Genomic DNA, 56,761 nt, shown 5'->3' with positions numbered 1-56,761 from the left:
GAACGAACGCTCCAGTCTCGCGTCCGTCCGCGAGGAGCGCGAGGACGTCGAACAGACGCTCGAGGAGATGGAAGCAGTGCCCGAGGACGAGGCGGAGTTCCTCGACGAGCGCGTCTCCTCGCTGCGCGACCGGAAGCGCAGTCTCGACTCCACCATCACGCAGCTCCAGAGTCTCATCCAGTTCAACGAGGAGATGCTGGACGGCGAGCACACGGAAGTCCTCCAGCTCCTCGCGGACGAGGAGGGAGCGGAGTCGAGCGCCGTCACGGACGCGCTCCTCCCCGATTCGGAGCACTCCGGGGGCCGCTGTTGGACGTGTGGCTCCGAGGTGTCGATGGAGGACGTCGAGGACACCCTCGACAAACTCCGCTCGCTCGCGCGCGAGAAGCGTCAGGAGCGCTCCGACGTGACGAGCGAACTCGAGGAGGTGCAGGCCGAGCGCAACGAACTGGAGACGCGCGTCGAACGCCGCGAGAGCCTCGAGGAGCGCCTCGAAGAGCTCGGCGAGGAAATCGAGGAGCGCGAGGCGGCGACTGAACGACTCGCCGCGGAGCGCGAGGAAGCCGAGGAAGCCGTCGAGGAGCTCGAGGAGACGGTCGAGGAACTCGAGGAGGGCCGGCACAGCGCCGTCCTCGACCTCCACCGGGAGGCGAACGAGCTCCAGTTCGAGCTGAACGACCTACAGGACGACCTCGAGCGCGTCGAGGAGGAGATTGCGGAGATGCAGGCGGAGGCGGACCGCCGCGAGGACCTCGAGGCGGAGCGCGAGGAGCTCACCGCCGAGTTGGAGGACCTGCGCACGCGCATCGACCGCCTCGAGGCGGAGGCGGTCGAGTCGTTCAACGAGCACATGGAGACGGTGCTCGACGTCCTCGACTACGGAAACGTCTCGCGGGTCTGGATCGAGCGCGCGACCGAGCAGGTCCGGGAGGGCCGCCGAAAGGTCGAGAAGACGGTGTTCCGCCTGCACGTCGTCCGCACGGGCGCTGACGGGACGGCCTACGAGGACACGGTCGACCACCTCTCGGAGTCCGAGCGCGAGGTCATCGGCCTCGTCTTCGGCCTCGCGGGCTATCTCGTCCACGAGGTGTACGAGGAGTGTCCGTTCATGCTGCTGGACTCGTTGGAGGCCATCGACTCCAACCGCATCGCGGCGCTCGTCGACTACTTCCACGAGTACGCGCCCTACATCGCCGTCGCGCTCCTGCCGGAGGACGCGCAGGCACTCGACGACGACTACCGGCGCGTCACCGAAATCTGAGGCCGCCGCGGCCGCGGCGAGTCGTCCTTCTCCGCTCGTTTCTCAGACCGTCAAGGTAGTCTCCGCCCACCCGGACGACCCGGAGGGGAAGGGGCCGGTTTCGGTCTGTGGTTGGACGGTACCGTCCTCGGTGACGGCGCGCGCGCGAATTTCGTGGTCGCCGCTCGGCGGGGAATCCCACGTGTAGGCCCACTGGCGCCAGACGTCGCCGTCGAGCGTGCCCTCGAGCGGCTCGGAGAGGCGGGCGTCCCGCCACGTGTCGCCGCCGTCGACGCTGACTTCGACGCGGGCGACGCCGCGCGTGCCGGCGTAGGCGACGCCGGCGAGCGTGACCCGCTCGGCGTCCTGTCTGGTCGCCCAAATCTTGGTGACGGCGTTGACGGGGCCGGTACCGTGCCAGCCGCGTTGTTCCCAGTAGCCCTCGGCCTCGCGTTCGAGGAACTCGAAGGACGTGACCCACTTGACGTTCACTTCGCCCCAGTGGCCGGGGACGAGCAGGCGGACGGGGTGGCCGTGCGAGCGCGGGAGGGGGTCGCCGTTCATCCCGATGGCGAGGAAGCCCTCGCGGAGGGCCTCGAGCGGGAACTCGACGTGATAGTCGTCGGCGGCGTGAACCATGACGCACCCGCAGTCGCTCGATATCGTGCGGCCCTCGAGGAGGGCAGCGACGGGGACACCGGTCCAGACCGCGGTATCGGTGAGTGTGCCGTCGACGGGGTCGGAGACGCAGCGCAGCGTGTCGACGGCGTCAGTACGGGCGTCGTGAGTGACGAGGGCGTCGAAGTCGACGGGCGCGGTGTTCTCAACGGCACCCTCGAAGCGCAGCGACCAGTCGGCGGACTCGACGTAGGGGTCGGCGCTGTTGATGTCGACGGTGTAGAACTCGGCGTTCGCGGAGAGCAGGCCGGGGAGCCCCTCGACGTCGAGGGCGTTCCGTTCGGCGTCGGCTTCGAGGGCGGCGACGCGCTCGCTCCGGTAGCGGCCGTCGGCGGGGACGGGTTCGCGGACGGCGACGTCGCGGCCGACGTAGCCGGCGAGGGCGCCGAAGGCGGCGACGCCACCGGCGGCGCGGAGGACGCGGCGGCGGGCGGGCGAGAGCGCGACGCGGGCCGGGCGCGGGTCGGCGAGGAAGTAGAGGACGACAGCGCCGGCGGGGAGGCCGGCGGCGAGCGCGCGGAAGGGGTAGCCGGTGGCGACGGCAGCGACGGCGGTGACGGCGACGGCGGTGCCGAAGACGGCGACAGTGGAGTCGACGAGCCGGACGGCGAGTTCGACGGTGAGCGCGACGAGGAGCGTGAGCGCGGCGACAGTGAGGACGAGCGCGACGGCGTAGGCGACGGCGTCGGTGAGGCCAGGCGCCTGCGTGACGACGACACCGACGAGGAGACCGGGCGTGTAGCGTGCGACGACGTCGTAGGCGGGCGTGACGACGAACGCGAGCGTGGTGCCGCCGACGGCGAACGACCCGGCGACGGCCGCGAGCGCGGCGAGGGTGTGCACGGCGACCCGGTCTGTGTCGAGCATACGCCCGCCATGGGCTGTGGCGTGTTAGCGGTTGTGCCTCCGGCGACCCCGACCCGAAACCACTATACCGTTTTCGGACGGCCTAAACTCTATGAGCGAGACGGCACGGATACGCGAGGCAGTCGGGACGGAGGACGCGGCGACGCGGGACGTCGTCGTAGTCGGCGGCGGGCCGGCCGGGTGCGCGGCAGCGGTGTTCACCGCGCGCTACGGGCTCGACACCGTCGTCTTCGACCGGGGGCCGTCCTCGATTCGGCGCTGTGGCTACCTGGAGAACTACCTCGGGTTCCCCGCGGGCGTCGACATCGAGACGTTCCTCGCGCTCGCGCACGACCACGTCGAGCAGTCCGGCGGCGACGTCGTCGCCGACACCGTCGAGACCGTCGAGCGAGCCGAGAACGGCTTCCGCGTCACGACGGTGGACGGCCGGACCGTCCACGCGGCGCGCGTCGTCGCCGCGGCGAAGTACGGCGGCGACGTCTTCCTCGATTTGGACGACGAGGCCGTCGAGGTCGTGGAGTACGACGGCGAGGAGACCGAGCAGTTCGACGCCGACTACGCGGAGCGCGACGGCAGCACGCCGCTGGACGGGTTCTACGTCGCGGGGCCGCTCGCGGGCGTGCGCGACCAAGCGCTGGTCGCCGCAGGCCACGGCGCGGAGGTCGGCTGCGCAATCGTAGAGGACGTCCGGCGCGAGGCCGGCTACTGGGAGGCGGTCGCGGCCTACTACGACTGGGTGCGCCGCGAGGAGAACCTCACCGGCGAGTGGGCGGACCGCGAGCACTGGCGCGAGTACGTCGCCGAGATGGCGCCCGACGACGTCGACGAGGCGACCTTCGAGCAGGTTCGGGAGGAGTACATCGACGAGCGCTTCGCGCAGTACCTGACGGCGGAGGAACGCGAGCGGCGGCGCGCGGAGGGCCACGCGCGTCTCGCAGAGCATCTCGACGTCGAGGCGGACGGCCAGTCGGCATCGGAGACTGGCGAGTAGGGTCGCCGCGTTCGCTCGCCGGGAACGACGCCGGGTTACAGAGATACACTCGTAAAACGGGACGTGCGGACGCGGTACCGTCCGCGCGGCGGCAAGAGGGGGCGAGCGACACGGCGGCGAGCGGCGGCCGTCGAGTGCGTCGTCGTTTCCCGGCCGAGAACCGCGTGAGAGGGGGTTTCGGGTGTGTGAGCGGCGACCACTAGGGGAACCGTCCGCCGCGCTGACCGAGTGATCGTTTGCATAGCGAGAACAACATTTATGATAGTTCGGTATAGTCCGTACGGTATGCCGAACCAAAGCCGCCGAACGGTCGACGCGGTCCGCACCGCCTGCGAGATTCTCGACGTCCTCCAGACCCGCGAGCGCGCGGGCGTCACCGAAATCGCCGACGAGGTCGGCCTCGCGAAGGGCGCCGTCCACCGACACCTCACGACGCTCGACGATTGCGAGTACGTCGTGAACGAGGACGGCGAGTACCGCCTCAGTCTGCGCTACCTCGACATGGCGAACCAGGTGAAGGGGATGGTCGGGAACTACGACGTCATCGCGGGCGAGCTGCAGAACCTCGCGGAGGCGACGGGCGAAATCGCACAGTTCGCGACGGAGGAACACGGCTGGGTGACCTACGTCTACAAAGCCACCGGCGAGGCCGGCATTCAGACGGCGTCCTCGGCGGGCAAGCGCGAATACATGCACTCGACGTCGCTCGGGAAGGCGATGCTCGCCCAGATGGACGAGTCGCGCGTCCGCGAGATACTCGACGACCACGGGATGCCCGAGAAGACCCAGTACACCTGCACCGACCCGGACGAACTCCTCGACGCCCTCGAGGGCGTGCGCGAGCGCGGCTACGCGCTCGACAACGAGGAGAACATCACCGGCCTGCGCTGCGTCGGGATGCCGCTCATGGACGGCGACTCGGGCGTCTTCGGCGCGGTGAGCGTCTCCGGGCCGGTGAGTCGGATGACCGACGAGCGCATCGAGAACGAAATCGCGGAGACGCTCGAGCGCTCCACGAACGTCATCGAGATCAACTCGAAGTTCTCGTAGGTCATCCCGTCCCACCGATGGTCTTAAGCGGGCGGGCGTTCCGCACTGCATACGGTCGACACGACCGCGGAGACGACCATGGAGTACACGACACTCGGACAGACGGACGTATCGGTGAGCAGAGTCGGGCTCGGCCTCTGGAACGTCAGCGGCGACGTGAACTGGGACCGAGTCGAGGAGGACGACGCGGTGGAGACGATTCAGGCCGCCGTCGACGCCGGCATCACCTTCCTCGACACCGCCGAGGCGTACGGCGACGGCTACTCGGAGTCCGTGCTCGGCGCCGCCCTCGAGACGCTGAACCGCGACGACGTCGTGGTGGCGACGAAAGCCCACCAGAGCAACCTCACCTACGACGACCTGAAGGCAGCCTGCGAGGCGTCGCTCGACAGGCTCGGCGTCGACACCATCGACGTCTACTACCTCCACTACCCGAACCCGGACGTGCCTGTCACGGAGACGGCGCGCGCGCTCCGCGAACTCCAAGAGGAAGGGAAGATTCGGGTGCCTGCCGTCTCGAACCACGGCGTCCGCGACCTGAACGACGTCCTCGACGAGGTGCGCGTGGAGGCGAACCAGCTCCCCTACAACCTGCTCTGGCGCGCCATCGAGTACGAGGTCAAGGAGGCCTGCCGGACGAACGACGTCGATGTCGTCTGTTACAGCGCGCTCGCGCAGGGCCTGCTCGCCGGGAAGTTCGACTCGCCGGACGACGTACCGCCGGGCCGGGCACGGACACGACACTTCTCGGGCGAGCGCGAGCACGCGCGCCACGGCGAAGAAGGGGCCGAGACGGAGACCTTCGAGGCCATAGCGGAGTTCGAGGCACTCTGCGAGGAGTTCGACGTCGGGATGGTGGAGGCGGCGATTGCGTGGCCGCTCCAGCGCGAGGGCGTCGGGAGCGTGCTCGTCGGCGCGACCAGCCCCGAGCAGGCGCGCGCGAACGCGGAAGCGGCGTCGCTGTCGCTCCCGGAGGAGTTCGTGGAGCGTGCGGCCACTATCACGGACGAACTGAAGGAGACGCTGGGTCCGAACCCGGACCCGTGGCAGTCGGAGTCGCGCTATCGGTGACTACTCGTCCCAGGGCGTGCCCTCGCGGGGCGGGCTGAAGACGTCGATGCCCTCGACGGGTTCGTCGCCGCGGTTCTCGGCGGCGTGCGGGATGCCACCGGGGATGAGGAGGCAGTCGCCCGCCTCCACCTCATAAGTCTCGCCCTCGACGTGCATCGTGAGGGTCCCCGTGTGGACGAAGCCGACCTGTTCGTTCGGATGGCTGTGCTCGGACGCGGACGCTCCCGGGTCGAAGCGGAAGTGCTGGACGTTCATCTCCTCGCCGCTGAACAGTTGGGCGGGGTAGACGCCGTCCTCGGCCTCGACGCTCTCGACGTCCGCTGGTGAGACGACTTGCATCGTGAGAGCGAACCACACCCTACCACATAAGTTCTGCCCCGCGGCACGTAAGCTATATGTTTTCGCGGGAGAGCATGACACACGACCATGGAGACGTTCACGTCCGAAGAGGGCTACGTACTGCTCCGGCTGGACCGCGGCGACTTGGCGCTCGAATGCATCCGCGATGCCGTCGCGGAACACGACGTCGACACCGGGGTCGTCGTCTCGGGGCTCGGCACGTTCAGCAACCTCAACATCCACTACGTCGACCGGACGGACCTCCCCGAGGAGCAGGCCGACCGGAACGTCGCGCTCGAACTGGAGGGGTCGTGGGAGGTGACGAACGTTCAGGGCCTCATCGCAGACGGCGACCCGCACCTGCACGTGACGGCGTTCGACGGCGAGCGCACCGTCGCCGGCCACCTCGAGGAGGGCTGTGAGGTGAACGTCCTCGGGGAGTTCGCCATCAGGAAACTGGACGACCCTGAGCTGACGCGCGTCCCGAACGAACACAACGTCTCACAGCTCACCCGCAGGTAGATGGACGCCCCCGACCCGGCGGCGCTCGCCGCCCTCAACGACCTCGATTCGGCATCGCTCCCCCGGTTCGCGCCGGTGAAACGCCACCGCGACCCGCCCACCGTCGATGACGTCGCGGCCGCGACCCGCGACGCCGTCGCCGACATCCCCGCACTCGACAATCTCGCCGCGGGCGCGGAGGTCGCCATCACGGGTGGGAGTCGCGGCATCCACGACATGCCCGCCGTCCTCTCGGCTGTCGTGGACGCGCTGGAGGCGCGCGACCTCTCGCCGTTCGTCTTCCCGGCGATGGGGAGTCACGGCGGCGCCACCGCCGAGGGACAGGTAGAGACGCTCGAATCGGTCGGCATCACCGAGGACTCGGTCGGCTGTGAGATTCGTGCGTCGATGGCCGTCGAGGAAGTCGCTCGAGACGCGGACGGACGGCCGGTGTACGCCGCCGCGGACGCCCTCGACGCGGACGCTGTGGTGCTCGCGAACCGTGTGAAACTCCACACGGACTTCCACGGCCGCATCGAGTCGGGGCTCTCGAAGATGGCGGTCATCGGCGTCGGGAAGCAGCGCGGCGCGGACGAAGCCCACCGCGCGGCACTTGCGACGGGGTTCGACGAGGTCATCCCGGAGCGCGCCGCGATACTGTTCGAGGAGACCCCCATCGTCGGCGGCGTCGCAGTCATCGAGAACGCCGAGGAGCGCGCCGCCCACGTCGAGGGCGTGCCTGGCGGCGAGATACTGGAACGCGAACCCGCGTTGCTCGAACGCGCGGAGGAACTCCAGCCGATGCTCCCCGTGGAGGACCTCGACCTCCTGATTCTGGACGAAATCGGGAAGGACGTCTCCGGGACGGGGATGGACACGAACGTCGTCGGCCGGATGTTGATGTCGGGCGAACCGGAGTTCGAGACGCCGGACGTGACGCGCATCTACGTCCGCGGGCTGACCGAGGAGACGCACGGGAACGCGAACGGCGTCGGCCTCGCGGACTTCGCGCACGTGGACGTCGAGGTGGGTATCGACCGGACGTCGACTTACGTGAACTCGCTGACCGGCGGGCAGCCGGAGCGCGGCCGCCTGCCCGTGATACTGCCGTCGGACGAGCACGCCCTGCAGGCGACGTTCTCGACGGTGGGCGTGCGCGACCCCGCGGACCTCCGCATCGCGCGCATCCGGAACACGCTCGAACCGGACGACCTCGTCGTCTCGGAGCCGGTAGCGCGCGAGCTCGCGGCGCGCGACGACACTACGGTCGGCGACTTCCGCCCGCTCCAGTTCGAGGACGGCGCGCTCGTCGGTCCGGGTTACGGCGTGAGCGGATTGTGAGGACCGACACCGCTTAGTAGTCGCTCGCTGTTGGTGGGGACGATGCGACACGTCAGATTTCGTGACCCGGCCGGGAGCGTCCGGCAGGGCACGTGGACGGACGACGGTATCGAGTTCGCGGACCGCACCTACGACCCCGAGGAGGTCGAGGTACTGCCGCCGAGCGAGCCCACGAAAATCGTCTGCGTCGGGCTGAACTACGAGCGCCACGCCGAGGAGGAGGGGATGGAGATTCCCGAGCGTCCCCTGCTCTTCTTGAAGACGCCGAACACGGTCGCCGGCCACGGCGACACCATCACGCTCCCCGAGGGCAAGGAGACCGTCGAGCACGAGGTCGAGTTCGGGGTCGTCATCGGCGAGCAGTGTCGGAACGTCGCCGCCGAGGACGCCGAGGACGTCATCGCCGGCTACACGATTGCGAACGACGTCTCGAACCGCGACGACCAGTACGTCGAGCAGAACTGGGTGCGCGGGAAGGCCTTCGACGGCTCGTGTCCGCTCGGCCCCGTCGTCGCCGACCCCGAGCACGTCCCCGAGAACGCCGACGTCGAACTCCGCGTCAACGGCGAGGTCCGCCAGTCCTCGAACACCGAGGAGTTCATCTTCTCCATCCCCGAACTCGTCGAGGAAATCACGCAGTACATGACTCTCGAGGAGGGCGACGTCATCATCACCGGGACACCCGCCGGCGTCGCGCCACTCGAAGACGGCGACCACGTCGAAATCGAGATCGAGGGCATCGGCACCCTCGAGCACGGCGTCACGCGCTAACGCGACACAATAATTTATTAGCCGTCCGCCACAGAGGGCAGGTATGGACGACCAGCGTGTGGAGTCCCGCAGAGTGCCGACCACCTGTCCGACGACACCGGAATCGGAGGCGTCGAGATGACGTACCGCGCGGGCATCATCGGCGCGGGCGGCATCGCCGGACTCGGCATCCTCGGGATGCACGACGAGGAGGACATCGGCCGGAAGAAGTTCGAGGCGAGTCACGCCGGCGGCTACGCGGCGACCGACGACATCGAACTCGTCGCCGTCTCCGACGTCGACGCCGAGAAACTCGCCACGTTCGGCGACGCGTGGGACCTCCCCGAGGACGCCCTCTACACCGACCACGAGGCGATGCTCGCTGAGGAATCCCTCGACGTCGTCTCGGTCTGTACGCCTTCCTACCTCCACCACGAGCACGTGACCGACGCCGTCGATATCGGAAACCCGGACGTCGTCTGGTGCGAGAAACCCATCGCGTCCAGCGTGAGCGACGCCGAGGAGATGATCGAGGCCTGCGAGGAGGGGGACGCCGAGTTGCTCGTGAACCACTCCTTTCGCTTCACGGAGAAACTCGAGCGGCTCCACGAACTCGTCCACGAGGAGGGGGTGCTCGGCGACGTCCATTCGGTGAGCGCGCAGTACCGGATGGAGCTCCTGCGGAACTCGACGCATCTCCTCGACACGCTCGTCTACCTGCTCGACGCGCGCGCGGAGTCAGTGGCGGGACACATCACCGGCGAGAACGAGGCCGTGGACTCGCTCGACGCCGACATCGACGTGGACGACGCGGGCGGTGGGGGGTTCGTCGTCATGGACGACGGGACGTTCACGACCGTCGACTGCACGGTGCCGCGCGCGGACTCCTCGATGACGCTCAGCTTCGTCGGCTCAGAGGGCAAACTCTACATGAACAACGACGACGGCGAGTGGCGCTACTGGCGCTTGGACGACGGCGAGCACGTCGAGGAGCCCCTGCCCGGCATCGAGGGCGCGTGGACGTGGGACGAGGACTACCGGCGCGCGTTCCCGAACGCTGCCGCACACGTCGCCGAACTCCTCAACGGCGAGGCGGAGAACCGCTCGCCCGGAACGGACGCGCTCCGTTCGCTCGAAATCATCGTCGCGTTCTACATCTCTGAACACTCCGGCGGCCGCATCGATGTCCCGCTCGCACGGCCCCTGCGCGACGTCACAATCACGTCGTGGTAACCTGAGCGGGCCGAGCGACTCCGGGAGGTGCAAAGCCCGCCGGTATCCAAAGATGGGTGTGGCGGGACGACTAACCACGCGCTTGCATGCCAGACGCGAACAAGAATTACGTGGGCGGCGCGTGGACGACGACGGAGACGGGCGAGACGCTCGACGTCGTCAATCCCGCCGACCCGAGTGAAGTCGTCGCGCGCTACCAGCAGTCCAGTAGCGAGGACGCGACCGAAGCAGTCGAGGCGGCCGCCGAGGCCGCCGACGAGTGGGCGGCGACGCCCGGCCCCGAGCGCGGCACCGTCCTCCGCGAGGCAGCGAAAATCCTCGACGACAAGAAGGACGAGCTCACCGACGAACTCGTCGCAGAGGAGGGCAAAGCCCGTCCCGAGGCCGCCGGCGAGGTCCAGCGCGCCATCGACATCTTCTACTACTACGCTCAGAAGGCGTCCGACCTCGGCGGCAACCGCAAGTCCCCGAGCGCGGCCAACAAGGACCTGTACACGGTACAGGAGCCGGTCGGTGTTGCGGCGCTCATCACGCCGTGGAACTACCCCATCGCGATTCCCGCCTGGAAGCTCGCGCCCGCGCTCGCCACCGGGAACGCGGTCGTCCTCAAGCCCGCGAGCGTCGCGCCCGGTCCCGCCGTCTCGCTCGCCGAGGCGCTTGATGAGGCCGGCCTCCCGGACGGCGTCCTGAACGTCGTCACCGGCCCCGGTAGCGAAGTCGCCAACACGTTCGTCGAGGCCGACGAGGTCGATGCCGTCTCCTTCACCGGCAGCAGTCAGGTCGGTGAGATGGTCTACGACCAGGCGACGGATAACGGCAAGCGCGCCCAGATGGAGATGGGCGGCAAGAACCCGACGGTCGTCGCGTCCTCCGCGGACCCCGAGGAGGCCGCCGAGATCGTCGCGTCCGGTGGTTTCGGAACGACCGGCCAGTCCTGTACGGCGTGTTCGCGCGCCATCGTCCACGAGGACGTCTACGACGAGTTCGTCGACGCACTCGTCGATCAGGCCGAGTCCATCGAAATCGGCCCCGGCAACGAGGCCGAGATGGGCCCGCAGGTCTCTGAGTCCGAACTCGAGGGTACCCTCGAATACATCGACATCGCCGAGGAGGAGGGCGCGACGCTCGCCGCCGGCGGTGGCCAGCCCGACGACCTCGGTGACGGCTACTACGTCGAGCCCACCGTGTTCACCGATGTGGAACGTGATTACCGCATCGCTCAAGAGGAAGTCTTCGGTCCGGTCGTCGCCGTCATCAAGGTCGGCAGCTACGAGGAGGGCGTCGAGGTCGCGAACGACGTCGACTACGGCCTCTCCTCCAGTATCGTCACCGACGACCACAGCGAGGCCAAGCAGTTCATCGACGACTCCGAGGCGGGTGTCGTGAAGGTGAACGAGAAGACGACCGGCCTCGAACTCCACGTTCCTTTCGGCGGGTTCAAGCGCTCCTCCAGCGAGACGTGGCGCGAGCAGGGCGACGCCGGCATCGACTTCTACACCATCTCCAAGACCGTCTACGACAGCTACTAACTGTCCGGTAGCGCCGGACGCGAGCGGCCCCCGAGTCGGGGTCCGTTCGGGTCCGATTCGCGCTTCGACGTACGGCCCGCGACCGACAGCGGCCAACCACGTACCACCGCACGCAGGTAAGCGTTTGGCACAGTTCACGCCTCGTCGTATTCGAACTCCGTCCACGCCCCCTCGACGTAGGGGTACTCCTCGATGACTGATTCGTCCACCTCGACGCCGAGACCCGGCCCCTCGGGGAGCGTGAGGCTGCCGTTCTCAACGTCGAGGTCTGTTTCGAGGACGTCCGCCGCGAGCGGGAAGGGATACATCGCCTCGACGCCGTCTCCGAAGACCGGATACTCGAGGCGAACGTCCTCGGGTGAGGCGGCGACGAGGTGGCCGTTCGCGACGAGGCCGAGGTGCGTCCCGAAGTTGTGCGGGACGAACACCACGTCGTCGCGTTCGGCGCACAGTTCGACGCACTCCCAGCAGCCCGTGAAGCCCGCGTGGTGTCGCACGTCGCCCTGCAGGAAGTCGACGCCGGTCTCGAGGAGGCGACGGAGGCCGGCGACGGACGCCTCGCTCTCCCCGCCTGCGAGCGGGAGGTCGGTCCGTGCATCGAGGCGCTCGTAGGCGTCGTAGTCCGCGGGTTCGACCGGTTCCTCTATCCAGTAGGGGTCGGAGTCCGCGAAGGCGTCGAACTGTTCGACGACCTGCTCGAAGTCGTAGGAGCGCTCGCCGAGTTTCCACCACGTGTGTGCGTCCACCATGAAGTCCATCTCGTCGCCGACGGCCTCGCGGAGGAGGCGGACGGTGCGCTCGTCCTTCTCGGGGCCGAGGCCGGGCCGGTACTTGTACGCGGAGAACCCCTGCTCGCGGAGGGCGGCGGCCTGCTCGGCGTACCCCTCGGGCTCCATGTACATGCCGGCGCTCGCATAGAGGTCGAGCGGCTCCGGGTCGACATCGCCGTCCGCGAGCAACTCGTAGACCGGCGCGCCGAGTTCCTTCCCGCGGATGTCGTGGTAGGCGACGTCGAGGACGCCGAGCGCCTCGGAGGCGAGTTTCGTGGGGAGGTCGAGACCGGCGACGGCGTCGCGGAGGTCGGCGGGCGACTCGACGGTGACGCCGTCGAGCGCGGCGGCGACGCGCGTCTCGAGGAGGTCGGCGAGGTCGTCGTGCGAGGTGCCCTCGAAGTACTCGCGCATCGCGGAGCTCGTCGCGGCGGCGGGCGCGTACCCCACCAGTCCGTCCGCCGTTTCGACGACGGCGAGCACGAAGTCGCGTTTCAGGAGGCGGCGCCGGCCACCGTAGAACTTCCTGACTTGCGGCGGGTCAATGGGCGAGGACAGCGTGTGCACTGTGATGTCTGCGAGTCGCATACATGTGCTGTGTGCGCGCGGTGCTTAGTCTTTTTCGAGCGTGTGACTCTCACCCGAAGTTATTTACGCGTCTCGCGCGCCTCCTGTGGTAGTCCGATGCAGATTACCGACATCGAGACCGTCCGTTACAGCCGCACGAAACGCCGGAGTCGGGACGAGAAGGGCCACGCACACCCCGGTCCAGAGCGCGAGTCGACGGGGACGCTGACGCGCGTCGTCGTCGAGGGCGGCCCCGACGGCTACTGCTTCGGGGGCGACGAGCGCGCGAACGAGGTCGCGAAACGCCACCTCGTCGGCGAGGACCCGCTCTACCGCGAGGAGCTCTGGAACCGCCTCTACCGAAGCCAGCGCCTCCACAAGGGAACGCTCCACGACAAGGCGCTCTGCCGACTCGACATGGCGCTCTGGGACGTCGCGGGGAAAGTCGCGGGCCTCCCCGTCTACAAACTCCTCGGCGCGAGTCGCGACGAGGTGCCCGTTTACGCGAGCACGATGGTCGGGGACGACGACCCGGACGGCCTCGGCACGCCGGAAGCGTACGCCGACTTCGCCGCCGACCTCGTCTCGCGGGGCTTCGAGGCCATCAAACTCCACAGCTGGATGCCCCCATACGACGCCGACCCGGAGCGCGTCGTCGAGATGTGCCGGCAGGTGCGCGCGGAAGTCGGCCGGGACGTCGACCTGATGCTGGACTCGCACCACTACTACGCGCGGACGGAGGCGAAACGCATCGGGGAGGCGCTCGCGGACCTCGACTTCCGGTGGTTCGAGGAGCCGATGGACGAGCACTCGCTGTCGGCCTACGAGTGGCTGACGAACGAGGTGGACGTCCCGATTATCGGCCCGGAGACGGCGGAGGGGAAGATGCAGACGCGCGCGGAGTGGGCGAAGCGCGGCGTCGCGGACATCGGCCGCGTCGGCGTGACCGACGTCGGCGGCATCACGCCCGCGAAGAAGGTCGCGAGCCTCTACGAGTCGTTCGGCATGGAGTGTGAGAGCCACGGCGACAACGTCGGGAACCTCCACCTGCTCTGCTCGATGGCGTTTCCCGGCCGCTACCACGAGTACGGCCTCCTCCACCCGAAGTACGACTACGAGGTGGCGGACGACCCCGCAGTGACGAACACGCCACACCCCGAGGACGGCGTCATCGAGGTGCCGGACGGGCCGGGCCTCGGCCTCGACATCAATTGGGACTACGTCGAGGCGAACCGCGTCGAGTAAGTCGGTCACGCGGCGACTCGGGACTGCGCGTGGCAGTCGCAGTGCGTGGCAGTCGCGATGCGTGTCAGTCGAGGAGCGGGTCGAGTTCTGCGGCGAGGTTCTCGCCCATCCGTATCATCGCGTCGTCGCCGGGATGGACGAGGTCGAGGGTGAGCCCCTGCAGGCGGTCGAGTATCTCGCGGCCCTCGCGGAGGTGGACGTTGTCGTGCTCGCTCGCGGCGGCCACGTCGCGAAGGGCGTCGCGGAACTGCTCGCAGCGGCCGTCTTCGTCGGAGCCGGCACAGACGTCGCGGGCGTTCGGGTAGATTGTGACGGGGACGACGGGTTTCCCGGGGTTCTCGGCGGCGACGGTGTTCACGAGGTAGTCGGCGCGCTCGCGGAACTCCGCGACGGAGAACCGGTCGACCATGTTGACGGAGACGGCGAGCGTCGCGACGTCCCAGTCGTCGCGGGCGGCGATGTGGTCGGCGATGGCGGCGTCGCAGAAGGCGGTGCCACACGACCCGAGGTTGATGGGGTCGGCGCGGAGGCGGGTCGCGGCCTGCGAGACGTAGGTGAGGTGCTCGCCGAGCGGCGCCTCGCCCTCGGTGATGGAGGTGCCGTAGGCCAGGTAGCGCCGGTCGGGGAGTTCGTCGTCGCGCGGCGGGCGACGCGCGCCCGCGGCGCCGTGGTAGTAGACGTGGCCCCCGCGGTGCTCGCCGGGGAGGCGGAGGCGGCACACCTCGGGGGCGTAGTCGAGACCAGCGCGGTGGTCGTCGCGGATGCGGCCGAGTTTCTCGGGGAACTCCACCTCGATGGTCGTCGGTTCGGCGCCGACGACGTACTCCTCATCGCTCTGGAACGGCCCCCAGAACGGCCGGACGATGCTCTCACGGACGTCCGTCGAGAGCGTGACCGAGACGGTCTCGCCGGGGTCGGGGACGAAGCGGAGTTCGACGCCCGCCGGGTGGCACATCCGGGTCTGGGCGCCGTCGTTCAGGTCGGTGCGGACGGCCTCGGGGACGCGCTGGACGCGGCGGCCGCCGTGGTCGTCGACGTCGCGCAGTTCGCCGGCGTTGTGGAACTGTATCGAGTCGTGCTGCACGACTCGTCCCACGCGACCGGTCGTGATATACGTTATCCCCTCACTCTGGCGGCGCGTCCCACTCGGCGCCGTCGTCAACGGGCCGGTAGCCAATCTGCGTCCGCGCGTGCTCGATATCGAACCACCGGGTGGCGTTGTCGCTAACGCCGTAGAAGACGCCGTGCTCGACGGTGTCGTCGTCGAGACAGCAGGCGACCTGGTGGGCGAAGTCGCGACGCGACTGCCACATCGCCTTCATCCGGCGGACCTTCGCCTCGTAGGCGTCGCTCCCGCGTTCGATGTCGCCGGCGTCGACGGCGTGCTCGGCGTCGCCGTAGGGGTGGTCGTAGTCCGGGCCGTTGAGCGTGCAGATGCGGAGGGCGTAGAAGTTCGTCGGCGCGTCGTAGTTCTCGACGTAGTACCGCCCGAGGTCCTCGCCGAAGCTCTTGGAGGCGCCGTAGAAGGAGTCGGGGCGCACCGGGTCGGTGTGGTCGAGGAGGAGGTCGTGTTTCCGCTCGTAGAGTTCGGGCGCGAACTCCGCCTCGTACAGCCCCATCACGTGGTTCGTGGAGGCGAAAACGAACGTCCCGACGTCGTGTTCGCGCGCGGCCTCGAGGGCGTTGTAGGCGCCGATGATGTTCGATTCGAGGATTTCGTCCCACGACCCGCCGGTGCCGGGGTAGGCGGCGAGGTGGACGACGGCGTCCTGCCCCTCGAAGGCGGGCGCCATCGCCTCGTAGTCGGCGACGTCCGCGACGTGCGTGTCGAAGCCGCCGTAGGGGTCTTCGGGCGGGCGGTCCGAGCGGTTCAGGTAGGTGAGCTCGTAGCGCTCGTCGTCGTCCAGATGGTCGATGAGCGCGGTGCCACAGCGGCCGTACGCGCCGGTTACGAGTACTCGCATGGCACTCCCTACCGTAGGACGTGAGTTAAAAGTATGGTTACGGGACGCGGGGTGAGTTTTATGCGCGGACCGGGCGAACTGGGAACGATGACGGAGTACATCATCGAACGCGCGGAGGCATCCGTGCCGCTGACCGACGAGCACGACGGGACGCCATGGGCAGCAGCCGAGGCGTTCGCCCTCGACGAGTTCGCGTGGTACGAGTCGGGACCGAAGCCGTTGACGACGGGGCGCGCGCTCTACGACGAGGAGGCGCTCTATCTCTTCTTCGACGTGACCGACCGCGACATCCACGCGGAGGTGACGGAGTTGAACGGCCCGACGTTCGAGGACAGTTCCGTGGAGTTCTTCGCGCGGCCCGCACCGGAGGCGAGCGAGCACTACCTCAATTTCGAGGCGAACTGCTGCGGGCAGTTCAAACTCGGCTGGCAGGCGCCGAACTACGCGGCACGCGGGCTCGGCCGCGACCTGATTCCCGAATCGCTCGCCGAGCACATCGCCGTCGAGACGTCCGAGGAGGGGCCGACACGGGAGCCACGGTCGGACGACGAGTCGTGGTGGCTGGCGGCGCGACTCCCCTTCGACGTCCTCGCGGCGTTCACCGGTCTCGACGTCGCGCCGTCGGCGGGGACGACGTGGACGGGGAACTTCTACCGGAGCGGGCTACCGGACGAGCAGAAGGCGACGTGGAGCCGCATCGAGGAGCCGGAACCGGTCTATCACTCCCCGGAGTATTTCGGTCGGTTGCGCTTCGCCTGAGGCACCGCGGCGAAGCCGTTTTGTGGTACTCCCGCGAAGCCGCGAGTATGTGTATGCGATTCACAGACAGCGTCGCAGTCGTCACGGGCGGCGGCTCGGGCATCGGCGCAGCGTGTGCGCGAAGACTCGCCGCGGAGGGCGCGGACGTCGCTGTCGTGGACTGGGACGCCGAGGCAGCGGAGATGACGGCGACGAGCATCGAGGACGAGCACGGTGTCCGCGCGCTCGCCGTCGTCGCGGACGTGAGCGACGAGGGGGCCGTCGAAGCGATGGCCGAGCGCGTCGTCGAGGCGTTCGAGTCGGTGGACGTCCTCGTGAACAACGCGGGCGTCCGCGTCGACCCCGGGCCGGTGACGGAGGCCACCGAGGAGGACTGGGACCGGATTCTCGGCGTGAACCTGAAGGGGGTCGCCTTCTGCAGCAAGCACGTCGTCCCGCTCCTGGCGGCGTCCGGCGGCGGCGCGGTGGTGAACGTCTCGTCGGTGAACGCGACGCTCGGGCGCACGGACTGGGCGCAGTACGACGCGACGAAGGGCGGCGTGCTCTCGCTGACCCGCGACATGGCGTGCGACCACGCCGACGCGGGCGTCCGCGTGAACGCCGTCGCGCCCGGGTGGGTGATAACGGACTACCACCTACAGGACGTCGCGGACCCGGAGGCCTACCGGGAGAAGAAGACGACGCGCGGCGGGAGCGACGCCGGCGTCCTCCGGCGGGCCGCCGACCCGTCCGAGGTCGCGGCCGCCGTCGCCTTCCTCGCCTCCGGGGATGCCTCCTTCGTCACCGGCGTAACGCTCCCGGTCGACGGCGGGAAGTCCCTCGGCGCGCCCTGAGTCGTTCTCGACAGCGCAACGGACGACGAGCGGTCGCCGAAGCGCCGATTGGGCCCGCATGACCGCGTGAGCGGTGTAAGGGACGCAGGATTTACACCAGTATTACTGTAACGAACAAGGCTGGTCGTGCCACTCTTGTTCTCCACTGGTGAACAGGTGGTGAGTCGAGTCGGGGCCGAACACGGCGACGGCGGAGTTTCGGGGAGAGAGGGCGCTCGTCCCATCAAAATCTGGTGGCCATCGTTCCCACAGTGAGAACGTATTCGGTGGCCGCGACTTCGGGAGTCGAGCGGCGGCGCCGCTCGCGGGCGCTGTTCGTGAAGAAGTGGACGTCGGGTCGGTGGTCGGTTCAGGCGAGGACGCGCGCGATGTCGTCGTCGAGCCGAGCGTAGAGTTCCTCGGCGCGGCGCTCGTCCGACGGCGAAAGCGGACAGATCGGCTCGCGGACGTTCCCACCGTGCAGGCCGGCGAGTTCGAGGCCCTTCTTCACCGCCGAGACGCTGATGGCGCCCTCGATCTGGTTGTCGTCACCTGTCTCGTCCCGGAAGCGCTGGTAGGGGAGGCAGATGTTCCGCAGCTCGCGGGCGCGCGCCCAGTCCCCCTCGGAGAGCGCGTCGAAGAGCGCGAGGCCGACCTCGGGACGGAAGTTGCTGACGCCCGCCGAGAACCCCTCGACGCCCTCCGCCCAGAAGGAGACGGCGAACGGTTCGGCGAGGCCGTCGACCCAGACGACGTCGTCCGCGCCGGCGGCGACCCCCGACCCGAGCTTCACAGCGTCCTTCAGGGCGTACTTGATGCCGACGACGCCGTCGATTCGGGTGAGGTCGGCGAGGTAGTCGACCGAGGGGTCGAACCCGCGGACGTACGGGACGAGCGGCGTCTCCGTCGCGGCGTCGAGCTTCCGGTAGTACTCGAGGAGGCCGCGTTCGTGGAGATAGGTGAAGTCCGGCGGCATGATCATCATCGCGTCGACGCCGACGCGGTCGTAGGCCTCGATGAGGTCGATGGCGTTGTCGGTGCTCCCGCCGACGCCCGCGAGGACGCAGGCGTCCGACGGCAGGGCGTTCACGCTCGTCTCCGTGACGTCGATGCGCTCCTGCTGGGAGAGCGAGTGATACTCGCTGATGTTCGCGGCGGTGAGGAACGTCTCGATACCCTGACTGTGGAGGTCACGGGCGTTCTCCTCGATTTTCGCGTGCTCGATGTCGAGGTCGTCGTCGAACGGTGTGAGGAGCCCGGCGGCGACGCCACGGAGCCGGTTCCGGACACCGTCGGCTGACAATGGCATACGTGTGCATGGCCGTGATACTGCTTAAACCCATCGGCGTTTGGGTGATTCGCGCGCCCTCGGGCGGTCGCCGGACGTCCAGTCGGTCGACGGCGGCGACGGTCGGCGGCCCCGGACTCGGCGGCACGATCGGTCCTAACCATCACAATCAATAAATACTGTGATTGCATATCACACCACTATGAGTTCCGTGCAGCAATCCAGCGACTCGGCCGGCTTACTCGACTCGGGCGCCATTCAGACGGTTCGTAACTCCGTGTTGTTGTTGTTCGCGGTCGTCGGCGTCATCGAGGTCGTACTCGGCTACCTCATCAACACCGGCGCATGGGCGGCGATACTCGCCGTCTGGGGCACCGGCCTCATCGTCATCGGCCTCGTCGGCCACACGTTCGTCTGGTGGAAGCGCCAGTAACCCCGCTTATTCTTCGACGAAGGCGGCACAGGTCGGACGCGGGAGTGCGCACGCTGACCCGGCGCGTTCGAGCGTCCCGTCGTCCGCGTCCACTCTGAAGGGAACGAGCGTGTCGCTGTCCCGATTCGCCGCGAGCAGGAGGTCGCCCAACGGGTCGAGGGCGAAGTCGCGCGGTTTCGCGCCGCCAGTCGGAACCGTCGCCGTCCGGTCGAGAGCCGCGGGGTCGTGCGCGTCGAAGACGGCGATGCTGTCGTGACCGCGGGTCGACGCGTATACCCACGCTCCCGACGGATGGACGTGGACGTCCGCGCACTGACTCGCCAATGCGTCCACCCCGTCCGGGAGTGTCGAAGCGTGGTCGCGCACAGTGAGGTGGCCGCGGGCGTCGACGTCGAGCGACGTAAGCGTCGCGTTCAACTCGTTCACGACGTACGCGGTGTCGCCGTCGGGCCCGAACGCGAGGTGGCGCGGGCCCGCCCCGTCCGGGAGGACGGCGTCCGCCTTCGGCACCGGGACGAGCGCGTCGTGCTCGTCCTCAACGCGGTAAGCGACGACGCGGTCGGTGCCGAGGTCGGGAACGTAGACGAACTCGCCGTCCGGTCCCGGGACGACCGAGTGTGGATGGGGGGCGTCCTGTCGCCCCGCGACGACGCCGGAGCCGTCGTGCTCGACGACCGACGTCGGGTCGGTCGGCCGGCCGTCCCCGTCCAACGGGCACATCGCGACCGTGCCGCCGTCGTAGTTCGCGGCGAAGACGAAGCGCCCGGCCGGGTCGACGCTCACGTAGCACGGCCCCGCGCCGCCGCTGTCTACGTCGCCGACCCGCGAGACCGCTCCGGCGTCCGCGTCGATGTCGAACGCGCTGACGCGCCCGCCGTCCGTGCGGTTCGCCGCGTAGAGCGTCCCACCGTCCGGATGGACCGCGAGATGGGTCGGGCGTTCGACTGGGAGGGCGTCGGTACGCGAGAGCGCCGCCGAGTCGGTATCGACGCGGACGCCGTAGACGCCGGCGTCGTCGCTGGCAGTCGAGCAGACGAACACGAGGTTGTCGGGCATACGTGAAGCCAGCGCGCGCCGGGACAATAAAGGAGGGTGTCAGTCGTCGCTCGCGGCCGCGTCAGGAGCGCCGACCGTCTCGAGGTCCGCCTCGTCGATTGGGGAACTCGTCCAGTACTCGTGGTCCGGCTGCGTGCGGAAGCAGGTCGCACGATGGGACTGCTCGTCGGAGGCCGCGTAGGCGTCCGGCGTCTGCTGTTTGCACACCTCGCGGGCCTCCGGGCAGCGCGTGTGATAGCGACAGCCGCTCGGCGGGTCCGTCGGGTCCGGAATGTCGATTTTCCGGATGGGCGGCTCCTCGGCCCCGCGGTCGGCGTCGAGCTCCGGCGTCGCCCACCGGAGCGCCTGCGTGTAGGGGTGCTGGGGGTCGTTGATTATCTGCTCGGGCGGGCCGATTTCGACGATTTCGCCGAGGTAGACGACGGCGATACGCCCGCCAGTCTTGCGCGCGATGTAGCGGGCGTTCGAGAGGTCGTGGCTGACAAACAGGTAGGAGGTGTCGAAGGTGTCCTGCAGGCGGATGAGCAGGTCCATCATCTCGACGCGCAGCGAGACGTCGAGCGCGGACACCGGCTCGTCGGCGAGGATGAGCTCAGGGTTCATCAGCATCGCGCGAATCAGCGCGACGCGCTGCTGCTCGCCGCCCGACAGCTGGTGGGGGTAGCGCTCGATGTAGTCCTCCGGCGGCTCCATCCCGACGTGCTTCAGGAGGCTGAGGATGCGCTGCGTGCGGTCGTTGCCGTCAAGCTCGTCGTTCCAGCGGCGCAGCGGCTCCTCCAGCGACGCCTTCACGCGGCGGTGGGGGTTCAGCGAACTCCCGGGGTCCTGGTGGACGATCTGGAGCGAGCGCCGGATGGTCTCCCAGTCGACGTCGCCGCTCCCCGTGCCCGCGTTGACGTCCCAGATGTCCTCGCCGCGGTACTCGACGGAGCCGCCGGTCGGCTCCTGGAGGCCGACAGCGGTCTTCCCGAGTGTCGTCTTCCCACAGCCGGACTCGCCGACGAGGACGACGGCGTCGTTCTCGTAGACGTCGAGGCTGACGCCGTCGACGGCGCGCACGACGTCCGGGTCGGAGAAGAAGTCGAAGAAACCGGTCTCCTTCTCGAAGTGGACTTCGACGTCATCGAGCGAGACGACGGGGTCGTCGGAGCTCTGGTCGGCCGTCGTCGCGAGCGCGACGTCGTCGTACTGGTCGATGTCCGAATCGACCATCGGAATGGTCTCCTCGGCGTCCTCCCAGTGGTGACAGTGGACGTGGTGGTCGCCGTCCACCTCGTAGGGGCCGGGGTCGGTGGCCTCACACTGCTCGTCGGCGAGCGGGCAGCGCGGGTGGAACGAACAGCCGGCCGGGACGTTCACCGGGTCGGGCGCACTCCCCTCGACGGGACGCATCGCCTCAATGGGCGACTCGAGGTTCGGCGTCGACTTCAACAGCAGGCGCGTGTAGGGATGGGTAGCGTGTTCGAGGATTTCGTCGGTCGGCCCGATTTCGGCGAACTCGAAGGCGTAGAGGACCCCGACGCGGTCCGCGACGTCCGCGACGAGCGGCAGGTCGTGCGTGATGAAGACGATGGTGAGGTCGTAGCGCTCCTTGAGGTCCTGCAGGAGCGCGATGATGGAGCGCTGCATGAGGAGGTCGAGCGCCGCCGTCGGCTCGTCCATCACCAGCACTTCCGGTTCGAGCACGAGCGAGAGCGCGATGAGCGCACGCTGCTTCATCCCGCCCGAGAGCTCGTGCGGGTAGGCGTCGAGGACGCGCTCCGGGTCCAAGTAGAGGTCGCGCAGTATCTCGCGGGTGCGCTCCATCCCCTCGTCGACGTTGTAGTTGTGCGAGTCGAGCGTCTCGACGAAGTGCGTCTCGATCTTCCGCACGGGGTTGAACGAACTCATCGCGCCCTGGAAGACCATCGAGACGTCCTCCCAGCGGAACTCCTTGAGCCCCTGCTTGGAGAGGTCGAGGACGTCCACCGGGTCGCCCTGTTCGGGGTAGTAGGTGATGTCGCCGGTAGTGATACCGGGGTCGGGGACGGCGTCGAGGAGCGCGGACGCGAACATCGACTTCCCGCTCCCCGACTCGCCGACGACGCCGATGACTTCGTTGCGCTCGATGTCGATGGAGACGTCGTCGAGGACGCGGGACTCCCCGCGCTCCATGTCGAAGGAGACGGAGGCGTTCCGGACTTCGAGTATCGTGTCGGTACCGCTCGACGGTCGGGTGTAGTGGGATTCGGAGACGGTCATGGGTCAGGCACCACCGTGGTCGCCGCTCAGGTCGTCGTCCGCGTCGGTGCGCTTCTCGTGGCGGGCACGGACGCGCGGGTTGAAGACGCGGTCGAGGGACTGTCCAAGGAGGATGAGGCCGATGGAGAGGAAGACGATGGCGCCCATCGGCACGAGGAACCAGTGGAGTGCGCCCGGCTGGTAGTACGCGCCGGACGTGTACGCGAGGTTCAGGACGACACCCCAGTTCAGGTTGCTGAACGGGAGGATGCCGAGGTAGTAGAGCGCCGCCGCCTCGAAGATGACGCGGCGGGCGGCGTTGGTGAGGTTGATGACGACGAACGGCATCAAGTGTGGGACGATTTCCTTGAAGACGATGCGGTTCGTCGAGAGCCCCATCGCCTGCGAGGCCTCGACGAAGGACTCCTCGCGGAGCGTGAGGACCTGCGAGCGAATCGAGCGCGCGAGGCCGCCCCACGACGCCGTACAGAGCAGGATGCCGACGACGTACGGGTTGCCGCCGATGGGGAGGAGGAGCGCGAGCACCATCACGAGCGGGAAGCCAGGGATGTTGATGAATATGTCCGTGATGGAGCTGAGGACGGTGTCGGTCTTGCCACCGGTGTAGCCCGCGATGGCGCCGACGGTCGTGCCGAGGGTGACGGTGAAGAGCGCGCCGGCGGCGACCATCTTCAGCACCGAGCGCGTGGAGTAGACGGTCTGGGAGAACAGGTCACGTCCCATCGCGTCGGTGCCGAGCGGGAACTCCAGATTCTGGAAGGGCTGGAGGAGCGCCGGGCCGTCGGTGACGGCGGTGGGCGTGACGACCATCGGGCCGAAGATGCCCATCGCGAGGTAGATGAAGACGATGGTGAAGCCGATACGCGCACGCCAGTCCGTCCAAACGATGGCGACGGGCGCGCGGACGTAGCTGTCGTACAGTTTCCAGAGGCGGTCCTGTCGGGTCTCCGTGGTCTGGGAAACCACTTCGAACGGCGAGGAGACGCTCCCGCCGTCGGGAACAGCCTCCGTCGGGTCGTCGTAGAGGTCGTCGTCGGTAGTGTTCTGGTCAGTCATGGGTCAACCCCCGTGATGGGCGTCGGGGAGTCGGTGTGGCTCACTGCCCGTCACCTCCCGCACGCGGGTCGATGAGCGAGTAGGTCAGGTCGGCGAACAGGAGCGCGAGGACGACCGCGATGGTGATGAGGATGAATCCCCCCATCATCAGCGGGTAGTCGCGCTGGTACGTCGCGGACAGCAGGTAGTAGCCGAGGCCCCGGTACTGGAAGACCTGTTCGAGGACCGCGGACCCGCCGAACATCTCGCCGATGCTGATGAGCAGCGAGGTGTACATCGGGAGGACGGCGTTGCGCGCGACGTACTGGGTCGAGATAGTGATGTCCGAGAGTCCGCGCAGGCGGGCGACGCGGAGGTAGTCCGACCCGAGGACGCGAATCGAGTTCCCGCGCATCCCGAGCGACGCGATGCCGGACGCGACGAGCATCGACGCGATGGGAAGTAACGCGTGCTGGACGATGCCGACGATGTACGGCAGGTTGAACCCGGGCGCGATACCCGTCGGCTCACGGCCGCCCACCGGGAAGATGTGCCACCGGTAGGACAGGAAGATGAGGAGGACGATGGCGAGGACATAGAAGGGAACCGACCCCATGAGGATCGCCCACGAGGTCAGCCCGACGTCGAGTTTCCCGCCCTCCCAGTACGCCATGAGCGCGCCGACGGAGATGCCGATGAAGAAGCTGAGGAACACCGACCAACTCAGGACGAACAGCGTCCACGGGAGCGCGTTCGCCAGGATGTCAGCGACCGGCTGCTGGTAGTACGTCGAAATCCCGAGGTCGCCCTGCAGGAGGTTCGCGAGGTACTCGACGTACGCGATAGGTATCGGCTTCGACGGGTCGATACTCAATCGGAGTTGGACGAGTTCGCGTGCGCGAACCGGGTTCACTCCCTGTTGCTCTAGTCGCCTGATCATCGCACCCATCGGGTTGCCCGGCATGAGTCGCGCCAGGACGAACGAGAGGGTGGTGACGGCCCATATCGTGAATATGGACTGTCCGAGCCGTCGTGCGCGCCATCCTAGTGATACCATGACACAGTCGTACACGGTATTTGCAAAGGTACATAATTAATGTGTCGGCTTATCGCAGACGGCACCGCGACGCGGCCCCGCGCCGCTACCCGAGCGGGTCCCAGCCGGTGTAGAGGACGATGACGCCCGCGACGAACGTGAGCAGGATGGGGACGAGTGTGAGCTGGGCGACAATGTACGAGGACGTCCCCGGCTCGATGTACTGGAACGAGAACGCGAGCAGCAACAGGAAGAGGATATCGACGCCGATGATGGTTCGTGACGCGGTCTGAAGCAGTCCCATGCGAAGGCGAAGCACACAGAGGGTAATAAATACCCCGCTCGGTGGGACGACAGGGAGTCAGCAGAGAGAGCAGCGGCGCGGGGGGAGCGTCACTTCATCTTGAGGCCGCCCATCTTCGGTGCGATGTAGATGGCGTCGTCGACGCCGTTCTTGATGCCGTCCCGGACCGTCATCGACCAGTTCGAGCCGTTGTACGCGCCGGCGTCCGGCTCGTAGAGCACTTCGATTTCGGGGAGCGTCTGGTTCCACCACCACATCAGCTCCTTGTGGTACTGCGGGTCGTTCGTGGACTGCCACTTGAGGATGTGGTCGCGGACGTTGATTTCCTTCGTGCCGCTGGACCCGCTCGGGTCGCCGACCGGCATCGGGATTTCCGCGTTCGGGTTGAAGTGAGTGATGGACTGCACCCACTCCGCGAGGAGGCCGACCGACCACATCGCGGTGAGGCCGTTCGCGGAGGAGCCGTCGGGCATGATGTCGAAGTTCCCGTTCTTCCGGCGCTGGTCGAACGTCGCGTCGTCGACCTGCTCCTGCTCGACGGCGATGCCGAACTCCTTGAGGCACTGCTTGAGCACCTGAATCTGCTGGGCTTTCGCCCCGTTCATGATGCTGATCTGGAAGCGGTCGCCGTTCGGTGTGTACCACTTCCCGCCTTCGAGGGTGTAGCCCTCACCCTTCAGCAGCTGGGTGGCGCGCTCGGTGTCGTTCTGGCCGTAGAGGGTGAAGTCCTGCACCCACTCCGTCGGCTTGACCTCGCCTTCGGAGAGCACCTTACCGGGGACGCGACACGGCGCCCACTCGAAGATGCGCTGGACACCCTGCAGGAGCGGCTTGACGCGCTGGCGGTCGTAGACGTGCGCGATGGCCTTGCGGACGTTGTTGTTGTTCATCGGCGACTCCTGCTCGACGTTGTAGCCGCAGTTGAACGAGATGAGCTTGTTCGAGGAGCGCCCCTCGCGGTAGAGCGTCGTCCCCGAGGGGAGTTGGCTCCGCAGGCTGTCCTTCACCGGGAAGCCGGTGAACGCGCCGTCGACGAGGCCGTTCGCGTACGGCTGGAACGGCTTGTTCTGCGTGAACTCCTTGAGGACGAACTGGTCGAAGTTGATTTGGTCGGCGTGCGGGTGGTCCTCGTACTTCGTCATCACGATGCGGTCGTCGCCGACCTCCGAAATCTGGAAGGGGCCGTGTCCGATCCACTCCTCGTCGGAGTTGATCATCGGGTAGGTCGCGGACGTGATTTCCTCGACGACGGACATCTTCTCCTCGCCGCTGGAGTTGCGCAGGCGCTTGTGCCAGTCGCTCCACTTGTCGTCGTCGTGCTTCGTGAACACCCCGCGGGCGAGGTTGCCGTTGTAGATGCCGATGGTGTTCTGGACGGCGAAAATCTGTGAGAGCGGCTTGTTCAGCTCGATGCGCGCGTGGAAGTCGTCGGTGGCCTCGACGGACTTGATGAGCGGGTCGGAGTCGGAGTCGCCGGCGGCGACGATCTCGTTCTCGATCTGCTGTTGCATCACCCAGTCCTGCGCGACGAACTGGTCGCCGTTGTGCCACGTCCACTGGTCGCTGAAGGTGACTTCGAGTGTCGTGTCGCCCGTCATCTCCCACGACTTCGCCATCAGCGAGTAGGCTTCGTTCTTCGTCGGGCTGTAGACGACCGGCCGGTCGAAGACGCACGCGCCGGGGTGCCAACAGCCGGATTGGGTCGGGTTCCACGGGTTGAAGTGGCGTTCCGTCGGGAGCGCCCCACTGGTGAGCGGGTCGAAGAGGCGGAAGCTCGCCGTGTCGGTGCTACCGCCGCCGTTCTGGTTGGTGGTCCCGGTTCCGCCGCTGGTCGTGGTGGGGTCGCTGCTCCCGCCACATCCGGCGAGGAGCGTCGCTCCGCCAGCAGCGCCGTACTTGAGGAACGACCGTCGACTACTCACGCGGTCCCGCCAGTTGCTACCTTCTGGCATAGTACCCCTGTTGTCGATAGGGGGATAAATAGTTAATCATCTTTCAGACTGTATTCAGGACCGTGCTGTGAGACCGCGACCCAAATCTTGATTACGGCACGGGTACCCGTACAGCGCATGTCTCAATTCGAGGCAGTCCGCTCGGTTTCGACGCCCCCGGAATGGGCGGTATCGCAACGCCGGCTGTTCGACGTCTCGCGAGAGGCCGTCGAGGACTTCGTGGAGCACTACTTCGACGAGAACGGCGACCCGCTCTGGCCGCCCGAGGACTACGTCGGCCTCGACGGCTCCGACGACATCATCGAGGGGTTCTACAACTGGCCGCTCGTCTACGCGATGGGCGGCGATGAGGCCCTGCTGGAGTACGCGAAGGAGAAGTACGAGGCCGCCATCGACGTCCTCTCCGAGACGGAGACGCCCTATGGCCACCCGATGTACGTTGATGAGTTCGACCAGTGTCGCGACTGGTTCCACCTCGGCGAGGGTAACCTCTACACGTACAACATGGGCCTCGCCGACCCGGCGGATGACACCGTCGTCGAGCGCGCCGAGCGCTTCGCCTCCCTCTACTTCGGCGACTCGGAGACGAACAATTACGACGCCGAGAAGCGCCTCGTCCGGGGCCCGCAGAACGGGAGCATGGGGCCGGACTTCTGTGACTTCGAGAAGTACGAACACCACGGCTACGGCGCCGACTATCGCTGGTACCGCCACAGCCTGCCGTGGCGCGACATCGACGAGTTCGACGAGGCGGCGGACCTCCACGACCCCGCGAACGAGGAGCGCCTCTTCGAGGTGTTGAACGAGCGGTGTTCGACGGGCGACATCCCGCTCAACCTCAACATCACGAGCCTGATGACGAACGCCTACCTCCATACCGGCGACGAGCGCTACCGGGAGTGGGTGTTCGACTACCTCGAGGCGTGGCGCGAGCGCACCGCGGAGAACGGCGGCATCATCCCGGACAACGTCTCGCGTGACGGGGAAATCGGCGGCGTCGCCGGGAAGTGGTACGGTGGCTACTACGGGTGGTCGTGGGGCGGCTGGCACTACATCGGCATCGGGCCGACCGTCGCCGCGGAGAACGCCGTGCTCCTCGACGGCGACCGCGAATATCTCGAGTTCCCGCGCTCGCAACTCGACGTCCTGATGGAGAACGGCATCGAGGTGAGTTCGGACGCCGTCCACGACACCCTCCACATCCCCCACAAGTACGGCGACCCCGGAAACTACCACTACAACGCCTCGGGCGTCCTCCGCGAGGACGACGGCGAGGTGAAGTTCGAGGACGGCTGGTACGAGTTCCAGACGCACAAGGACGACCCGTACGCGATTCACCTCTGGTACATGTCCCAGTCCGAGGCGGACCGCGAGCGGGTGCGTTCGCTGCGCGACTGGGGCAAGCAGGACTGGCGGCGCGTCGACCCGCGCGCGAAGACGAAGCACGGCGACGGTCAGGAGTACGCGTGGCTGGCCTACCTCGACGGCGACTTCGAGGATTACCCCGAGCGCATCATGGACGCGAGTCACGCGCAGGTCCAGGAGCGTCGTGAGCTGATGCGCGAAGAGGGGTTCGCGCCCGAGGACCCCGACGAGGACTACCTCCGCGACAGGAACCCGGTCTGCGAGAAGGGTCTCCTCCAGCTCACGATGGGCGCGCCCCAGCCGGTCTACTACGGCGGCCTCGTGATGGCGCAGGTCCGGCACTTCGACGTCGGCGAGGGACGACCCGGCCTGCCGGAGGGCGTCGCGGCACTCGTCGAGGACGTCACGCCGGAGGGAATCGAATTGACGCTCGTGAACGTCGGCGGGAGGGACCGCGAGATGGTCGTGCAGGCCGGCGCGTACGGCGAGCACGAGTTCGGGACGGTCCGCGACGACGACGGCCGGACGGTCGAGGTGAACGGGAACGTGCTCGCGGTCTCGGTCCCGAGCGGGACGCGCCTCTCGCTCACCGCGGAGATGGACCGGTTCGTCAACGACCCGTCCTACGAGCCGCCGGCGGCGCTGGAGTAACTCCATCCCCACCGTTCGTTCCCTTCTCGAAAACAAGGAGCGTCAGCAGGCGCCAGTCTAGCGCGTCCAGCGTGCTCGGTCCCGAGAAACCAAGCACGCCGTTCTCTTAGCGAGAACATTTTCGCGATGCCATTACACGACTATTGACGTAAAGGGGAAGCATGGCACGCCGCGTTCGCGTCAGGATTCCGGGACGTACAGGCGCTCACCGGGTGAGACAGGCGAACCGGGCGGCGGGCAGCACACCCGAATTCGATTCCCGCCGTGAGAACGCGACTGTCGCGCGGGTGGTCGCGGTGCCCGGGACACCAACAGTTTTGGCGCTCGCGTGTGGGTATTGTGAGCGTGCACCAGTTATCGACGTCCGCGACGGAGAGCGGAACGGAGCGGGCGGACGACCTGCGTATCGGCTACGTCGGCGGCGGCAGCCGCGGGTGGGCGCGCACCCTCATCAACGACCTCGCACAGTGTCCGGACCTCGGCGGGACGGTGGCACTCTACGACGTCCGGCCCGAGGCTGCGAGGCTGAACGCCGACCTCGGCAACCACGTGATGGCGCGCGGCGACGTCGTCGGCGACTGGACGTTCGAAGTCCACGAGGCGATGGCGGACGCCCTCGCAGGCGCGGACGTCGTCGTCTGCTCGACGCAGGACCCGCCAGAGGAGACGTTCGTCCACGACCTCGACGTCCCGAAGGAGTACGACATCCACCAGACCGTCGGCGACACCGTCGGCCCCGGGGGCGTGATGCGCTCGCTGCGCTCGATACCGCAGTACCGGGAGATTGCGGCGACGGTCCGCGAGCACTGTCCGGACGCGTGGGTACTCAACTACACGAACCCGATGACCGTCTGCACGCGGACGCTCTACGCGGAATATCCCGACGTCAACGCCATCGGCCTCTGCCACGAGGTGTTCAAGACGCAGGAACTGTTCGCGGACATCGCCGAGCGGTACGTCGACGCCGCCGAAGACGTCTCCCGCGAAGCCGTCGACGTGAACGTCAAGGGCATCAATCACTTCACGTGGGTCGACGAGGCGCGCTGGCGCGGCCACGACCTCTACCAGTACCTCGACGCCGAACTTGAGTCCCGGAAACCGCTCCCGGGCTTCGAGCGCGGCGCGCTGGAGGGCGAGTCCTACTGGACGAACAACTATCAGGTCGCGTTCGACCTCTATCGGACGTTCGGCCTGCTCGGCGCGGCGGGCGACAGACACCTCGCGGAGTTCGTCCCCTGGTACCTCGCCGACGTCGAGGACGCCGCGGACATCGAGCGTTGGGGAATCCGCCTCACGCCGAGTTCCGCGCGCGTCCCGGACGGCGAGGCGGACGCCGCCGCGGAGGTCGAGCGCGTCCTCGACGGCGAGGAGACCTTCGAACTCTACGAGTCCGGTGAGGAGTTCGTGGACATCGTGCGCGCGCTCGTCGGGATCGAGCCGCTGAAGACGCACCTCAACTACCTGAACGAGGGCCAGATACCGGACCTCGAACGGGGTGCGGTCGTCGAGACGAACGCGCTCGTGACCGGCGACGACGTCTCGCCCGTGACCGCCGGGCCGTTCCCGGACCCCGTCCGCGAGCACGTCTCGCGGGCCGTCTCGAATCAGGAGACGCTCATCGAGGCGGGGATGACGGGCGACTTGGGCCTCGCGTTCCGGGCGTTCCGCAACGACCCGCTGGTCACGCTCGACCCGGCGGACGCACGCGCGCTCTTCGCCGACCTCGTGGAGCGCGAGCGCGACTACCTCGACGCCTACGACGTCAACGACGCGGCCGTCCTCGCGGAGTGACGGCGCGTCCTGGGACCTTTTCACATTCACCCCAATACATAATTATTTATCAGTACGTTTCTGAGTAGATGTCGCATGTCGAGAGACAGCGACCGACACAGACGACATCGAACAGTACACCGACGCGACGTCCTCAAAGCGGCCGGCGGCACCCTCGCGCTCGCGGCCGCCGGCGGCGTCGCCAGCGCGGACGACACGACCACCGAAGTGAGCGTCGCGGACCCGCTCGCGACGGCCTCGCCGAGTTCGAAAATCGCGCCAACGGACGGGTTCGCCGACACCGACTGGACGGCTGAGGGACCGCTCGCCGTCGTGCGCGTCACCAACCTCGACGCCGAGGGGCCGGGGTCGCTACGCGATGCGATGACGCGCGACGTCGACGCCGCGGGTCGCGTCGTCGTTTTCGAAGTCGGCGGCGTCATCGACCTCGACGGGCAGGGCCTCGACCCCGAGACGGACAACGTGTTCGTCGCCGGGCAGACCGCGCCCGACCCCGGCGTCACCGTCGTCCGCGGGACCGTCGAGGTCGACGCGACGAACGTCGTCGTCCAACACGTCCGGGTTCGGACCGGCACCGAGGTCACCGGCGACAACTCCGGCGAGGGCGAGGCCGCCGACAGCATCACCGTCCAAGACGAGTCCGAAAACGTCATCCTCGACCACGTGACGGCGTCGTGGGGTACCGACGAGAACATGTCCGCGGGCGACACCTGCTCGCGGCTCACCTTCTCGAACAGCCTCGTCGCGCACGCCCTCGCCGCCCCTGGCTTCCACCCGGACGACGACCCCGAGCACTCCAACGGCACGCTCATCGGCCACGACACCGACGAGATGGCGATTCTCGGAAACCTCTACGCGCACAACGTCGACCGGAACCCGCGCCTGAAGGGCGGGACGAGCACCGTCGTCGCGAACAACGTCGTCTACGACTTCGACAACACCACCGGCCTCGGTGACGACGCCGAGCAACCGCCGACGGAGGCAAGCATCGTCGGGAACACCTATCGACCCGGGCCCGACACGCCGTTCACCGGGAGCGACACCGACCCCGTCGTCTTCACCTACGAGGACGACCCCGACCCGATTCACGTCTACCTCGACGACAACGTCCTGCAGGGCGACCTGCAGCTTCTGCAGGACACCCCGAAAATCACACGCGTCGACGCGCCACCGCTCTGGCCGGACGGCCTCGGCCCGGACGCCGCCCACCAGCCCTTCGGCCGCGTGCTGAACGCCGCGGGCGCGCGCCCCGTCGCCCGGACCGAACTGGATGCACAGGTCGTCCACGAAACGCGCAGTCGCTCCGGCGGCGTCATCGACAACGAGGGCGACCTCGGCGGCTACCCCGACCTCCCCAGTACCGAACGTGCGCTCGACGTCCCGAAGGAGGAGTTCGGCGCGTGGCTCGACCGACACACCCGCGCCGTCGAAGTCCACGGCCGCGGCCGCGAACGCTGACGCCGACGCCGGCACCGACCACCGCGTAGCCGAGACGCCGGTCGGGCCGACACAAGAGCTATCGGGCCGCCACGCGACGTGGCGGACATGACGAGCGCACTCGGCGGCTACGGCGACTGGGCACGTGAGCGCCTCGACGACCCGCGGCCGCTCTCATTTCGACACGAGCGCTGGGAGGACGTCGACGCGTGGCGCGGGCGAGCGCGCGAGCAGACGCTCACCTGCCTCGCCCCGCCGGAGACCGGCGACGCGCCGAACGTGACCGTCCACGAGGCACACGACGTGGACGGCATCCGGGTCGAACGCCAGTCGTGGCAGTTACCGTACGGCCCGCGCACCGGGGCGTTCCTCCTCCGTCCGACGGACGAGTCGGGGCCGCTCCCCGGCGTCCTCGCGTTCCACGATCACGGCGGCGACAAGTACCACGGGAAGGGGAAAATCGTCCGCGCGCCGAGCACCGAGACGGAGATGCTCACCGCCTACCGCGAGACGGGCTACGACGGCCACGCGTGGGCGAACCGCCTCGCGAAGCGCGGCTACGCCGTTCTCGTCCCGGACGGCTTCACGTTCGGCAGTCGGCGCTTCGACCCCGCGGAGACGGTCGGCACCGAGGGCGTGCCGAACCCGGCGTCGGACACGGAGAAACGCGACGTCTCGGCGTACAACGACTGGGCGAACGGCTACGAGTCGACGGCTGCGAAGGCCTGTCTCTGCGCGGGCACGACGCTCCCCGGCGTCGCGCTCGCGGACGACAAGGCGGCGCTCGACGTCCTCTGTTCGCACCCGGCCGTGGACGATTCACGGGTCGGCGTCGCCGGGCACTCCGGCGGCGGCCTCCGCACGGCCTACCTCGGCGCGCTCGACGAGCGCGTGCGGTGTGCCGTCGTCGTCTGCATGCTCACGACGTGGCGGGACTTCGTCGATTTCGGCGCGACACGGCACACGTGGCTCGTCTACCCGTCGCTGCTCGCCCGGCACCTCGACTACCCGGACGTCCTCGCGATGCGCGCGCCGGCGGCGACGAGCGTGCTCGCACGCGTCGACGACCGACTCTTCTCGCGCGACGCCATCGAGACGGCCGCCGAGCGACTCGAGGCGGCGTTCACGAAGGCGGGTGGCGCTGACACGCTCGCGCTGCGGACGTACCCGGGCGACCACGGCTTCGGCGACGAGATGCAGCGCGACGCGTTCGCGCGCTTCGACGCCGTACTTCGCGACACCTAGACTTATCCTGTCTCGGGCTGACGGGGCGGACATGGACGTCCTCGTTACGGGTGCGTACGGCCGCTGTGGCACCGCGCTCCGCGAGCACCTCGGCGACGACGAGCGCTACGAGTGGGCGTGGCTCGACCGGGACGCGCCGCCGGACGGCTGGGCGGACGAGACGACGATACGTGGCGACGTCGCGGACCGGAGCGTCGTCTCGGCAGCGGTCGAGGGCCGTGACGCCGTCGTCCACTTGGCGGGCTACCCGAACCCGGACGGCACGTGGGAGCAGATACTGCACTCGAACCTCGTCGGGACCTACAACGTTCTCGAGGCGGCGTGCGAGCACGGGGTCGGGACTGTCGTCTTCGCCTCCACGAACCATGTGATGGGGCTGTACGAGGCGGAATTCGCGCCCGAACTCTACGAGCGCACCCACGAGGTGCTGCTCGACGACACGGACCCGGTGCGCCCGGACTCGCTCTACGGCGTCTCGAAGAGCTTCGGCGAAGACCTCGGACGGTACTACGTCGAGGCCCACGATTACCCCATGCGCTTCTACGCCCTCCGCATCGGGAACGTTCGCGCCCGCGACGAGGACCACCCCTACGCCGAGGCCGAGGCCGGCGTCGACGAAGGGCGTTTCGAGGCGGGGTCGGCGGCGTACGAGCGGACGGTCGCGCACATCGCGGCGATGTGGCACTCCCGTCGCGACTTCGCCCACCAGGTCGCCTGCTGTCTCGACGACGACACCGTCGAGCACGGCGTCTACACGGGGCTGAGCGACAACGCGAACCGGTGGTTCAGCCTCGAGGGCGCCCGGACGGAGCTCGGCTATCGGCCACGGGACGACGGCGCGGCGTGGGACGCCCCACCCGGAGAGCGAGAGCAATAGCTCACCATCACTATTGTTCAATGCGTCCTTAACCGTTCGGGTCAAAGAGGAGGGGCGGCGGGCGGGAGAGGGGCGCTCAGGCCTCGGTTTCGTAGTAGGTGCCGCTCTCGTCGAAGCGGGCCTCGAGGATGCGCTGGAACTGCTCGTCGGAGAGCGAGACGTCGACCGCGCCGAGGTTCTCCGCGAGCTGGTCGGTGGTGCGCGCGCCGACGATGGGCACGCAGGTGAAGGAGGGCTGGTCCATCAGCCACCGGAGCGCCACCTGCGCGGGCGTCGCGTCCTCCGCCTCGGCCACGTCCTTCACGGCATCGAGGACGTGCCAGCCGCGCTCGGAGACGTAGTAGTCCGCGAAGAGGTCGTCGAGCTGGCCGCGCGAGCCCTCGGGGGCCTCGACGTCGTAGGTGCCCTCGCCGGCGCGCTCGTACTTCCCGGTGAGGAAGCCGCCAGCGAGCGGCGAGTACGGGCAGACCGCGAGGTCCTGGTCCGCGCAGACCTCAAGGTAGTCGGAGACGTCGCGCTGGTAGGCCGCATGAAAGAGCGGCTGGGTGACGTCGAAGCGCTGGAGGTCCTCGACGTCGGCCTTCCAGAGGGCCTTCGTGAGCTTCCACGCCGCCATCGTCGAGGCACCGAGGTAGTGGACTTTGCCCTCCTCGACGAGCGCGTTCAGCGTCTCGAGCGTCTCGGTGATGGGAGTCTCGTCGTCCCAGCGGTGGATGTAGTAGACGTCGAGGTAGTCGGTGCCGAGCCGGTCGAGCGTGCCCTCGATTTCCGCGCGAATCGTCTTCCGCGAGAGGTTCTCCTGGAAGCGCGACTCCTGCGTCCAGTAGACCTTCGAGGCGAGGACGTAGTCCTCGCGGTCGCGCTCCTCAAGCCACTCGCCGATCCACTGCTCGCTCTTCCCGCCGCCGTAGCCGTTCGCGGTGTCGATGAAGTTCCCGCCGGCGTCGGCGAACGCGTCCAACAGTTCGTGCGCCTGCTCCCGGTCGGTCTCGACGACGCCGTCGGACTCCTTCCCGAAGCGCCACGTCCCCAGACAGAGTCGCGAGACGTCCACGCCGGTCGAGCCGAGCTTCGTGTACTCCATACGCGGGTGTCTCCGTCCGCGACAGTCAATCCATCGGTTCGACCCACCCTCCGGGTCTCGGGGACGCGGAAGGCTTTTGGTACGGATAGCGGTAGGGGTTCGCATGCCACGCTTTGGGTACTTCGCGTCGCTCGAGGAGTTCTCGCCCGCGGCGTGTCTCGAGCAGGTCACGCTCGCCGAGGACGCAGGCTTCGAGACCGTCTGGGTCAACGACCACTTCCACCCGTGGTTCGACCACCTCGCCGACGGGAGCGAGGCCCACGGCGGCAACTGCTGGTCGTGGATGCCCGCCGCGCTCGAACGCACCGACGACGTCGAAATCGGGACCGGCGTCACCGCCGTCCTCGAGCGCTACCACCCCGCAAACATCGCCCACCAGCTCGCGACGCTCGCCGAACTCTACCCCGACCGGGTCTTCCTCGGCCTCGGGACGGGTGAGGCGCTCAACGAGAGCCCGCTCGGCTACGACCGGCCGGACTACGGCGAGCGCGCGCGCCGCACCGCCGAAGCCATCCGGGCGATTCGCGCGCTCTTCGAGGGGGAGTTCGTCGACTTCGACGGCGAGTTCTGGACGCTCGACGGCGCGAACCTCTACACCGGCCCCGACGAGGCCCCGCCCATTCACGTCGCCGGGAGCGGCCCGACCTCCGCGCGGATGGCCGGCGACCTCGGGGACGGCTACGTCACCGTCTACGAGGACCCGGAGAAAGTCGAGGGCGAGTTGTTTCCCGCCGTCGAGCGCGGCGTCGCGAAGTCAGCGCGCAACGAGACACTCGCGGACGTCGAGAAGACCGTCCACATCCACGTCGCCTACGACGAGAACGAGTCACGGGCGCTCGAGGCCTGCAAGCCGTGGCGCTGCACGCTCCTCCCCGTCGTCTTCGATATGGACATCGCGGACCCGCGCTACCTCCAAGCACACGGCGACAAGGTCGGCGAGCGGGCGCTGCGCGACGCCTTCGTCATCACGGACGACCCGCAGGACATTGTGGACGTCACCGAGACGTACGTCGACGCCGGCTTCGACCAAATCGTCTACCAGAGTTCGAGCCCGGACCAGGAGGCGTTCTGCGACGTCGTCGCGACCGACGTCATGCCCTCCTTCTGAGGGTCAGGTGGGGAACGCCGAGCGGAACTCGGGGCGGCCCGTGACGCCGTCCGGGGCGTCGAAGCGGAAGAGCGCGCCCGCGCCGTCGCCCTCCGTCTCGCGGTCGCCGCCTTCGAGCGCCGTCGTCACGTAGGCGGTGTCGTAGTCCTCGCCGGCGAACGTGACGCAGGACACCTTCTTCGCGGGGAACTCGATGCGGCCGCGCTCCTCACCGTCGTCGCCGTAGCGGGCGACGACCCCGCCGTTCCAGCGCGCCGACCAGACGTCGCCGTCGCTGTCGACGGTCATGCCGTCCGGGACGCCGGCCTCGCCCGCGAGGTCGAGGAAGACGCGCCGGTTCGAGAGCTCGCCGGTCGCGCGGTCGTAGTCGAAGCGATAGACCGCGTTCGCCTCCGACTCGGTGACGTAGAGGTGCTCGAGGTCGAGCGTGAACCCCATCCCGTTCGGGATGTCGTAGCCCTCGGTGTCGGCCTGGCGTATCGTGCCGTCGGTGTCGAGACAGTAGAGCCGGCCGAGTTCGTCGTCGGTCGGCATCGTCCCCGCGTAGACGCGGCCCTCAGGGCCGGCGATGACGTCGTTGAACCGGGTGTACGTCGCCGACTCGATGACCGTCACGTCCTCGAGGGTGCCGTCGGCGAAGCGGCCGACGCGGCCCTCGCCGCGGAAGCAGAGCAGCGAGCCGTCCTCCTGAATCGTGAACCCGCCGAGCGCGCGCTCGTCGTCGAGGACGCACTCGTGGTCGTCGCTCGCCGGGTCGTAGCGGTAGAGTCGGCCGTTCGGGATGTCCGTCCAGTAGAGACACTCCTCCTCGGGGTGCCAGAGCGGGCCTTCACCCGTGTGACACCGCGTGTCGGCGACGCGCTCGATGGAGACAGGCATGGTCGTTCGGGTGGTTTCGACGGCGATGGCATAAAGGAATCGCCGGCAAGGGCAGCGACGTGCGCGACGGTGCCGGCAAGCAACGGCGGCGGGGCGAACGACTATGAAGGGCTCGGTCACCTGTGGACACGAATGAGTCGATACACCGCGGCCGTCATCGGTACCGGCCCCGACCCGGAGACGCAGACCGTCGAGAGCTTCGCGATGGGCTATCGCCACGCCGAGGCCTACCGCCGACACGACGACATCGAAGTCGTCGCGTGCGCGGACGTCGTCCCCGAGAACGCCGAGGCGTTCGCGGACGAGTTCGACTGCGCGGCCTACGAGGACTACGAGGAGATGCTCGCCGACGCGGCCCCCGACGTCGTGAGCGTCACCGTCCCGCCCGCCATCCACGAGGACATCATCGTCGGCTGCGCCCGCAGCGGCGTCGTCGACGCCATTCACGCCGAGAAACCCATCGCGGACACCTGGGGCGGCGCGAAGAACGCCGTCCAGGAGTGCTGGCGCAACGACGTCCAACTCACCTTCAACCGTCAACGGCGCTTCCTCAAGCCGTTCACCGAGGCGAAACGCCTCCTCGACGCCGGCGAAGTCGGTGAACTCCGGCAGGTCGAAATCACGTGGGGCGACTTCTTCGACACCGGGGCGCACACCATCGACCTCGCCGGGATGTTCAACGACGACCGGCCGGCCGAGTGGATCATCGCACAACTCGACTACCGCGAGGAGGACGTCCGCTTCGGGATGCATCAGGAGAACCAGATGCTCGCCCAATGGCGCTACGAGAACGGCGTCCACGGCACGCTGACCACGGGCGCGGGCGCGGACCTACACGACAGCGCCTTCCGGGTTCGGGGTACCGAGGGCGACATCCTCATCGACGTCGAGGACGGGCCGATGCTGGCCGTCGAGCGCGGCGGCGAGCGCGACGCCATCGACGTCGAAGGTGAGACCATCCACAGTACACCTGAAGACGAACGCTTCCACTCCGTCCCCATCGAGCGCGCCGTCGCGGACGCCATCGCGTGTCTCGGTACCGACGAGGAGTCCGGTCTCAGCGGCCGCATCGGACTCAACACCGCCGAAATCGTCTTCGGTGGCTACGAGTCCGTCCGCCGGCGCGGCCGCGTCGACTTCCCGCTCGACGTCGAGGACAACGCCTTCGCCGCGATGGTCGAGGAGGGCGTCGTCGGTCCCGACGCCGACGCGGAGTAGGCACACGAGGGGACTATACGGAAGGAGTCGATTCCCCTCAGCGCGTCACCAGTGCTCGTCGACGATGGCGGCTGCGTGTTCGAGCGTCTCGTAGGAGTCCGGGTGCTCTTCAGCCTCGTAGATGAGCCACGAGAGGTCGTGGTCCCGGCACGCGTCGACGACGGCGTCGATGTCGATGTCGCCCTCGCCGACCTCGACGGTGCCTTCCTCGCCCTCGACGTAGTCCTTCAAGTGGACGTGGTCGACGCGCTCGGCGTGTGCGTCGAGGAACGCGAGCGGGTCGCCGCCGCCGGCGCCGATCCAGCCGAGGTCGAGTTGGAGGCCAACGACGTCAGTGACGTCGGCGAGGTGGGCGAGCGCCGGCCGGCCGTCGAGTTCGACCATCTCCTGGTCGTGGTTGTGGTAGTGGAGCGTGACGTCGTGCTCGGCGAGCGCGCGCGCCGCCGCGTCGAGGCGTTCGCCGGCGGCCTCCACGGCGTCCACGGACTCGAAGTGCTCCGGGTCGAGCCACGGGACCGCGAGGTCCGTACAGCCGAGCGCACGATACGTCTCCGCGACGCCCGCAGGGTCGGCCTCGATGTCGTCGAGCGGGACGTGCGCACCGGCGGCCGCGAGCTCGGCGTCGTCGAGCGCGTCGGTCAGTTCCTCGACGGAGGCGTCGTCGAGTCCCGCGAACTCGACGCCCTCGAAGCCGGTGTCGCCGACGCGCTCGACGACGGCCGGCAGCGGGTCGTCGACTGCGTGCAGGCTGTACAGTTGGAACCCGAAGTGAGTCATACGCCACCAATCGACGGAGTGCGTAATAAGTGTCGGTGGTGTCGTGAGTCGGCGCCACGAGTCGCCGACACACTCGACCAGCCGTGTCGAGTGGTGTTTCGCTCCACGGAACGCGTCTGTCGGGTGGTGCCCGCCGTCGGTCCACGGTCGACGTCGGGTTCGGGTCGTCCAGCACACTCTTCGGACGTCCGGAAATCCGGATTTACGTAGATACAGCCGTAATTGTTCAAGGACGCCGGAGGGCGTATTCAGCCGTTGAGAGTTATCAGACGCCGCTTCTCGACGTAGAGGGACGTGGGCAGGAGCGTGGACGACCGGACATGGCGATGCGCCGTTCACTATTGGGATATGGAGGACTGGGCCGTCCCCCTCTCAGTCAGCATCGTACGTCCGCGATAGAAGTCGAGGCGTCGTTATACACGTCTGGTGTCTCCATCGACACCAGACGCCTCGTTACCCATTTCAGAACACCAGAGGACGGATGTCGCCGGGGGCGAAAAGCCCAAGCGGTGGAAGAACATGAGGGACGGATAGTGACAACTTTGATTTCGGAATTCGGGTCGAGAGGGCAGCGATGAGCGACGTTCTCGTCATCGGGGGCACCGGCCTCATCAGCACCGGCGTCGTCCGACAGCTCGTCGCGGCGGGGCACGACGTCACGGCGTTCACGCGCGGCGAGCGCGACACCGAAGTGCCGCCGTCGGTGGCCCACGAGACGGGCGACCGGAACGACGACGCGCGCCTCGCCGACCTCGCGGCGGACGTCGCACCCGACGTCGTCGTCGACATGGTCTGCTTCACGCCCGAGCAGGCCGAAGCGGCCGTCAGGGCCTTCGGCAGCGAGATTTCGCAGTACGTCTTCTGCTCGACGGTCGACGTCTATGCGCGCCCGCCCGAGCGCAACCCCGTCACGGAGGACGCACAGCGCCACGACGCCGACCACCACGTCAGCGACTACGGCCTGAACAAGACGCGCGCGGAGGACGTCTTCATGGACGCACACGGTGACGGCGCGTTCGCGGCGACGATTCTGCGGCCGTGGGACACCTACGGCGAGGGCGTCTCGCTGAACCACACCCTCGGCAACGACACCTACTACGTCGACCGTCTGCGTGCGGGGAAACCCATCGTCGTGCACGGGGACGGCGCCGGCTTGATGTCGGCGTGCCACCGCGACGACGTCGCGCGCGGGTTCGTCGGCGCCGTGGGGAACGAGGCCGCCTACGGCGAGGCGTACAACGTCACGGGCGACGAGTGCATCACGTGGAACCAGTACCACCGGCGGGTCGCGGCCGGCATCGGCGCGCCCGAGCCGGAGTTGGTCCACGTTCCGACGGACGTCCTCTTCGAGGTGGCGCCCGACCGGACGGAGATGCTCCGAAATCACTTCCAGTTCTCGGCGGTCTACGACAACACGAAGGCGAAACGTGACCTCGGGTTCGCGTACACGGTGTCGCTGGAAGAGGGCGCACGCCGGACGGTCGAGCGACTCGACGAGGAGGGACGCATCGAGGACTGGGAGAGTCGGCCGTTCGACGACCGGCTCGTGGAGGCGTGGCGGGACGCGACGACCGACGTACTCGAGGGACTCGCCTAGTCGTCGGCGACGGCGAGCGCTCGGCCGTCGTCGGCGTCGCAGTCGTGCTCGAAGAAGCACTCGAGGTCGTCGAAGTCAGTGTCACAGATCGCACACCGGAGGTCGCCGACGGTCGCAGTCGCCATCAGGCGATCACCCCGGGAGTCGCGCGGCGACGATAGCCTCGATGGCGTGTCGGCGCGACGGCCGGGGTCGTGGACCCGGCCCGACCGCGAGGGGTGGTGTCCGCGCGACGCGTAGTGTCGACGGGTGAGGACGACGACGTCACGCCTCGACGTAGAGAACGAGGGCACGTAAGTCTATCCCACACCACGACCCGTGAGCGCATCCGTTGTGGCGCTGAGCGCGCCGGTTCACTCCTCTCGGGCGGGCTGACGGGGCAAGCAGCACCGAGACTGGCGCACCTCTCGTCGCGGACGCCGCGGAAACCGGTCAGGACTGGCCGCCATCGGCGGATTTTACCTGTCCCGAGCGCACGAGGACGATAATAATGAACGGACGGCGCCGCTGGACGCTCGCGATATTCCTGTTCACCATCGGCGACGCGCTCGCGCTGCAGGTCCGGGGCGCGCTCGTCCCGAGCCTGCAGGCCGCCTTCGACGTCTCCCCGGCGCTCCTCGGCCTCGTCGCGCCCGCCGGCACCGTCGGCTTCCTGCTCGCGATTCTCGTCGTCGGCACGTCCGCGGGCCGCCTCCAGGTCCGGCGAACCGTCCTGGGCGCACTCGCGGTCGCGACCGTCACGTTCGTCGCGATGGGCGTCGCGCCCGTCTACCTCCTCTTCCTCGGATTCCTCGTCGTGCAGGGGAGCGCGGACGGCGTGGTGCGCGGCCTGGATCGGCCGATTCTCGCGCACTTCTACCCGGAGCAGCGCGGCCGTGTGTTCAACGTCTACGCGCTCGTCTGGGCGCTCGGCGCGGCCACCGCGCCCCTGCTCGTGAACGCCGCGCTCGCGGTGGGGACGTGGCGGTGGGTGTTCTTCGCGCTCGCGCTCGTCTTCCTCCCGGCGGCATTCCTGCTCGCGCGCGCCGACCCACCGTCGCTCGAGGAGGGCGAGCGCTCGCTCTCGTGGGCGGATTTTCGCGCGCTGTTGAGTGACTGGCGAATCGTCGGCGTCGTCCTCGCGCTCGTCTGTAGCGGCAGTATCGAGGGGAGCATCTTCACGTGGCTCCCCTACTACGCGAACGGCTTCCTCACGCCGGCACAGGCGAACCTCCTGCTCTCGGGCTTCCTCGTCAGCTATATCCCGGGCCGTGCGGTCTACAGCGTCCTCGTCGAGCGCGTAGACCCGCTGGCGCTCGTGGTGGTTCTCTCGCTGTGCTGCGTGCCGACGCTCTACGTCGCGTTCACCGCGACGGACCCGCTGGTGGTCGTCGGCGCCGTCCTGCTCACCGGCCTGTTCATTTCCGGGCTCTTCCCGACAGTGTCGGCGTTCGGCGTGGACGTCGCGCCGGCGTACAGCGGGCCGGTGAACGCCATCGCGACGGCGGGGAACTACGCCGGCCTCTCGCTCGCGCCCGCCGCCGTCGGCGTCGCCGCCGCGCGCACCGACATCGGGGCGGCGCTCTCCGGCCTCGCGGGGGTCGCAGTGGCGTTCGCGCTCGTCACGGGTACGCTCCGACTACACGTCGGTCGCTCGCCGGACACAACCCCGGCCGAATGAGCAACGCTCGCCACCGAGGAAGCCTCCAGTACAGTATGCCCATACAATAATACTGACTGGACATACTGTCCAATAATTCTGCCTGGGGGCGTGTCGGAGCGGGTTGTCGCGCGGACCCGGTCGGCGCGTCGCGCCGGGGACGTTTAACCGGCCGGCGCGCGAGCACTCGGGTATGCACGCACTCGACGACCGCGCGGAGCCGTTCCGCTTCGACTACCGTCCCCCAGCCGTCCGATACGGGACGGGCGCGGTGGCAGCACTCGATTCGGAGCTCGCCGCGCTCGACGTCTCGAACGCGCTCGTCGTCGCGGGCACGACCACGGGGACGACGCCGGCGGTCATCGACCCCGTTCGGGACGGGCTCGGGGACCGACTCGGTGCGGTCTTCGCGGAGACGACACCGGAGAAACGCGTCGCGACGGCGCTCGCGGGCGCGCGCCGCTACGACGGCCTCGGCGCGGACGGCATCGTCGCGCTCGGCGGCGGGTCGAGCCTCGACGTTGCGAAGGCGATACGGGCACTCGTCGTGCACGACGACCGGATGGGGGCCGTCGCGTCGTTCGCCGAGACCGGACGTCTCCCGGTTCCCGAGGACCTGCCGCCGTTCGTGGTGGTGCCGACGACGCTCGCGGGTGCGGACCTCTCGCTCGGCGCGGGCCTGACGGCGACGCCCGAGAACGGCCACGTCGACACGCCCGTTGACGGCGGTGTGTCCGCGCCACAGTTGATGCCGGACGCCGCGGTCTACGACCCCGAGTTGGTGGCGACCACGCCCGAGTCGGTCCTCTGTGCGTCCGCGATGAACGGCTTCGACAAGGGCGTCGAGTCGCTCTACGCGCGGGCGGCGACGCCGATAACCGACGGGACGGCGGCGCGCGGCCTCCAGTTGCTCCGCGAGGGGCTGCCGACGCTTCGCGGCGCGGAGGGCGGAGAGCCGGACTACGGGCGGGCGGTTCGGGGCACGATTCTCGTCCAGTACGGCATCGCGCGCCCCGAGGGGTCGACGCTCGCGCTGATTCACGCGTTCGGCCACGGACTCACCGCGCACTCCGCGATACAGCAGGGGGCCGCGCACGGCGTCATCGCGCCACACGCCCTCGAGTTCCTCTTCGAGCACGCGGACTGTCGCCGCGCGCTGCTCGCGGACGCGCTCGGCGTCGCGGCAGGGACCGACCCCGCGGACGGCGTCGTGGACGCGGTCGCGGCGGTGCGGGACGCTCTCGGGTTGCCGACGCGACTGCGCGACGTCGCGGACGTATCGAGAGACGACCTCCCGGCTATCGCGGCGACGACGGCGGAGGACGGACTGGTCGAGAACGTGCCCGCGAACGTCCCGGTGGGCGCGGACGCGCTGGAGCGGGTGCTGGAGGCGTCGTGGTAATGAAGGCGGGCGTGAAGGAGTGCCGACACGCGGCGCGCGTCGGCGACCGGCCGGGGGGAGAGGGGGGAGGTGGCCGATGCCCGCCGTGGCCATCGGGGCCACGACGTGACAGAACCGACGGACGGTGAAAGAGGCGGTCCCTAATTACGTAGACTCGGCGAGCAGACAGCACTCGACGTAGCGGTCGAGTTCGGCGCGTGCGTCGCTCACGGTGGCGTCGTCGGCGGTCACGCGGTCGAACATCGCACCGGAGATGACGGTGGCGAGGAAGCCCGCGACCCGGTCCGGGTCGACGTCGCGGAAGTCGCCGGCTTCGACGCCGTCGGCGACGATATCGCTGAGGTGCTCACAGAAGTGGTCCTGCGTGCGCGCGAACTGCTGGCGGTAGGCGTCGTCGTGGGCAGCCTGTGCGCGCAACTCGACGAGGGCCTTCAGGAAGTCGGGGTTGTGCTCCTCGCCGGGTTCCGGAACCATATGCTCGAAGAACGTCCGGAGTCGCGTCTCCGGGTCGGCGTCGGGGTCCGCCTCGACGTCGCGCTCCTCGAAGCGTTCGAGCATATACCCCAGGAACTCGAGGAGGAGGTCGTCCTTCCCCTCGTAGTGGTGGTAGAGGAGCGACTTCGACTTCGGGAACTCCTCGCCGATGCGCTGGATGGTGAGGTCGGCGTAGCCGTGCTTGCAGAGCGCGTCGAACGTGGCCTTCATGATGGCCGTTCGGGTGTCCGTTGGCTCCTCGGGGAAGGGGCCGTGGTCGTCCATGTCGGTGTCGTTGCGTGCCACGGCAGTTAGCGATTCCCCTCGACGGACGCGGCGTCCGCGTCGTCGCGCTCGCCGGCGCGCCACGCCTCGAGGCAGTAGCGACACCACGTCCGGTGTGCGGGCGGGTAGACGGCGAGCGGTTTCTCGCGCAGGTCGCCGACGACCGAGCAGCGCGGCCCGTCCGCGTCGGACGCGGGGAGGTGGAGGCGGGGCGCCCCGCTCGTCGAAACGAGGACGGACTCGACGTCCGGCGTGGCATCAGCGGTGGAGGCGGCGGCGTCAGCGGGTGTGGTCGTGTCGGTCATTGATGGGTCAGTTAGAGGTGTTCACGGCGGTGTTGCGGGTCGATACCGTCGAATCGGTGGGGTGCGTGGACCGGCTCGCGTGGTTGACTAAACGTTCACTCAGCCATAAGCGTTGCGTGCCGAGCCGCCACATACCCGCCCCGCAGGTTTTACTCCTCGGCGCGCGCACGCAGGAGCATGGAGACGAAGAACTTCCTCTTCTGCTCGCTCGACGCCGCGCTCATCGGCGACATCGCGTGGCAGGTGCGCGAAGAGGGCCACAACGTCCGGTACTACATCGAAGCCGAGAGCGACAAAGAAATCGCCGACGGCTTCGTGCCGAAGACGGACGACTGGCGGGGCGAACTCGACTGGGCGGACGTCATCGTCTTCGACGACATCTGGGTCGGGAGCGACGTCGGCACCGGGAAACTCGCCGAGGAGCTCCGGGCAGAGGGCCATGCCGTCGTCGGCGGCACCCCGAACACCGACCGACTGGAGGAGGACCGGGGGTACGCGATGGAGATTCTCGAAGACCACGGCGTGAACACGATGGAGCACCACGAGTTCACGGACTTCGAGGCGGGCATCTCGCACGTCGAAGCCAACCCCGCACCCTACGTCATCAAGCCGCTCGGCGAAGTCCAGAACGTCAAGCGCCTCCTCTACGTCGGAAACGAGGACGACGGGAGCGACGTCGTCGACGTCCTCCGCGCCTACAAGAAGGCGTGGGGTCACCGCATGAAGGGCTTCCAGCTCCAGCGCCGCGTCGAGGGCGTCGAAATCGCCGTCTGCGGGTTCTTCAACGGCGAGGAGTTCGTCGAACCGATCAACTTCAACTTCGAGCACAAGAAGCTCTTCCCCGGGAACATCGGCCCCTCGACGGGCGAGATGGGCACCTCGATGTTCTGGTCCGGCCGGAACAGGCTCTTCGAGGAGACGTTCGGCAAACTCGAGGACTGGCTCGCCAACGAGGGCTACGTCGGCAGCATCGACATCAACTGCATCGTCAACGAGCACGGCATCTACCCCCTCGAGTTCACGCCGCGCTTCGGCTACCCGACCATCACCCTCCAGGAGGAGTCCTTCGAGTCGTCCACGGGGCAGTTCTTCTACGACCTCGCACACGGGAACGACCCCGACCTCCAGGTCCACGAGGGCTACCAGGTCGGCGTGCGCGTCGTCCTCCCGCCGTTCCCCTTCGACGACGAGAAGACCTACGACGAGAACTCGCGGAACGCCGCCGTCGTCTTCCAGAGCGAGAGCCGAGACGGAGTCCACATCGAGGACGCGAAACTCGTCGACGGCCAGTGGCGCGTCGCCGGCGAGTCCGGCATGCCCCTCGTCGTGACTGGGAAGGGCGAGACGATGCAGGCCGCGCGCGAGCAGGCCTACGGGCGCATCGACGACATCGTCATCCCGAACCTCTACTACCGCGACGACATCGGCGAGCGCTGGATTCAGGGTGACGGCGACCGCCTGCAGGCGTGGGGGTACCTCGGGCCGACCTAGTCAGGCCCGCTGGAGCGTCACCACGAACACTGTCCCGACGGGGTCGTTCTCCTCGACGGAGACGGTGCCGTCGAACGCGCGGACGAACTGCTCGACGAGGTGGAGGCCGAGTCCCTCGCCCTCGCTGCCGGTGCCCTGTGCGCCGCGCTCGAAGACCGACTCGACGCGCTCGGGTGGGATGCCGGGGCCGTCGTCGGCGACGCTGACGGAGACGGTATCGGGTTCGATTTCGACGCCGACGGCGACGTGCGGGTCGTCGCTGGGGTTGTGGACGACGGCGTTCTGGAGGAGGTTGTAGAAGACGGTGCCGAGCATCGGCGTCGCCTCGACACAAATATCGGGGTCGACCTCGGGGGCCTCGACGGTTGCTTCGGGGTGTTCGCGGCGAATCGCGGTGATTTCGGGGTCGAGCGCCGAGGCGAGCGAGACGGGTTCGGTGACGACGCGGCCGTCGACGATGGCGCTCGCGATGTCGCGGGCGGTGTCCGTGGTACGAATGACGTCCTCGACGGCGCCGACGACGCGGTCGTAGGTGGACTGGTCGGCGGGGTCGGCGTGCTCGCGGAGGTGGTCGATCCAGCCGCTGACGACGGTGGCGCGGTTGCGGACGTCGTGGCGGACGACACAGTTGAGGAGCGCGAGGTCATCGACGCGCGGGTCGCCGTCGTACTCGCGGAAGACGGCGCAGACGGGTCGTGGCGCGTCGTCGTCGACGGGGGTGAGGCGCGCGTCGAGCGTGACGTCGTCGAGGACGAGGCGTGCGCGGGCGTCGTCGCGGTGGCCGTCGCGGACGGCCGTGAGGGCGTCCCGATACGGGCCGGTTTCACCGCCGGTGACGTTGTCGACGGAGGATTCAAGGAGCGTGTCGGGGAGCGCGTCGTGTGCGGCGTCGTTCGCGTCGGCGACGGCGCCCGTCGAGTCGTAGAGGAGAACGGCGTCGCGCGTCCGCTCGAGAACGTTACTCGCCCCCGAGACGGTGTATTCGACGCCCATGGTGAGTCTACAGACACGTCAATCACATATTATTGTCGACTAGCAGAACTGATGGGAGCGGAGACGAGACGGAGCGTGTTGAGGGTGAGTCCGCGAGTGGCGAGTGGCCGAACCGACGGCGGGAGCGGGCGAGCATGTCGCTCCGAAGCGGTCGGTCCGAAGTGGAATCCGAAGGGACGCGGCCCGCCTCGACCGCGTCCGTGGTGAACGGGATGAACGAGTTCACCGTGTGTCGCACCGCCCCAGCGGTGCGCCAGCCGCAGTTGCCGTCGTGCCAGAGCGGGTGTCCAGACCGACTGGCGTTCGTGACGGCGGTTCTCCACCGTGGGTGGGCTCCGTGCCCCGCCCGTCTCTTCCTATGGGGGCATCCCCCCTCTCGGTAGTGGTTACACGATTTGGCCACACCCGAACGTGCGCCTAAACGATTAGGTCGGGTGCGTGCGGCACCCGGAGCGGCCGGAAACCGAAGACATATAGCCGAAACAGTCCCCGATTCCGACGATGCAATACGGGCTGGTCGTCCTCTGGTGGCTGGTCTTCGCCGCACTCATGCTCGTCGGCGCCCCGCTCGCGGCACGACTCCGCCCCGACGCCCCGAGTCGCGGTCTCGGACTCGCGCTCCCAGTCGTCCTCGTCGCGCTCCTGCTCGGCACCTACTGGGTCGGCCAACTCGCGTTCGGGCCGCTCGCCGTCGCGGGCGTCGCCCTCGCCGTCGTCGGGGCGTCCGCGTTCGTCGCGTACCGCGACGGCTTCGACGTGCCGCGGCGCGCATACGCGGAGACGCTCGTCGTCTTCACGCTCGCGTTCGCCCTCCTCCTCGCGGTTCGCGCCGTCGACGCGGGCGCGACGCCAGGCGCGGGCGAGAAGTTCCTCGACTTCGGCCTCCTGCAGGCGCTGCTTCGCGCGCCCGCGCTCCCGCCTGAGGACATGTGGTTCGCCGGCCGCCACGTCGTCTACTACTACGGCGGCCATCTGCTCGCCGCGACGCTCGCGACGCTCACCGACACCGCCGGCCGCTACGCGTACAACCTCGCGCTCGCCGGCGTCTACGCCACGGAGGTGACCGCCGTGTTCGGCCTCGCACGAACGTTCGCCGCCGACCATAGCTACCCCGAGCGCGCCGCCGGCGTCCTCGCCGCCGTCCTGTTCGGCCTCGCGAGCAACCTCCTCACGCCCGTCCGCCTCCTCGCCGACCACCTCCCCGTCTCGTGGGTCCGCGCGCTCGCCGGCGCGCTCCACTTCCCCGTCGAGAAGACGGGCGCCACCCTCGAAGGGTTCACCTATTGGACGGCCTCGCGCGCGATGCGCGACACGGGTACCGTCTACATCACCGAGTTCCCCCTCTTCAGCTACCTCAACGGCGACCTGCACGCGCACATGGTCGCCGTCCTCGTGACGCTCCTCGTCGCCGGCGTCTGTGACGCCTACTGGCACAGCGAGGACGTCCGACACCGCCGCCGCCTCCTCGGCGTCCTCGTGTGCTGTATCGGCGCGGTGACGCTCACGAACACGTGGAGCCTCGCCACCGTCACGGGGTTGAGCGCGCTCACCGTCGCGCTCGCGCCCGCGACACCTCACTCGCTCCTCCCCGAGCGCGTCACGCATTTCGTCGCGGACGCCGTCACTGTCTCCCAGAACCGCCTCGCCGTCGAGAGCGGACGTGTCGTCCTCGGCGTCGCTGTCGCCGGTGGCCTCGCGCTCGGTGGCCTCCTCATCGTCGCACCGTTCGTCGACAACGTCCTCCTCAACGGCGTCAACGGCCGCCACCCCGCGTTCCTCCCGAACCGGAGCCCGCTCGCCGGCTTCCTCGTCGTCCACGGCGCGTTCCTCCTCGTCCTCGGGAGCTACCTCGCTGGGAAGTTCGACCTCACGCCGCGGCGGGCCGCCGGCGTCGTCGCGCTCGCCGTCGGCCTCCTCCTCGCCGGCTGGTGGCTGGACCTCGTCGGCCTCGCGCTCGTCGGCCCGCTCGTCCTCGTCGGCTGGTACCTCCTGCGCGCGCGCCCCGAGGCTGTCGGGTTCGAGACGGTGCTCCTCGTCGCTGGCGCCGGCCTCGTCGTCCTCGTCGAGTTCGCCTACCTGAAGGACTCGGCGGCGCCCGGCCGACTCAACACCGTCTTCAAGGCCTACTTCACGACGTGGGCGTTCTGGAGTGTCGCCGGCGGCGTCGCGCTCGCCAGTTTCCTCTCGCGTGCACGCACGTGGCTCCCCGTCTCGCGCGAGGACCGGCGCGTCGTCGGCCTCGTCTGCGTCGTCCTGCTCCTCGGGACGCTCGTCCTGCCCTACGCCGGCCTCGCACTCGGCGAGCACTTCGTCGCGGGGTCCGACCCGACGCTCGACGCCATCGAATACACCCACACCGCTCATCCCGACCAGGCGGACGCCATCGAGTGGCTCGCGAACAAGTCCGGTACGCCAACCATCGTCGAGCGCCCTGGCCGGACGGCCTACGCGTGGTACAACCCCGCCTCGAGTCTCACCGGCGTGCCGACCGTCGTCGGATGGGTGCACGAGGCCATCTATCGCGGCGGCGACGCCTACGGGGCGCGCGCGAACGACGTCGACCTCCTCTACACGACGAACTCGACGGAGACGCGTCACGTCCTCCTCGACAAGTACGACGTCGAGTACGTCTGGGTAAGCGCGCTCGAACGCGAGCGCTACGGGAACGTCTCCGCGCGCCTCGCGGACGACCCCGAGCTCAGCGTCGCCTACGAGAACGACGGCGTCACCGTCTACGCGGTGGCTCGCAACGTCACGGACGTCGAGTAATCAGTCGCGGTGGAGGTCGGCGCGGGCGCTGACCCCCTGCGCGAGCGCCGTCTCGTACGAGACGTCGAAGGACGCCGTGACGTCCGTCGTCGCGCCGGCGTCGACGGTCACCGAGCGCCGCCGGACGAGCGTGTCGCCGCCGACGCCCGCGTAGAGGTAGAGATTCGCGCTCGCGCGCGACCCCGAGGGGTTGGCGACGCGCGCCCGCACGGCGAGGTTCCCGGCGTCGTCGCCGCCCTCCGGAAGCCAGACGCGCTCGACGCGCAGCGGCGTCCCCTCGCCGCCGAGACAGCCCGCGCTCGCGGTGAGTGCCGCGAGCGCCCCGAGGCCGCACGCGCGAACCGTCCGCCGCCGACTCCACTCCATAGTCGGTGGTACGCGTCCGGCGGCAAGTGCCTTCCGTCGTCCGCGGCGCGCGTGGCCGCTCGCGTCAACTACATACTCGCGGAACCCCTCTCGTGACTCATGAGCGAACGAGCGAAGGCGACGTTCGGCGGTGGCTGTTTCTGGTGTGTCGAGGCGGCCTTCGAGGAACTCGAGGGCGTCGAGTCCGTGACCTCCGGCTACGCCGGCGGCCACACGGACGACCCGACCTACGAGGAAGTCTGCTCCGGCGAGACCGGCCACGCCGAGGTCGTCCAGCTGAAGTACGACCCGGACGTCGTGAGCTACGACGAACTGCTGGAGGTGTTCTTCACCATCCACGACCCCACGCAGCTCAACCGGCAGGGACCGGACGTCGGTACCCAGTACCGCTCCATCGTCCTCTCCCACGACGACGAGCAGCGTGAGCAGGCCGAAGCGTACGTCGAGGCACTCGACGAGGAGTACGAGGACGACGTCGTCACCGAAATCGAGCCCTGTGAGAAGTTCTGGGAGGCCGAGGCGTACCACCAGAATTACTTCGAGAAGAACCCGGACGACGCCTACTGTACGATGCACGCGGCGCCGAAGGTCGAGAAGGTCCGCGAGAAGTTCGAGGCGAAGCTCGCGTGAGCGGCCCGCCGCGAAACTGTATCGCGGCATAGAGTGTATCGATAGTTGCGGATTTCCTGTCTACACTATTTCACTTACGCGTACGGGGTCGAGTAATCCGGCCGCTCAGACATTGTTTCGCCCCGAAAACGGGTCCGTGAAACATGTATGAGTAGTGCCGAAGCGGTTAACCGTCCGTATCGGGAAGAAGCGGAGCATGGAACGAGAGAGTCGGCCGTCCCTGCTCCTCGTCTCCGACGGTGACATCGACGCGCTCGCGGACGCCCTCGCGCGCACCGACGTCACCACGGAGCACGCGGACGCGCCCGCGACATCGATGGCCGCCACCAGTCTCGCCGGACTCGGCGACTGCGTGGTCCTCGACTGTCGGGACGCCGACTTCGACGTCGAAGCCGCCGTCAAGCACCTCGTCGGCGCGGACGTCCCCGTCGTCGCACTCGCGGACGCCGACCACCGGTCCGCGGCCGTCGACGCCGTCGACGCGGGCGCGAGTCAGCACGTCGACGTCGACACCGCGTGCGAACACCCCGAGTTGCTCCTCAACGCGGCCGAATCCGCGCTCGCGCGCCGGCAGGCCGAGCGCACCGCCGCCCAGCGCGACGCCCTCGCGCGCACTGCCGCGGACGCCCTCGAGGACCCGTTCTTCCTCTACGACGACGAGGGGTACCTCCAGTACTGGAACGACCGCTTCCGGGAGGCGACTGGCTACGATGATGAGGAGCTCGCCGATCTCCACGCGAGCGAACTCGTCGACGAGGAGGCCTCCGACGACTACGAGGGTGCCATCGAGCGCGTCCGCGAAGAGGGATCGGCGACGTTCGAAGTCGTCCTCAAACGCAAGGACGGCGAGCGCGTCACCTACGAGGTCAGCGAGTCCGCCATCACCTGCCCCGAGGGCGCCGTCACCGGCGTCGCAGGCGTCTCGCGCGAAATCAGCGAGCGCCGGCGCAAACAGCGGCGTCTCTCCGCGCTCCACGAGGCCGGCCGCGAGATGATGGCGGCGGGGAGCGACACCGACGTCTCGCAGGTCACCCTCGACGCCCTCACCGACATCCTCGACTGCGACATCGTCGGCGTCTACCGCTGGGACCGCGAGGAGGGCGTGCTCGCGCCCGAAGTCGTCTCCGAGGCCGCCGAGGAGCTGTTCGACGAAATCCCGACGTTCACCGACGGGAACGGCCTCGTCTGGGACGCCTTCGTGGACGGCGAGACGGTCGTTCACGAGGACCTGACCGAGGCGGAGGGACTCTACAACCCCGAGACGCCGGTGGCCAGCGAGCTCATCGTCCCGGTCGGTCGAGAGGGCGTCCTCATCGCGGGCGACACTGAACGCCGCGCGTTCAACGAGCTCGACGTGGAGTTCGTCGAGTTACTCGCCGCGACGACGGCGGACGCGTTCGAGCGCAACGCCCGCCTCCGCACCCTCGAGGAGCAGGAGGCGGAACTCCAAGACCGCAACGCCCGCCTCCGCACCCTCGACCGCATCAACGGCATCATCCGCGGCGTCCAGCGCGCGCTCGTGAACGCGACCACCCGACCGGAGGTCGAACGCGCCGTCTGTGACGGGCTCACGGCCTTCGAGCCGTATCGCTTCGCGCGCGTCCTCGACTACGACCAGGTGTCGGGCGACGTCGTGACGCGCGCGACGGCAGGCGACGACTCGGAGGCCGTGGGGCGCCTGCAGAGCGCTGACGCCACGCCGCCGGGCGAGCGCGCCATCGAGACCGACGACCCAGTCGTCCTCAACGACCTGCTGACCGCGGAGGGCCTCGGGAACTCGCGGCGCGCGCTGCTCGACGCCGGCTTCCGCGCGGTGGCGGCCGTCCCGCTCTCCTACGACGGCCGCGCGTTCGGCGCGCTCGAACTCTACGCGGACCGCCCGGACGGCTTCGCGGACGAGGAGCTCGAAGTGCTCGCGGAACTCGGTGAGACGGTCGCGAACGCCGTGGACGCCGCCGAGCGCCGCGAAGCCCTCCTCACCGGGAGCGAGACCGAGGTCGACCTCGACGTCCCCACCGACACCAACGACCCGCTCGTCGGCCTCGCGAGCGCTGCCGACTGCACGCTCCGCCTCGACGGGCTCATCACACGCATCGACGACGACTGGCTGGTCTACGTCGCCGTCTCGGACGGCACCGCGGCGGACCTCGAAGCCGTCGTCGACGACGTCCCGGGCGTCCGGCGGCTGAACGTCGTCGGCGACGGTGGCCTCGTCGGCGTCGTCGCGGACGCGCTCCCGATAGCGGAGTCCGTCGCGGACGGCGACGGCGAACTCGCGGCCCTGGAGGTGACGCCGTCGGGCGGGCGCGTCACCGTCCGGGTCCCCTACAGCGGGAACGTCCGGTCGTTCGTCGAGGAGTACCGGGAAGCCGTCCCGGGCGCGAGCCTCGTCCGACAGACCCAGACGCGGGGCGAGGACAGCGCGGACCTCCGGCGCTCGGTCACGGAGAACCTCACGGAGCGCCAGCTCGAAGTGCTGAAGCTCGCGCTCCACCAGGGCTACTTCGCGTGGCCGCGCGAGCACTCCGGCGAGGAGGTCGCCGAGGAACTCGGCGTCTCGCCCCCGACCTTCCATCAGCACGTCCGGAAGGGCATCGGTACCGTCCTCGACGACCTGCTCGAGGACTAGAAGACGAACTCGCCGTCCGTCTGAACGGTCTCGCCGTCGATTTCGAGCCGCGAGCCCTCACCCATCTCGAGGAGCATGTCCTGGTGGACGGCGGAGACGTTGCCCTCCTCGTTCTCGCCGACGGACGTCGGAATCGAGCGCCCGAGCGCGAGGTGGACGGTTCCGGCCATTTTCTCGTCGAAGAGCATGTTGCGCGTGAACCGGTCAATAGCGTCGTTCATCCCGACGCCGAGTTCGCCGACGCGCCGCGCGCCCGCGTCCGTCTCGAGGAGGTCGCCGAGGACGGCGGCGTTGCGCGCGGCGTCGAAGTCCACGACCTCGCCGTCCGCGAAGGTGAGTGTGGCGTCCACGACTTCGTGCCCGGAGACGAGCACGGGGTAGTCGAAGTGGACGGTTCCCGCGACGCTCTCCGGGACGGGCGCGGTGAACACCTCGCCACCCGGCATGTTCTGCTCACCCGCATCGTTCACGGCGTCCATCCCGGCGACGGACATCGAGAGGTCGGTGCCGTCGCCCGCGACGATACGGACCTCCTCAGCGGGGTTGAGGCGCTCGACGAGGCGGGCCTGATACTCGCGCTGGGCCGCCCAGTCCCTGTTGACGGCGTCGTAGACGAACTCCGCGTAGGCTTCCGTGCTCATCTCGGCGGTCTGGGCGTCGCCGCTCGCGGGATGCTGGGTGAGGACGCGGCGCTCGGGAGCGGCCTCCTGGACGGCGGCGGCCGCCCGGTCGTCGGCCTGCCGGACGGCCGGCGGAACGTCCGAGAGTTCGCTCGTGTTCTCGTTCGCGAGGACGCTGATGTGGACGTCGGCGGCCTCGAGGGCGGCGACGACGTGGTCGTAGCCCGGGACGGCCTCGGGGTCGAGTTCGCGGAGGTAGGCGCGTTCCGCGCGGCGGTTCGTCGCGGTGAGGAGCGAGCGCGCGCCGCGCGCGCCGAGTTCGGCGTGTAACGCGACGGTGAGGTCGTCCGCGCACGCCGGCGCGTTCACGACGACCATGTCGCCCGCGCCGACGTCGGTACAGTGGTCGACGAGCACGCGCGCGTGCTCGCGGATGCGGGGGTCCATACCCCACCTGTCACCGCAGCGACCGTAAACGCCGGGGGTGACGGCGACCCGGGTAGACCACCGCCGGAACGCGTTTTTGTCACCTCGCCGTAGGTGGTGGCGATGAAACGACCCGGGTTGCGCACACTAATGGCGTTCGTCGGCGTCACTCTGCTCGCCGCCTACCTCGGGGCCGCCTACCTCGCCTACTGGGTGCTCGCGAGGCTCTGGGCGGCGCGTCCCGACCCCGTGACGATTCTGCTCGTCGTCGTCACCACCGCCGTCGTCTTCGGCTTCCTCAGCTATACGTTCGGGACGCGGCGCCTCCTCTCGAACCTGAACGCGACGTACGTCCCGCCAGAGCGCGCGCCACGCCTCTACGACCGCCTCACGGAGTTCTGCGCGGAGATGGACATTGACGTCCCGGACGTCTACGTCGGCCGGATGGCGTCGCCGAACGCGTTCGCCCTCGGCGGCGTAGGGAACGGCGCCGTCGTCTTCGACCGCTCGCTGTTCCGCTTCCTCACCACCGCGGAGCTCGACGCGATTCTCGCACACGAACTCGCGCACCTCGAGAGCCACGACGGTCTCGTGCAGACGCTCGCGTTCAGCGTCGGGCAGACCGTCGCCGCCGTCCTCTCCGTCGTCCTCTTTCCCGTCGCGCTCCTCGCCACCGGCCTCGCGAAGGCGTGGGCGTGGCTCGCCGGTCGGCCGGGCGCGTGGCCGGAAACGCCGTTCGGGAAGTTCCGTACGGCCGTGGACGGCGTCACTGTCTTCGTCCTCGTCGTCCTGACGCTCGCCGTCCGCGCGCACTCCCGCGGTCGGGAGTTCGCCGCCGACGACCGGGCCGCGGAGCTCACGGGACGCCCGCTCGCACTCGCCTCCGCTCTGCGGAAGATTCAGCGCGCCGCCCAGCCCGGGTGGGGCGTCCTTTCACCGCTCTACGTCCACAGCGACGACGAGAACCCTATCGCGGAGTGGTTCTCGACGCACCCGGACCTCGACGACCGAATCGAGCGCCTGCGCGAGAAGGCCGATGAGGGGGGCGTCCGCGTCCCCGTAGAGTGAGACGGAGAGAGGGCAAGCCGTCTCGGAGGGCACGAAGAGGGAAGTGACACCCGGCCGTAGCCGGGCGTGTGTACGACCACATTCTGGTGCCGACGGACGGGAGTGACGCATCCATCGAGGCGCTGGACGAGGCGTTCGCGCTCGCGAAGCAGTTCGACGCGACGGTGCACGCGCTCTACGTCGTCGACGACGCGGCGCTCGTCTCGACGGGACTAGACGACCTGAGCTTCGACAGACACATCGATGAGTTCTTCGAGGACTTGGAGGAGTTCGGCGAGCGCGCGACGAGCCGCATCCGGGAAGCCGCCGAGGAGGAAGACGTCAACGTCGTGACGGCGGTCGTGGACGGCGTCCCGGAGCACGAAATCGTGGACTATGCGGACGAACACGGCGTTGACCTCATCGTGATGGCGACCCACGGCCGCCGCGGCGTCCAGCGCGCACTCCTCGGGAGCACGACCGAACGCGTGGTCCGGCGCGCGAACGTCCCCGTGTTGACGGTGCGTATCGGAGCGCGAAAGAAGGGCGAAGGAGAGGCGTAGCGAGTGCCGTCGGTCGAGTAAGGGTGTCGGTCGAGGCGGGC

50 protein-coding genes (1 of these 50 running past the window's edge) are annotated in these 56,761 nt (G+C 68.5%); 29 read left to right on the top strand and 21 right to left on the bottom strand.

Annotation, left to right across the window (positions count from 1 at the left end):
* Positions 1–1,261: the 3' portion of an archaea-specific SMC-related protein gene (locus tag ACQUS8_RS15690; protein ID WP_435102836.1), read on the top strand. The gene continues 704 nt to the left of window position 1, outside the view; 1,261 of the gene's 1,965 nt are visible here — the last part of the coding sequence; the start codon falls outside the window, past its left edge; its stop codon occupies positions 1,259–1,261.
* Positions 1,262–1,303: 42 nt separating this feature from the next.
* Here ACQUS8_RS15690 and ACQUS8_RS15685 read toward each other — a convergent pair whose 3' ends face one another.
* Positions 1,304–2,785: a molybdopterin-dependent oxidoreductase gene (locus ACQUS8_RS15685; RefSeq protein ID WP_435102834.1), complete on the bottom strand. Its 1,482-nt coding sequence runs from the start codon at positions 2,783–2,785 to the stop codon at positions 1,304–1,306.
* 91 nt (positions 2,786–2,876) lie between these two features.
* On the opposite strand from ACQUS8_RS15685, the gene ACQUS8_RS15680 reads away from it, so the two are divergent.
* From ACQUS8_RS15680 to ACQUS8_RS15670, 3 genes are all read left to right on the top strand, one after another.
* On the top strand, positions 2,877–3,776 hold the full coding sequence (locus tag ACQUS8_RS15680; protein WP_435102832.1) for an FAD-dependent oxidoreductase: 900 nt from the start codon (positions 2,877–2,879) through the stop codon (positions 3,774–3,776).
* A 285-nt stretch (positions 3,777–4,061) separates the two neighbouring features.
* Entirely contained in the window at positions 4,062–4,826 is a 765-nt protein-coding gene (locus tag ACQUS8_RS15675; RefSeq protein ID WP_435102830.1) for an IclR family transcriptional regulator, read from the top strand.
* A 78-nt stretch (positions 4,827–4,904) separates the two neighbouring features.
* Positions 4,905–5,897 carry an aldo/keto reductase gene (locus ACQUS8_RS15670; protein WP_435102828.1) on the top strand — a complete coding sequence of 331 codons (993 nt, stop codon included), beginning with the start codon at positions 4,905–4,907 and terminating at the stop codon, positions 5,895–5,897.
* On the opposite strand, the gene ACQUS8_RS15665 is transcribed toward ACQUS8_RS15670, so the two are convergent.
* On the bottom strand, positions 5,898–6,236 hold the full coding sequence (locus tag ACQUS8_RS15665; protein WP_435102826.1) for a cupin domain-containing protein: 339 nt from the start codon (positions 6,234–6,236) through the stop codon (positions 5,898–5,900).
* A gap of 87 nt (positions 6,237–6,323) precedes the next feature.
* Here ACQUS8_RS15665 and ACQUS8_RS15660 point away from each other — a divergent pair, with 87 nt between their 5' ends.
* The 5 genes from ACQUS8_RS15660 to ACQUS8_RS15640 all read left to right on the top strand — a co-directional run bounded on the left by ACQUS8_RS15660 (position 6,324) and on the right by ACQUS8_RS15640 (position 11,590).
* Positions 6,324–6,758 carry a PPC domain-containing DNA-binding protein gene (locus ACQUS8_RS15660; protein WP_435102824.1) on the top strand — a complete coding sequence of 145 codons (435 nt, stop codon included), beginning with the start codon at positions 6,324–6,326 and terminating at the stop codon, positions 6,756–6,758.
* Positions 6,759–8,078 (top strand): DUF362 domain-containing protein, encoded by a 1,320-nt coding sequence (locus tag ACQUS8_RS15655; protein ID WP_435102822.1) that lies wholly within the window; start codon positions 6,759–6,761, stop codon positions 8,076–8,078.
* Positions 8,079–8,120: 42 nt separating this feature from the next.
* On the top strand, positions 8,121–8,849 hold the full coding sequence (locus ACQUS8_RS15650; RefSeq protein ID WP_435102820.1) for a fumarylacetoacetate hydrolase family protein: 729 nt from the start codon (positions 8,121–8,123) through the stop codon (positions 8,847–8,849).
* A gap of 117 nt (positions 8,850–8,966) precedes the next feature.
* Positions 8,967–10,061, top strand: a complete 1,095-nt coding sequence (locus ACQUS8_RS15645; protein WP_435102818.1) for a Gfo/Idh/MocA family protein — start codon at positions 8,967–8,969, stop codon at positions 10,059–10,061.
* 86 nt (positions 10,062–10,147) lie between these two features.
* Positions 10,148–11,590, top strand: a complete 1,443-nt coding sequence (locus ACQUS8_RS15640) for an aldehyde dehydrogenase family protein (RefSeq protein ID WP_435102816.1) — start codon at positions 10,148–10,150, stop codon at positions 11,588–11,590.
* Between the two features lie 134 nt (positions 11,591–11,724).
* Here ACQUS8_RS15640 and ACQUS8_RS15635 read toward each other — a convergent pair whose 3' ends face one another.
* On the bottom strand, positions 11,725–12,948 hold the full coding sequence (locus tag ACQUS8_RS15635) for a mandelate racemase/muconate lactonizing enzyme family protein (protein ID WP_435102814.1): 1,224 nt from the start codon (positions 12,946–12,948) through the stop codon (positions 11,725–11,727).
* A gap of 96 nt (positions 12,949–13,044) precedes the next feature.
* On the opposite strand from ACQUS8_RS15635, the gene ACQUS8_RS15630 reads away from it, so the two are divergent.
* Positions 13,045–14,172 (top strand): enolase C-terminal domain-like protein, encoded by a 1,128-nt coding sequence (locus ACQUS8_RS15630; RefSeq protein WP_435102812.1) that lies wholly within the window; start codon positions 13,045–13,047, stop codon positions 14,170–14,172.
* 64 nt (positions 14,173–14,236) lie between these two features.
* Here ACQUS8_RS15630 and ACQUS8_RS15625 read toward each other — a convergent pair whose 3' ends face one another.
* Both ACQUS8_RS15625 and ACQUS8_RS15620 read right to left on the bottom strand, forming a co-directional pair.
* Entirely contained in the window at positions 14,237–15,256 is a 1,020-nt protein-coding gene (locus tag ACQUS8_RS15625) for an SGNH/GDSL hydrolase family protein (protein WP_435102810.1), read from the bottom strand.
* Between the two features lie 40 nt (positions 15,257–15,296).
* A complete protein-coding gene (locus ACQUS8_RS15620; protein ID WP_435102808.1) occupies positions 15,297–16,136 on the bottom strand; it encodes an NAD-dependent epimerase/dehydratase family protein in 840 nt (279 codons plus the stop codon).
* Between the two features lie 87 nt (positions 16,137–16,223).
* Between ACQUS8_RS15620 and ACQUS8_RS15615 the strand changes: the two genes are divergently transcribed.
* A complete protein-coding gene (locus tag ACQUS8_RS15615; protein WP_435102806.1) occupies positions 16,224–16,895 on the top strand; it encodes a carbohydrate-binding family 9-like protein in 672 nt (223 codons plus the stop codon).
* Positions 16,896–16,948: 53 nt separating this feature from the next.
* A complete protein-coding gene (locus ACQUS8_RS15610) occupies positions 16,949–17,728 on the top strand; it encodes an SDR family NAD(P)-dependent oxidoreductase (protein ID WP_435102804.1) in 780 nt (259 codons plus the stop codon).
* A gap of 349 nt (positions 17,729–18,077) precedes the next feature.
* Here ACQUS8_RS15610 and ACQUS8_RS15605 read toward each other — a convergent pair whose 3' ends face one another.
* Positions 18,078–19,016 (bottom strand): dihydrodipicolinate synthase family protein, encoded by a 939-nt coding sequence (locus ACQUS8_RS15605; protein ID WP_435102802.1) that lies wholly within the window; start codon positions 19,014–19,016, stop codon positions 18,078–18,080.
* A 181-nt stretch (positions 19,017–19,197) separates the two neighbouring features.
* Here ACQUS8_RS15605 and ACQUS8_RS15600 point away from each other — a divergent pair, with 181 nt between their 5' ends.
* Positions 19,198–19,428 carry a hypothetical protein gene (locus tag ACQUS8_RS15600; RefSeq protein WP_435102800.1) on the top strand — a complete coding sequence of 77 codons (231 nt, stop codon included), beginning with the start codon at positions 19,198–19,200 and terminating at the stop codon, positions 19,426–19,428.
* A 6-nt stretch (positions 19,429–19,434) separates the two neighbouring features.
* Here ACQUS8_RS15600 and ACQUS8_RS15595 read toward each other — a convergent pair whose 3' ends face one another.
* From ACQUS8_RS15595 to ACQUS8_RS15570, 6 genes are all read right to left on the bottom strand, one after another.
* The gene (locus ACQUS8_RS15595) at positions 19,435–20,484 is read right to left on the bottom strand and encodes a lactonase family protein (protein ID WP_435102798.1); all 1,050 of its coding nucleotides are present in this window, start codon (positions 20,482–20,484) and stop codon (positions 19,435–19,437) included.
* Positions 20,485–20,523: 39 nt separating this feature from the next.
* Positions 20,524–22,725 (bottom strand): ABC transporter ATP-binding protein, encoded by a 2,202-nt coding sequence (locus ACQUS8_RS15590; RefSeq protein ID WP_435102795.1) that lies wholly within the window; start codon positions 22,723–22,725, stop codon positions 20,524–20,526.
* 3 nt (positions 22,726–22,728) lie between these two features.
* Complete coding sequence (locus ACQUS8_RS15585) at positions 22,729–23,781, bottom strand: ABC transporter permease (protein WP_435102792.1); 1,053 nt, start codon at positions 23,779–23,781, stop codon at positions 22,729–22,731.
* Between the two features lie 40 nt (positions 23,782–23,821).
* Complete coding sequence (locus tag ACQUS8_RS15580) at positions 23,822–24,817, bottom strand: ABC transporter permease (protein WP_435102790.1); 996 nt, start codon at positions 24,815–24,817, stop codon at positions 23,822–23,824.
* 85 nt (positions 24,818–24,902) lie between these two features.
* Positions 24,903–25,100 (bottom strand): hypothetical protein, encoded by a 198-nt coding sequence (locus ACQUS8_RS15575; RefSeq protein WP_435102788.1) that lies wholly within the window; start codon positions 25,098–25,100, stop codon positions 24,903–24,905.
* A gap of 89 nt (positions 25,101–25,189) precedes the next feature.
* Complete coding sequence (locus tag ACQUS8_RS15570) at positions 25,190–27,052, bottom strand: ABC transporter substrate-binding protein (RefSeq protein WP_435102786.1); 1,863 nt, start codon at positions 27,050–27,052, stop codon at positions 25,190–25,192.
* Between the two features lie 117 nt (positions 27,053–27,169).
* Here ACQUS8_RS15570 and ACQUS8_RS15565 point away from each other — a divergent pair, with 117 nt between their 5' ends.
* The 5 genes from ACQUS8_RS15565 to ACQUS8_RS15545 all read left to right on the top strand — a co-directional run bounded on the left by ACQUS8_RS15565 (position 27,170) and on the right by ACQUS8_RS15545 (position 34,418).
* Entirely contained in the window at positions 27,170–29,068 is a 1,899-nt protein-coding gene (locus ACQUS8_RS15565) for a hypothetical protein (protein ID WP_435102784.1), read from the top strand.
* 345 nt (positions 29,069–29,413) lie between these two features.
* Entirely contained in the window at positions 29,414–30,859 is a 1,446-nt protein-coding gene (locus tag ACQUS8_RS15560) for a glycoside hydrolase family 4 (protein WP_435102782.1), read from the top strand.
* A gap of 75 nt (positions 30,860–30,934) precedes the next feature.
* On the top strand, positions 30,935–32,317 hold the full coding sequence (locus tag ACQUS8_RS15555; protein WP_435102780.1) for a pectate lyase: 1,383 nt from the start codon (positions 30,935–30,937) through the stop codon (positions 32,315–32,317).
* A gap of 87 nt (positions 32,318–32,404) precedes the next feature.
* A complete protein-coding gene (locus ACQUS8_RS15550; RefSeq protein ID WP_435102778.1) occupies positions 32,405–33,541 on the top strand; it encodes a dienelactone hydrolase family protein in 1,137 nt (378 codons plus the stop codon).
* A gap of 31 nt (positions 33,542–33,572) precedes the next feature.
* Positions 33,573–34,418 carry an NAD-dependent epimerase/dehydratase family protein gene (locus ACQUS8_RS15545; RefSeq protein WP_435102776.1) on the top strand — a complete coding sequence of 282 codons (846 nt, stop codon included), beginning with the start codon at positions 33,573–33,575 and terminating at the stop codon, positions 34,416–34,418.
* A 76-nt stretch (positions 34,419–34,494) separates the two neighbouring features.
* On the opposite strand, the gene ACQUS8_RS15540 is transcribed toward ACQUS8_RS15545, so the two are convergent.
* The gene (locus ACQUS8_RS15540; protein WP_435102774.1) at positions 34,495–35,502 is read right to left on the bottom strand and encodes an aldo/keto reductase; all 1,008 of its coding nucleotides are present in this window, start codon (positions 35,500–35,502) and stop codon (positions 34,495–34,497) included.
* A gap of 103 nt (positions 35,503–35,605) precedes the next feature.
* On the opposite strand from ACQUS8_RS15540, the gene ACQUS8_RS15535 reads away from it, so the two are divergent.
* Positions 35,606–36,610 carry a TIGR03557 family F420-dependent LLM class oxidoreductase gene (locus ACQUS8_RS15535; protein WP_435102772.1) on the top strand — a complete coding sequence of 335 codons (1,005 nt, stop codon included), beginning with the start codon at positions 35,606–35,608 and terminating at the stop codon, positions 36,608–36,610.
* A gap of 3 nt (positions 36,611–36,613) precedes the next feature.
* Here ACQUS8_RS15535 and ACQUS8_RS15530 read toward each other — a convergent pair whose 3' ends face one another.
* A complete protein-coding gene (locus ACQUS8_RS15530; protein WP_435102770.1) occupies positions 36,614–37,489 on the bottom strand; it encodes an SMP-30/gluconolactonase/LRE family protein in 876 nt (291 codons plus the stop codon).
* Positions 37,490–37,621: 132 nt separating this feature from the next.
* Between ACQUS8_RS15530 and ACQUS8_RS15525 the strand changes: the two genes are divergently transcribed.
* Complete coding sequence (locus tag ACQUS8_RS15525; protein ID WP_435102768.1) at positions 37,622–38,707, top strand: Gfo/Idh/MocA family protein; 1,086 nt, start codon at positions 37,622–37,624, stop codon at positions 38,705–38,707.
* A gap of 45 nt (positions 38,708–38,752) precedes the next feature.
* Here ACQUS8_RS15525 and ACQUS8_RS15520 read toward each other — a convergent pair whose 3' ends face one another.
* Entirely contained in the window at positions 38,753–39,484 is a 732-nt protein-coding gene (locus ACQUS8_RS15520; protein ID WP_435102766.1) for a sugar phosphate isomerase/epimerase family protein, read from the bottom strand.
* A gap of 574 nt (positions 39,485–40,058) precedes the next feature.
* Between ACQUS8_RS15520 and ACQUS8_RS15515 the strand changes: the two genes are divergently transcribed.
* On the top strand, positions 40,059–41,081 hold the full coding sequence (locus tag ACQUS8_RS15515) for an NAD-dependent epimerase/dehydratase family protein (protein ID WP_435102764.1): 1,023 nt from the start codon (positions 40,059–40,061) through the stop codon (positions 41,079–41,081).
* On the opposite strand, the gene ACQUS8_RS15510 is transcribed toward ACQUS8_RS15515, so the two are convergent.
* The gene (locus ACQUS8_RS15510) at positions 41,078–41,206 is read right to left on the bottom strand and encodes a hypothetical protein (RefSeq protein ID WP_435102762.1); all 129 of its coding nucleotides are present in this window, start codon (positions 41,204–41,206) and stop codon (positions 41,078–41,080) included. The genes ACQUS8_RS15515 and ACQUS8_RS15510 overlap by 4 nt on opposite strands.
* A gap of 365 nt (positions 41,207–41,571) precedes the next feature.
* Between ACQUS8_RS15510 and ACQUS8_RS15505 the strand changes: the two genes are divergently transcribed.
* Positions 41,572–42,741 carry an MFS transporter gene (locus ACQUS8_RS15505; RefSeq protein ID WP_435102760.1) on the top strand — a complete coding sequence of 390 codons (1,170 nt, stop codon included), beginning with the start codon at positions 41,572–41,574 and terminating at the stop codon, positions 42,739–42,741.
* 172 nt (positions 42,742–42,913) lie between these two features.
* Positions 42,914–44,122 (top strand): iron-containing alcohol dehydrogenase family protein, encoded by a 1,209-nt coding sequence (locus tag ACQUS8_RS15500; RefSeq protein ID WP_435102758.1) that lies wholly within the window; start codon positions 42,914–42,916, stop codon positions 44,120–44,122.
* A gap of 144 nt (positions 44,123–44,266) precedes the next feature.
* On the opposite strand, the gene ACQUS8_RS15495 is transcribed toward ACQUS8_RS15500, so the two are convergent.
* Both ACQUS8_RS15495 and ACQUS8_RS15490 read right to left on the bottom strand, forming a co-directional pair.
* Complete coding sequence (locus ACQUS8_RS15495; RefSeq protein ID WP_435102756.1) at positions 44,267–44,902, bottom strand: TetR/AcrR family transcriptional regulator; 636 nt, start codon at positions 44,900–44,902, stop codon at positions 44,267–44,269.
* A gap of 5 nt (positions 44,903–44,907) precedes the next feature.
* Complete coding sequence (locus ACQUS8_RS15490; RefSeq protein WP_435102754.1) at positions 44,908–45,186, bottom strand: hypothetical protein; 279 nt, start codon at positions 45,184–45,186, stop codon at positions 44,908–44,910.
* 177 nt (positions 45,187–45,363) lie between these two features.
* On the opposite strand from ACQUS8_RS15490, the gene ACQUS8_RS15485 reads away from it, so the two are divergent.
* Positions 45,364–46,677, top strand: coding sequence for a phosphoribosylamine--glycine ligase (locus tag ACQUS8_RS15485; RefSeq protein ID WP_435102752.1), 1,314 nt, complete (start codon positions 45,364–45,366; stop codon positions 46,675–46,677).
* On the opposite strand, the gene ACQUS8_RS15480 is transcribed toward ACQUS8_RS15485, so the two are convergent.
* Positions 46,678–47,670, bottom strand: coding sequence for a sensor histidine kinase (locus ACQUS8_RS15480; RefSeq protein ID WP_435102750.1), 993 nt, complete (start codon positions 47,668–47,670; stop codon positions 46,678–46,680).
* Positions 47,671–48,171: 501 nt separating this feature from the next.
* Between ACQUS8_RS15480 and ACQUS8_RS15475 the strand changes: the two genes are divergently transcribed.
* Positions 48,172–50,439, top strand: coding sequence for a DUF2298 domain-containing protein (locus tag ACQUS8_RS15475; RefSeq protein ID WP_435102748.1), 2,268 nt, complete (start codon positions 48,172–48,174; stop codon positions 50,437–50,439).
* On the opposite strand, the gene ACQUS8_RS15470 is transcribed toward ACQUS8_RS15475, so the two are convergent.
* Positions 50,440–50,805: a hypothetical protein gene (locus ACQUS8_RS15470; protein WP_435102746.1), complete on the bottom strand. Its 366-nt coding sequence runs from the start codon at positions 50,803–50,805 to the stop codon at positions 50,440–50,442.
* A gap of 99 nt (positions 50,806–50,904) precedes the next feature.
* Between ACQUS8_RS15470 and msrA the strand changes: the two genes are divergently transcribed.
* Complete coding sequence (gene msrA / locus ACQUS8_RS15465) at positions 50,905–51,435, top strand: peptide-methionine (S)-S-oxide reductase MsrA (RefSeq protein WP_435102744.1); 531 nt, start codon at positions 50,905–50,907, stop codon at positions 51,433–51,435.
* Positions 51,436–51,631: 196 nt separating this feature from the next.
* Positions 51,632–54,064, top strand: coding sequence for a GAF domain-containing protein (locus ACQUS8_RS15460; RefSeq protein WP_435102742.1), 2,433 nt, complete (start codon positions 51,632–51,634; stop codon positions 54,062–54,064).
* Here ACQUS8_RS15460 and ACQUS8_RS15455 read toward each other — a convergent pair.
* On the bottom strand, positions 54,061–55,131 hold the full coding sequence (locus ACQUS8_RS15455; protein WP_435102740.1) for an aminopeptidase: 1,071 nt from the start codon (positions 55,129–55,131) through the stop codon (positions 54,061–54,063). The two genes, ACQUS8_RS15460 and ACQUS8_RS15455, sit on opposite strands and share 4 nt — an antisense overlap.
* A gap of 102 nt (positions 55,132–55,233) precedes the next feature.
* Here ACQUS8_RS15455 and ACQUS8_RS15450 point away from each other — a divergent pair, with 102 nt between their 5' ends.
* Complete coding sequence (locus ACQUS8_RS15450) at positions 55,234–56,178, top strand: M48 family metallopeptidase (protein WP_435102738.1); 945 nt, start codon at positions 55,234–55,236, stop codon at positions 56,176–56,178.
* A gap of 68 nt (positions 56,179–56,246) precedes the next feature.
* Complete coding sequence (locus ACQUS8_RS15445) at positions 56,247–56,720, top strand: universal stress protein (RefSeq protein WP_435102736.1); 474 nt, start codon at positions 56,247–56,249, stop codon at positions 56,718–56,720.
* The last annotated feature ends 41 nt before the right edge of the window (positions 56,721–56,761 follow it).

The organism is Halarchaeum sp. P4 (genome assembly GCF_051195175.1).
GTDB lineage: Archaea > Halobacteriota > Halobacteria > Halobacteriales > Halobacteriaceae > Halarchaeum.
This window is presented reverse-complemented; position numbering and strand designations above follow the sequence as displayed.

Bases quoted from the DNA above. Each gene is read 5' to 3' on its own strand.
- ACQUS8_RS15685 (WP_435102834.1), bottom strand. From the start codon at position 2,785: ATGCTCGACACAGACCGGGTCGCCGTGCACACCCTCGCCGCGCTCGCG.
- ACQUS8_RS15680 (WP_435102832.1), top strand. From the start codon at position 2,877: ATGAGCGAGACGGCACGGATACGCGAGGCAGTCGGGACGGAGGACGCG.
- ACQUS8_RS15675 (WP_435102830.1), top strand. From the start codon at position 4,062: ATGCCGAACCAAAGCCGCCGAACGGTCGACGCGGTCCGCACCGCCTGC.
- ACQUS8_RS15670 (WP_435102828.1), top strand. From the start codon at position 4,905: ATGGAGTACACGACACTCGGACAGACGGACGTATCGGTGAGCAGAGTC.
- ACQUS8_RS15665 (WP_435102826.1), bottom strand. From the start codon at position 6,236: ATGCAAGTCGTCTCACCAGCGGACGTCGAGAGCGTCGAGGCCGAGGAC.
- ACQUS8_RS15660 (WP_435102824.1), top strand. From the start codon at position 6,324: ATGGAGACGTTCACGTCCGAAGAGGGCTACGTACTGCTCCGGCTGGAC.
- ACQUS8_RS15655 (WP_435102822.1), top strand. From the start codon at position 6,759: ATGGACGCCCCCGACCCGGCGGCGCTCGCCGCCCTCAACGACCTCGAT.
- ACQUS8_RS15650 (WP_435102820.1), top strand. From the start codon at position 8,121: ATGCGACACGTCAGATTTCGTGACCCGGCCGGGAGCGTCCGGCAGGGC.
- ACQUS8_RS15645 (WP_435102818.1), top strand. From the start codon at position 8,967: ATGACGTACCGCGCGGGCATCATCGGCGCGGGCGGCATCGCCGGACTC.
- ACQUS8_RS15640 (WP_435102816.1), top strand. From the start codon at position 10,148: ATGCCAGACGCGAACAAGAATTACGTGGGCGGCGCGTGGACGACGACG.
- ACQUS8_RS15635 (WP_435102814.1), bottom strand. From the start codon at position 12,948: ATGCGACTCGCAGACATCACAGTGCACACGCTGTCCTCGCCCATTGAC.
- ACQUS8_RS15630 (WP_435102812.1), top strand. From the start codon at position 13,045: ATGCAGATTACCGACATCGAGACCGTCCGTTACAGCCGCACGAAACGC.
- ACQUS8_RS15620 (WP_435102808.1), bottom strand. From the start codon at position 16,136: ATGCGAGTACTCGTAACCGGCGCGTACGGCCGCTGTGGCACCGCGCTC.
- ACQUS8_RS15615 (WP_435102806.1), top strand. From the start codon at position 16,224: ATGACGGAGTACATCATCGAACGCGCGGAGGCATCCGTGCCGCTGACC.
- ACQUS8_RS15610 (WP_435102804.1), top strand. From the start codon at position 16,949: ATGCGATTCACAGACAGCGTCGCAGTCGTCACGGGCGGCGGCTCGGGC.
- ACQUS8_RS15605 (WP_435102802.1), bottom strand. From the start codon at position 19,016: ATGCCATTGTCAGCCGACGGTGTCCGGAACCGGCTCCGTGGCGTCGCC.
- ACQUS8_RS15600 (WP_435102800.1), top strand. From the start codon at position 19,198: ATGAGTTCCGTGCAGCAATCCAGCGACTCGGCCGGCTTACTCGACTCG.
- ACQUS8_RS15595 (WP_435102798.1), bottom strand. From the start codon at position 20,484: ATGCCCGACAACCTCGTGTTCGTCTGCTCGACTGCCAGCGACGACGCC.
- ACQUS8_RS15590 (WP_435102795.1), bottom strand. From the start codon at position 22,725: ATGACCGTCTCCGAATCCCACTACACCCGACCGTCGAGCGGTACCGAC.
- ACQUS8_RS15585 (WP_435102792.1), bottom strand. From the start codon at position 23,781: ATGACTGACCAGAACACTACCGACGACGACCTCTACGACGACCCGACG.
- ACQUS8_RS15580 (WP_435102790.1), bottom strand. From the start codon at position 24,817: ATGGTATCACTAGGATGGCGCGCACGACGGCTCGGACAGTCCATATTC.
- ACQUS8_RS15575 (WP_435102788.1), bottom strand. From the start codon at position 25,100: ATGGGACTGCTTCAGACCGCGTCACGAACCATCATCGGCGTCGATATC.
- ACQUS8_RS15570 (WP_435102786.1), bottom strand. From the start codon at position 27,052: ATGCCAGAAGGTAGCAACTGGCGGGACCGCGTGAGTAGTCGACGGTCG.
- ACQUS8_RS15565 (WP_435102784.1), top strand. From the start codon at position 27,170: ATGTCTCAATTCGAGGCAGTCCGCTCGGTTTCGACGCCCCCGGAATGG.
- ACQUS8_RS15555 (WP_435102780.1), top strand. From the start codon at position 30,935: ATGTCGAGAGACAGCGACCGACACAGACGACATCGAACAGTACACCGA.
- ACQUS8_RS15550 (WP_435102778.1), top strand. From the start codon at position 32,405: ATGACGAGCGCACTCGGCGGCTACGGCGACTGGGCACGTGAGCGCCTC.
- ACQUS8_RS15545 (WP_435102776.1), top strand. From the start codon at position 33,573: ATGGACGTCCTCGTTACGGGTGCGTACGGCCGCTGTGGCACCGCGCTC.
- ACQUS8_RS15540 (WP_435102774.1), bottom strand. From the start codon at position 35,502: ATGGAGTACACGAAGCTCGGCTCGACCGGCGTGGACGTCTCGCGACTC.
- ACQUS8_RS15535 (WP_435102772.1), top strand. From the start codon at position 35,606: ATGCCACGCTTTGGGTACTTCGCGTCGCTCGAGGAGTTCTCGCCCGCG.
- ACQUS8_RS15530 (WP_435102770.1), bottom strand. From the start codon at position 37,489: ATGCCTGTCTCCATCGAGCGCGTCGCCGACACGCGGTGTCACACGGGT.
- ACQUS8_RS15525 (WP_435102768.1), top strand. From the start codon at position 37,622: ATGAGTCGATACACCGCGGCCGTCATCGGTACCGGCCCCGACCCGGAG.
- ACQUS8_RS15520 (WP_435102766.1), bottom strand. From the start codon at position 39,484: ATGACTCACTTCGGGTTCCAACTGTACAGCCTGCACGCAGTCGACGAC.
- ACQUS8_RS15515 (WP_435102764.1), top strand. From the start codon at position 40,059: ATGAGCGACGTTCTCGTCATCGGGGGCACCGGCCTCATCAGCACCGGC.
- ACQUS8_RS15510 (WP_435102762.1), bottom strand. From the start codon at position 41,206: ATGGCGACTGCGACCGTCGGCGACCTCCGGTGTGCGATCTGTGACACT.
- ACQUS8_RS15505 (WP_435102760.1), top strand. From the start codon at position 41,572: ATGAACGGACGGCGCCGCTGGACGCTCGCGATATTCCTGTTCACCATC.
- ACQUS8_RS15500 (WP_435102758.1), top strand. From the start codon at position 42,914: ATGCACGCACTCGACGACCGCGCGGAGCCGTTCCGCTTCGACTACCGT.
- ACQUS8_RS15490 (WP_435102754.1), bottom strand. From the start codon at position 45,186: ATGACCGACACGACCACACCCGCTGACGCCGCCGCCTCCACCGCTGAT.
- ACQUS8_RS15485 (WP_435102752.1), top strand. From the start codon at position 45,364: ATGGAGACGAAGAACTTCCTCTTCTGCTCGCTCGACGCCGCGCTCATC.
- ACQUS8_RS15480 (WP_435102750.1), bottom strand. From the start codon at position 47,670: ATGGGCGTCGAATACACCGTCTCGGGGGCGAGTAACGTTCTCGAGCGG.
- ACQUS8_RS15475 (WP_435102748.1), top strand. From the start codon at position 48,172: ATGCAATACGGGCTGGTCGTCCTCTGGTGGCTGGTCTTCGCCGCACTC.
- ACQUS8_RS15470 (WP_435102746.1), bottom strand. From the start codon at position 50,805: ATGGAGTGGAGTCGGCGGCGGACGGTTCGCGCGTGCGGCCTCGGGGCG.
- msrA (WP_435102744.1), top strand. From the start codon at position 50,905: ATGAGCGAACGAGCGAAGGCGACGTTCGGCGGTGGCTGTTTCTGGTGT.
- ACQUS8_RS15460 (WP_435102742.1), top strand. From the start codon at position 51,632: ATGGAACGAGAGAGTCGGCCGTCCCTGCTCCTCGTCTCCGACGGTGAC.
- ACQUS8_RS15455 (WP_435102740.1), bottom strand. From the start codon at position 55,131: ATGGACCCCCGCATCCGCGAGCACGCGCGCGTGCTCGTCGACCACTGT.
- ACQUS8_RS15450 (WP_435102738.1), top strand. From the start codon at position 55,234: ATGAAACGACCCGGGTTGCGCACACTAATGGCGTTCGTCGGCGTCACT.